The 41,677-nt window shown below is 69.0% G+C and carries 41 protein-coding genes and 1 pseudogene; 17 read left to right on the top strand and 25 right to left on the bottom strand.

Features of this window, described 5'->3' with window-relative positions; genetic code table 11:
- The 4 genes from HMPREF0591_RS23850 to HMPREF0591_RS23835 form a co-directional block, all read left to right on the top strand.
- On the top strand, positions 1-1,827 hold a 1,827-nt coding region (locus tag HMPREF0591_RS23850), incomplete at its 5' end, for an MMPL family transporter (RefSeq protein WP_007171262.1).
- On the top strand, positions 1,824-2,303 hold the full coding sequence (locus HMPREF0591_RS23845) for a TspO/MBR family protein (protein WP_007171261.1): 480 nt from the start codon (positions 1,824-1,826) through the stop codon (positions 2,301-2,303). The genes HMPREF0591_RS23850 and HMPREF0591_RS23845, both read left to right, overlap by 4 nt.
- Before the next feature lie 8 nt (positions 2,304-2,311).
- Positions 2,312-3,643, top strand: coding sequence for a cryptochrome/photolyase family protein (locus HMPREF0591_RS23840; protein ID WP_007171260.1), 1,332 nt, complete (start codon positions 2,312-2,314; stop codon positions 3,641-3,643).
- A 130-nt stretch (positions 3,644-3,773) separates the two neighbouring features.
- On the top strand, positions 3,774-4,325 hold the full coding sequence (locus HMPREF0591_RS23835) for an anti-apoptotic protein (protein ID WP_007171259.1): 552 nt from the start codon (positions 3,774-3,776) through the stop codon (positions 4,323-4,325).
- Positions 4,326-4,388: 63 nt separating this feature from the next.
- Here HMPREF0591_RS23835 and HMPREF0591_RS23830 read toward each other — a convergent pair whose 3' ends face one another.
- Positions 4,389-5,126 (bottom strand): acyltransferase, encoded by a 738-nt coding sequence (locus HMPREF0591_RS23830; protein WP_007171258.1) that lies wholly within the window; start codon positions 5,124-5,126, stop codon positions 4,389-4,391.
- A 102-nt stretch (positions 5,127-5,228) separates the two neighbouring features.
- On the opposite strand from HMPREF0591_RS23830, the gene HMPREF0591_RS23825 reads away from it, so the two are divergent.
- Both HMPREF0591_RS23825 and HMPREF0591_RS23820 read left to right on the top strand, forming a co-directional pair.
- A complete protein-coding gene (locus tag HMPREF0591_RS23825) occupies positions 5,229-6,587 on the top strand; it encodes an outer membrane protein assembly factor BamB family protein (protein WP_007171257.1) in 1,359 nt (452 codons plus the stop codon).
- Between the two features lie 18 nt (positions 6,588-6,605).
- Positions 6,606-6,995, top strand: a complete 390-nt coding sequence (locus tag HMPREF0591_RS23820; protein ID WP_007171256.1) for a DUF6264 family protein — start codon at positions 6,606-6,608, stop codon at positions 6,993-6,995.
- A 112-nt stretch (positions 6,996-7,107) separates the two neighbouring features.
- On the opposite strand, the gene HMPREF0591_RS23815 is transcribed toward HMPREF0591_RS23820, so the two are convergent.
- The 8 genes from HMPREF0591_RS23815 to ctaD form a co-directional block, all read right to left on the bottom strand.
- On the bottom strand, positions 7,108-7,791 hold the full coding sequence (locus HMPREF0591_RS23815; RefSeq protein WP_007171255.1) for an esterase: 684 nt from the start codon (positions 7,789-7,791) through the stop codon (positions 7,108-7,110).
- 70 nt (positions 7,792-7,861) lie between these two features.
- Positions 7,862-9,064 carry a THUMP-like domain-containing protein gene (locus HMPREF0591_RS23810; protein WP_167310181.1) on the bottom strand — a complete coding sequence of 401 codons (1,203 nt, stop codon included), beginning with the start codon at positions 9,062-9,064 and terminating at the stop codon, positions 7,862-7,864.
- Positions 9,061-10,035, bottom strand: a complete 975-nt coding sequence (locus HMPREF0591_RS23805) for a class I SAM-dependent methyltransferase (RefSeq protein WP_007171253.1) — start codon at positions 10,033-10,035, stop codon at positions 9,061-9,063. The genes HMPREF0591_RS23810 and HMPREF0591_RS23805 overlap by 4 nt, the downstream gene beginning before the upstream one ends.
- A 10-nt stretch (positions 10,036-10,045) precedes the next feature.
- On the bottom strand, positions 10,046-10,810 hold the full coding sequence (locus HMPREF0591_RS23800) for an enoyl-CoA hydratase (protein ID WP_050790134.1): 765 nt from the start codon (positions 10,808-10,810) through the stop codon (positions 10,046-10,048).
- Positions 10,807-11,637 (bottom strand): NUDIX hydrolase, encoded by an 831-nt coding sequence (locus HMPREF0591_RS23795; RefSeq protein WP_007171251.1) that lies wholly within the window; start codon positions 11,635-11,637, stop codon positions 10,807-10,809. Before HMPREF0591_RS23795 ends, HMPREF0591_RS23800 begins: the two co-directional genes overlap by 4 nt.
- On the bottom strand, positions 11,634-12,476 hold the full coding sequence (locus tag HMPREF0591_RS23790) for an ABC transporter ATP-binding protein (protein ID WP_007171250.1): 843 nt from the start codon (positions 12,474-12,476) through the stop codon (positions 11,634-11,636). The genes HMPREF0591_RS23795 and HMPREF0591_RS23790 overlap by 4 nt, the downstream gene beginning before the upstream one ends.
- 127 nt (positions 12,477-12,603) lie before the next feature.
- Positions 12,604-13,839 (bottom strand): phosphoserine phosphatase SerB, encoded by a 1,236-nt coding sequence (gene serB / locus HMPREF0591_RS23785; protein ID WP_007171249.1) that lies wholly within the window; start codon positions 13,837-13,839, stop codon positions 12,604-12,606.
- Positions 13,840-13,863: 24 nt separating this feature from the next.
- Positions 13,864-15,609 carry an aa3-type cytochrome oxidase subunit I gene (gene ctaD, locus HMPREF0591_RS23780; protein ID WP_040623939.1) on the bottom strand — a complete coding sequence of 582 codons (1,746 nt, stop codon included), beginning with the start codon at positions 15,607-15,609 and terminating at the stop codon, positions 13,864-13,866.
- A gap of 176 nt (positions 15,610-15,785) precedes the next feature.
- Here ctaD and HMPREF0591_RS23775 point away from each other — a divergent pair, with 176 nt between their 5' ends.
- Complete coding sequence (locus tag HMPREF0591_RS23775) at positions 15,786-16,892, top strand: iron-siderophore ABC transporter substrate-binding protein (RefSeq protein WP_007171247.1); 1,107 nt, start codon at positions 15,786-15,788, stop codon at positions 16,890-16,892.
- Positions 16,893-17,009: 117 nt separating this feature from the next.
- Entirely contained in the window at positions 17,010-18,050 is a 1,041-nt protein-coding gene (locus HMPREF0591_RS23770; RefSeq protein WP_007171246.1) for an NAD(P)-dependent alcohol dehydrogenase, read from the top strand.
- Here the strand turns inward: HMPREF0591_RS23770 and HMPREF0591_RS23765 are convergent.
- The gene (locus HMPREF0591_RS23765; protein ID WP_244269090.1) at positions 18,045-18,479 is read right to left on the bottom strand and encodes a DUF3349 domain-containing protein; all 435 of its coding nucleotides are present in this window, start codon (positions 18,477-18,479) and stop codon (positions 18,045-18,047) included. The genes HMPREF0591_RS23770 and HMPREF0591_RS23765 overlap by 6 nt on opposite strands.
- Before the next feature lie 129 nt (positions 18,480-18,608).
- On the opposite strand from HMPREF0591_RS23765, the gene HMPREF0591_RS30430 reads away from it, so the two are divergent.
- Positions 18,609-19,178 carry a restriction endonuclease gene (locus HMPREF0591_RS30430; protein ID WP_007171244.1) on the top strand — a complete coding sequence of 190 codons (570 nt, stop codon included), beginning with the start codon at positions 18,609-18,611 and terminating at the stop codon, positions 19,176-19,178.
- 76 nt (positions 19,179-19,254) lie between these two features.
- Here HMPREF0591_RS30430 and nrdF read toward each other — a convergent pair whose 3' ends face one another.
- Positions 19,255-20,229: a class 1b ribonucleoside-diphosphate reductase subunit beta gene (nrdF, locus tag HMPREF0591_RS23755; RefSeq protein WP_007171243.1), complete on the bottom strand. Its 975-nt coding sequence runs from the start codon at positions 20,227-20,229 to the stop codon at positions 19,255-19,257.
- A 211-nt stretch (positions 20,230-20,440) separates the two neighbouring features.
- Between nrdF and HMPREF0591_RS23750 the strand changes: the two genes are divergently transcribed.
- Together HMPREF0591_RS23750 and HMPREF0591_RS23745 are read left to right on the top strand one after the other, a co-directional pair.
- Entirely contained in the window at positions 20,441-20,884 is a 444-nt protein-coding gene (locus HMPREF0591_RS23750) for an SRPBCC family protein (protein WP_040623816.1), read from the top strand.
- Positions 20,871-21,431 (top strand): TetR/AcrR family transcriptional regulator, encoded by a 561-nt coding sequence (locus tag HMPREF0591_RS23745; protein WP_007171241.1) that lies wholly within the window; start codon positions 20,871-20,873, stop codon positions 21,429-21,431. The genes HMPREF0591_RS23750 and HMPREF0591_RS23745 overlap by 14 nt, the downstream gene beginning before the upstream one ends.
- On the opposite strand, the gene HMPREF0591_RS23740 is transcribed toward HMPREF0591_RS23745, so the two are convergent.
- From HMPREF0591_RS23740 to HMPREF0591_RS23715, 6 genes are all read right to left on the bottom strand, one after another.
- The gene (locus tag HMPREF0591_RS23740; RefSeq protein ID WP_007171240.1) at positions 21,399-22,937 is read right to left on the bottom strand and encodes a flavin-containing monooxygenase; all 1,539 of its coding nucleotides are present in this window, start codon (positions 22,935-22,937) and stop codon (positions 21,399-21,401) included. The genes HMPREF0591_RS23745 and HMPREF0591_RS23740 overlap by 33 nt on opposite strands.
- A gap of 113 nt (positions 22,938-23,050) precedes the next feature.
- Positions 23,051-23,785 (bottom strand): TetR/AcrR family transcriptional regulator, encoded by a 735-nt coding sequence (locus HMPREF0591_RS23735; RefSeq protein WP_085981728.1) that lies wholly within the window; start codon positions 23,783-23,785, stop codon positions 23,051-23,053.
- Between the two features lie 78 nt (positions 23,786-23,863).
- Positions 23,864-26,029 (bottom strand): class 1b ribonucleoside-diphosphate reductase subunit alpha, encoded by a 2,166-nt coding sequence (gene nrdE / locus HMPREF0591_RS23730; RefSeq protein ID WP_007171238.1) that lies wholly within the window; start codon positions 26,027-26,029, stop codon positions 23,864-23,866.
- A complete protein-coding gene (gene nrdI, locus HMPREF0591_RS23725) occupies positions 25,999-26,478 on the bottom strand; it encodes a class Ib ribonucleoside-diphosphate reductase assembly flavoprotein NrdI (RefSeq protein ID WP_050790126.1) in 480 nt (159 codons plus the stop codon). Before nrdI ends, nrdE begins: the two co-directional genes overlap by 31 nt.
- Before the next feature lie 53 nt (positions 26,479-26,531).
- On the bottom strand, positions 26,532-26,771 hold the full coding sequence (locus tag HMPREF0591_RS23720; protein WP_007171236.1) for a redoxin NrdH: 240 nt from the start codon (positions 26,769-26,771) through the stop codon (positions 26,532-26,534).
- A gap of 506 nt (positions 26,772-27,277) precedes the next feature.
- Positions 27,278-27,871 carry an NAD(P)H-dependent oxidoreductase gene (locus tag HMPREF0591_RS23715; RefSeq protein WP_167310177.1) on the bottom strand — a complete coding sequence of 198 codons (594 nt, stop codon included), beginning with the start codon at positions 27,869-27,871 and terminating at the stop codon, positions 27,278-27,280.
- Between the two features lie 50 nt (positions 27,872-27,921).
- Between HMPREF0591_RS23715 and HMPREF0591_RS23710 the strand changes: the two genes are divergently transcribed.
- Entirely contained in the window at positions 27,922-28,530 is a 609-nt protein-coding gene (locus HMPREF0591_RS23710) for a TetR/AcrR family transcriptional regulator (protein WP_007171234.1), read from the top strand.
- Positions 28,531-28,534: 4 nt separating this feature from the next.
- Positions 28,535-29,578 carry a DNA polymerase IV gene (locus HMPREF0591_RS23705; protein ID WP_007171233.1) on the top strand — a complete coding sequence of 348 codons (1,044 nt, stop codon included), beginning with the start codon at positions 28,535-28,537 and terminating at the stop codon, positions 29,576-29,578.
- On the opposite strand, the gene HMPREF0591_RS23700 is transcribed toward HMPREF0591_RS23705, so the two are convergent.
- A complete protein-coding gene (locus HMPREF0591_RS23700) occupies positions 29,513-30,436 on the bottom strand; it encodes an SDR family oxidoreductase (protein WP_007171232.1) in 924 nt (307 codons plus the stop codon). The genes HMPREF0591_RS23705 and HMPREF0591_RS23700 overlap by 66 nt on opposite strands.
- A gap of 26 nt (positions 30,437-30,462) precedes the next feature.
- Entirely contained in the window at positions 30,463-31,098 is a 636-nt protein-coding gene (locus HMPREF0591_RS23695) for a TetR/AcrR family transcriptional regulator (protein ID WP_040623812.1), read from the bottom strand.
- A gap of 114 nt (positions 31,099-31,212) precedes the next feature.
- Between HMPREF0591_RS23695 and HMPREF0591_RS23690 the strand changes: the two genes are divergently transcribed.
- Positions 31,213-32,691, top strand: coding sequence for a cytochrome P450 (locus HMPREF0591_RS23690; RefSeq protein ID WP_007171230.1), 1,479 nt, complete (start codon positions 31,213-31,215; stop codon positions 32,689-32,691).
- Positions 32,692-32,766: 75 nt separating this feature from the next.
- Here HMPREF0591_RS23690 and HMPREF0591_RS23685 read toward each other — a convergent pair whose 3' ends face one another.
- Positions 32,767-33,282, bottom strand: coding sequence for a 2-isopropylmalate synthase (locus HMPREF0591_RS23685; RefSeq protein ID WP_040623810.1), 516 nt, complete (start codon positions 33,280-33,282; stop codon positions 32,767-32,769).
- 317 nt (positions 33,283-33,599) lie between these two features.
- Between HMPREF0591_RS23685 and HMPREF0591_RS31380 the strand changes: the two genes are divergently transcribed.
- Positions 33,600-33,782: a hypothetical protein gene (locus tag HMPREF0591_RS31380; protein ID WP_007171228.1), complete on the top strand. Its 183-nt coding sequence runs from the start codon at positions 33,600-33,602 to the stop codon at positions 33,780-33,782.
- A gap of 52 nt (positions 33,783-33,834) precedes the next feature.
- Here the strand turns inward: HMPREF0591_RS31380 and HMPREF0591_RS23680 are convergent, their stop codons facing one another.
- The 3 genes from HMPREF0591_RS23680 to HMPREF0591_RS23670 all read right to left on the bottom strand — a co-directional run bounded on the left by HMPREF0591_RS23680 (position 33,835) and on the right by HMPREF0591_RS23670 (position 37,582).
- Entirely contained in the window at positions 33,835-34,827 is a 993-nt protein-coding gene (locus tag HMPREF0591_RS23680) for a sensor histidine kinase (RefSeq protein ID WP_040623808.1), read from the bottom strand.
- Between the two features lie 97 nt (positions 34,828-34,924).
- A complete protein-coding gene (locus HMPREF0591_RS23675; protein WP_007171226.1) occupies positions 34,925-36,355 on the bottom strand; it encodes a FadR/GntR family transcriptional regulator in 1,431 nt (476 codons plus the stop codon).
- Between the two features lie 33 nt (positions 36,356-36,388).
- Positions 36,389-37,582, bottom strand: a complete 1,194-nt coding sequence (locus HMPREF0591_RS23670) for a thiolase family protein (RefSeq protein ID WP_040623806.1) — start codon at positions 37,580-37,582, stop codon at positions 36,389-36,391.
- 59 nt (positions 37,583-37,641) lie between these two features.
- On the opposite strand from HMPREF0591_RS23670, the gene HMPREF0591_RS23665 reads away from it, so the two are divergent.
- Positions 37,642-37,977 (top strand): Zn-ribbon domain-containing OB-fold protein, encoded by a 336-nt coding sequence (locus HMPREF0591_RS23665; RefSeq protein ID WP_007171224.1) that lies wholly within the window; start codon positions 37,642-37,644, stop codon positions 37,975-37,977.
- Between the two features lie 82 nt (positions 37,978-38,059).
- On the opposite strand, the gene HMPREF0591_RS23660 is transcribed toward HMPREF0591_RS23665, so the two are convergent.
- Positions 38,060-40,222: an acyl-CoA dehydrogenase family protein gene (locus HMPREF0591_RS23660; protein WP_007171223.1), complete on the bottom strand. Its 2,163-nt coding sequence runs from the start codon at positions 40,220-40,222 to the stop codon at positions 38,060-38,062.
- A gap of 108 nt (positions 40,223-40,330) precedes the next feature.
- On the bottom strand, positions 40,331-41,089 hold the full coding sequence (locus HMPREF0591_RS23655; RefSeq protein ID WP_007171222.1) for an SDR family NAD(P)-dependent oxidoreductase: 759 nt from the start codon (positions 41,087-41,089) through the stop codon (positions 40,331-40,333).
- 109 nt (positions 41,090-41,198) lie between these two features.
- Between HMPREF0591_RS23655 and HMPREF0591_RS23650 the strand changes: the two are divergent.
- A pseudogene (locus HMPREF0591_RS23650) lies at positions 41,199-41,677 on the top strand (ATP-dependent DNA ligase); the annotation flags it as partial.

Raw genomic sequence — 41,677 nt, 5'->3', positions numbered from 1 at the left:
GCGGCCCGCGACCGCGCGCAGGCCGCCGCACCGCCGGCCGGCGCGACGGGTTCCGCCCCTCCGCAAGTCTCGGGCGACGGCAGGGCCGTCATCGGGGTGGTGCCCGTCAGCGCCGACCTGTCCGGACTCGCGTTGAGCGACGTCGTCGGAAACCTGCGCAAGGCGGCGCACACCGGGCTGCCCACCGAGCTGCAGGCCCACGTCACCGGGGGTCCGGCGTTCGGCGCCGACATCGCCGGCGCGTTCACCAACGCGAACGTCACCCTGCTCGCGGTGACGGCATCGGTGGTGGCGCTGCTGCTGATCGCCACCTACCGTTCCCCGGTGCTGTGGCTGGTGCCGCTGCTGGTCGTCGGCTTCGCCGACCGGGTCGCGGCGGCGGTGGGGACGGCCGTGGCGTCGCTGACCGGGCTCAGCTTCGACGGGGCGACGTCGGGGATCACCAGCGTGCTGGTCTTCGGCGCGGGCACCAACTACGCGCTGCTGCTGATCTCCCGCTATCGGCAAGAACTTCGGCGCCATGACCAGCACCGGGACGCGCTGCGCCGCGCGGTGCGGATGGCCGGGCCGGCGATCGTCGCCAGCAACGCCACCGTGGTGCTGGCATTGCTCACCCTGCTGTTCGCCGCCACACCGAGCACGCGCAGCCTGGGCGCGCTGGCGGCCTGCGGGCTGGTGGTCGCGGCGGCGTCGGCCCTGGTGATTCTGCCGCCGCTGCTCGCGCTGTGCGGCCGGCGATTGTTCTGGCCGTTCATCCCCCGCCCCGAGGACGCCGACGGTGTGGACAGCGGCGCCTGGCACCGCGTCGGGGACTGGGTGAACCGGCGCCCCGCGCTGGTTGCGGTGGTGGCGGTCGCCGGCCTGGCGGCGCTGGCGACCGGCCTGCTGGGCACGCGCATCGGCTTGTCGCAGACCGAGCAGTTCCGGGTCCGCGCGGACTCGGTGACCGGTTACGACGTTGTGGCCAAACATTTTCCGGCCGGGCTGACCAACCCGACGCTGGTCATCGCCCCCAGCCTCTCGCGGGTGCCGGAGGTCATCAGGGCCACACCGGGCGTGGTGTCGGCGACCGACTCCGCCCGCTCCGCGTCCGGGTTGACGAAGTGGTCGGTGGTGATCGATGCGCCACCGTCCTCCGACCGCGCATTCAAAATCATCGCGGCACTGCGTGATACGACGAAGTCGGTCAGTCCCGCGGCGCTGGTGGGTGGGGCCGATGCGCAGGCGCTCGACGTCCGCGACGCGGCCACCCACGACCGGCATCTGCTGATCCCGGCGATTCTGGCGGTCATCCTCGCCGTCCTCTATGCCCTGCTGCGATCCGCGCTTGCCCCGCCCACGCTGCTGGCGGCCACGATCCTCGGGGCGCTTGCCGCCCTCGGCATGGGCGGCTTGGCCAGCAGCCACGTCTTCGGGTTCCCGGCGCTGGACAACAGCACGCCGCTGTTCGCGTTCCTGTTCCTGGCCGCCCTCGGCGTGGACTACACCATCTTTCTGGTCACCCGGGCCCGCGAGGAGGCCGCGCGGCGCGGCGCGCGCGCGGGGATGGTCGCGGCGGTGTCGGCCACCGGCGGCGTGATCACCAGTGCGGGAATCGTTTTGGCCGCCGTCTTCTGCGTGCTCGGCGTCCTGCCGTTGATCGTGCTCACCCAGCTGGGAACCATCGTCGGCCTCGGCATCCTGCTGGACACCTTCGTGGTCCGCACACTGGTCATCCCCGCGTTGTTCGCCCTCATCGGCGACCGCATCTGGTGGCCCACCGCGCCGCAGCACGCGAAAGCCGTTGCAGGGCAAGCAGAACGTCAACAAGAACGGAGCATCCCGTGAACAAGTCGATCCTGGCCGCCACGAGCCTGGCCGTCGCCGTCGCCGGCGGAACCGGAAGCATCGCCAACGCCAAGGCCATTCCCACCTGGTACGCGCGGCTGCGCAAGCCGCCGTACCAGCCACCCAACGCCGCCTTCCCGGCGGCATGGACCACGCTCTACGGCGACATCGCGGTCACGTCCGCGGTGGCGATCGACCGATTCCGGGCCGCGGGACAACACGACCAGGCGCGCCGCTACGCCGCGGCCCTCGGCGTAAACCTGGTGCTCAACGCGGCATGGAGCTGGCTGTTCTTTCGTTTCCACAAGCTCGGGGCGTCGGCGGCCGGTGCCGCCGTGCTGACGGCCAGCAGCGCCGACCTGGCGCGGCGGGCCGGGCAAGCCGACCCACGGGCCGGGCTGGCGCTGTCGGCGTACCCGCTGTGGTGCTCGTTCGCCACCGTCCTGGCCACCCACGTCTGGCGGCTCAACCGCTGAGAGAGCCCATGAATTTCGCATTGCTCTGGCTGCGTCGCGACCTTCGGCTGCGGGATCATCCGGCCCTTGTCGCCGCGGCCCAAAACGAACAGGTGCTCGCGTGCTTTGTCTTGGACCCGCGGTTGGAGGCGTCCTCGGGCGAGCGTCGCCTGCAATACCTGGGTGACGCGCTGCGCCGGCTGCGCAGCGACCTGGACGGCCGGCTGCTGGTGACCCGCGGGCTGCCCCACGAGCGGATTCCCCGCATTGTCAAGGAGATCGGCGCCTCGTCGGTGCATGTATCGACCGACTTCGCGCCGTTCGGGCGGCGCCGCGACGACCGGGTCCGCGCCGCTCTGGGCTCGGTACCGCTGGTCGCGACGGGCTCGCCCTATCTCGTGTCGCCCGGTCGGGTCACCAAGCAGGACGGCACCCCCTACCAGGTGTTCACCCCGTTCCTGCGGAAATGGCGCGAGGTGGGCTGGCGGTCGCCGGCGAAATCGGGTGCCGAGTCGGCGCACTGGATCGATCCGGACCAAGTCGCGATCCCACAGTGCGACATTCCCGATCCCGGTGCCACCCTTGACCTCGCCGCCGGCGAGCGGGCCGCGCTGTTCGAGTGGGAGGCGTTCGTCAACGACGGGCTGGAGCGTTACGCCGCGGACCGCGACCGGCCCGACCTCGAGGCCACCAGCCGCATGTCGGCCCACCTGAAGTTCGGCAGCATCCATCCCCGGACGATGGTCGCCGACCTCGACCTCCGCGAGCCCGGGGCGCAGGCGTACCTGCGCGAGTTGGCATTTCGCGATTTCTACGCCGACGTGCTGCATCACTGGCCGGCCAGCGCCTGGCGCAATTGGAACCACCAGTTCGACGGCATCCGCACCGACACCGGCGCCGAAGCCAAACGCCGCTTCGAGTCGTGGAAGGCCGGCGAGACCGGCTTCCCGCTGGTGGACGCCGGCATGCGTCAGCTGCGCGAGACCGGCTTCGTGCACAACCGGGTGCGGATGATCGTCGCGTCGTTCTTGGTCAAGGACCTGCACCTGCCCTGGCAGTGGGGCGCCGAGTGGTTCCTGGACCAGCTCGTCGACGGGGACATGGCAAACAACCAGCACGGGTGGCAGTGGTGCGCCGGCTGCGGCACCGACGCCGCGCCGTACTTCCGGGTGTTCAACCCGACCAGCCAGGCCGCGAAGTTCGACCCGTCCGGGGATTACATCCGGCGGTGGGTGCCCGAACTGCGCTCCGTCGACGATGCGCACCTGCGCAAGGGCGAACGCCCGGCCGGCTACCCGGCCCCGATCGTCGACCACGGCGCCGAGCGCGCCGAGGCCCTGCGGCGTTACCAGAGCATCTGACGGCGCCGAACGCGCCTCGCACAGCAACGAATTGTCGGGTGCGTGAATGTTTGCTCAATCGGCTGCCCGGGACTGTTTGGGATGCGATTATCAGCCGATTCACAGTTGTCAAGCCGCTCGGGAGGCCCCCATGACACCCTTCATCGCTCGGACGTTGCTGGTCTCCGGCGCCGCCGCGGGATTGCTCGCCGGCGTCACCGCCTGTTCGTGTTCCGTCGGCTCGTCGCACACGGTCAGCAAGAGCGATGTCGCCGGTCAGATCACCTCGACGATGACCGACGCCGCGGGCAACAAGCCCGACTCGGTGAACTGCCCGAACGACCTGCCCGCCAAGGTTGGGGCGCAACTCAATTGCGAGATGAAGGTCAAGAACCAGACTTTCAATGTCAACGTGACCGTGACCAGCGTCGACGGAAAGGACGTCAAGTTCGACATGGTGGAGACGGTCGACAAGGACCAGGTCGCCAGGATCATCAGTAACAAGCTGGCGCAACAGGTGGGCCGGCGGCCGGACGCGGTGACGTGCCCCGACAACCTGAAGGGCGTTCGGGGCGCGACGCTGCGCTGCCAGCTCGTGGACGGCAGCGACAAATATGGCATCGCGGTGACGGTGACCAACGTCGACGCGGGCGACGTCAAATTCGACTTCAAGGTCGACGACCACGCCGAACCGCCGAGCTAGCGGTGATCGCAAGCGCGGCGAAGCCGGGCGCTGCGGGTCACCGCCATAGACCTAGCGGTGAGCCTAGCGGGCGGCCTTCTTGCGTTCGATGTCGGCCAGCGCGGCGGCCAGTTCCGCGCGCTGGGCGGCCGTGCTCTCCCAGGCAAGCTGGCGGTTCTTGACCACCTTGGCCGGCGCACCGACCGCGATCGAGTAGTCGGGGACCACGCCGCGCACCACCGCGTGCGACCCCAGCACGCAGCCGCGGCCGACGGCCGTGCCGCGCAGCACCGTCACCTTCACCCCCACCCAGGTGTCGGGCCCGATCCGCACCGGCGACTTCACGATGCCCTGGTCCTTGATCGGTAGGTCGATGTTGTCCATGCGGTGGTCGAAATCGCACACGTAGCACCAGTCGGCCATCAGGACCGAATCGCCGAGCTCGATGTCCAGATAGGCGTTGATGACGTTGTCGCGGCCGAGCACCACCTTGTCGCCGAACCGCAGCGAGCCCTCGTGCGCGCGGATGGTGTTCTTGTCGCCGATGTGCACCCACCGGCCGATCTCCAGCTGCGCCAGTTCGGGCGTCGCATGGATCTCCACGTCCTTGCCGAGGAAGACCATGCCGCGCGTGATGATGTGCGGGTTGGCGAGCTTGAATTTCAGCAACCGCCAGTACCGCACCAGGTACCAGGGCGTGTAGGCGCGGTTGCGCAGCACCCACTTCAGCGAGTCCAGCGTGAGGAATTTGGCCTGGCGCGGGTCCCGCAAGTTCGATCCACGCCAGCGGCGATGGACCGGCGCGCCCCACATGCTCGTCATGGCCGGACAGCCTAGCGCGCGCGATCGTGCACCGAGAACCGCGGGCAATCCGCTGCGGCCGGGCCGCCACGGGTTACCCTCACCTGTACTCACCGGCCGCCCATGCCGATCGTCCCGCGGAAGGATCTGGGTATCGAGGTGCTTGACCGACATCTCCCGCGCGGGCTTCGGCGTTGGTCATCTGCGCTGCTGGCGGCCGGGATCACCGTGGGGCTCGGCGGGTGCGGCAACACCGACTCGTGGGTGGAAGCGTCGGCCGCGGCCGGCTGGCCCGCCCAGTACGCGGACGCGGCCAACAGCAGCTACACGGCCACCGGCGGCGCCACCCAACTGGCGTTGCGGTGGACGCGCTCGGTCAAGGGGAGCCTGGCGGCGGGGCCGGCGATGAGCGCGCGCGGCTATCTCGTCCTCAACGCGCAAACCCCGGCGGGGTGTTCGCTGATGGAGTGGGAGAACGACGACAACGGCCGGCAACGCTGGTGTGTCCGCCTGGTGCAGGGCGGTGGCTTTGCGGGCCCGTTGCTCGACGGTTTCGACAACGTCTATGTCGGGCAGCCGGGTGCGTTCGTCTCCTTCCCGGTCACGCAGTGGACACGGTGGCGGCGGCCGGTGATCGGAATGCCCGCGACCCCGAGGTTTCTCGGGCACGGGCAACTGCTCGTCGCGACGCACCTCGGCCAGGTGCTGGTCTTCGAGTCGCACCGCGGCGCGGTGGTGGGCAGCCCGTTGGATCTGGTGGAGGGCGTCGACCCCACGGATGCGACGCGCGGGCTGGCCGACTGCGCGCCGGCCCGGCAGGGCTGCCCGGTGGCCGCGGCGCCCGCGTTTTCGGCGGCCAGCCAGATGGCGGTGCTCGGTGTCTGGCAGCCGGGCGCGCCGGCCGCGGGCCTAGTCGGGCTGAAGTATCACCCGGGACAGACGCCGCTGCTATCCAAGGAGTGGACGAGCGACGCGATCCAGGCCGGTGTCATTGCCAGCCCGGTGCTGTCCGCCGACGGGTCAACCGTCTACGTCAACGGCCGCGACCAACGGCTGTGGGCGCTGCACGCCGCCGACGGGAAGGTGAAGTGGTCGGCGCCGCTGGGGTTCCTGGCGCAGACGCCGCCCGCGGTCACGCCGGCCGGCCTCATCGTGTCCGGCGGCGGGCCGGACACGCGGCTGGTGGCGTTCAAGGACGCGGGCGACCACGCGGACCAGGCGTGGCGCCGCGACGACGTCGCCCCCCTGTCGTCGTCGAGCCTGGCGGGCGCCGGCGTCGGCTACACGATCGTCAGCACCACGGCCGCCAACGGCGCCCCGGGCATGTCGCTGCTGGTGTTCGACCCGGGCACCGGCCACACCCAGGGCAGCTACCCGCTGCCCGCGGCCACCGGCTACCCCGTCGGGGTCTCGGTCGGCGCCGATCGCCGGGTGGTGGCCGCGACCAGCGACGGCCAGGTGTACGGTTTCGCCCCGGCGTGACCGGGCCATACTGACCCCATGGCCCCCGATGACGACGAGGTGCAGGCCGCGGTCGCCGCTTACTCCGGAAAGAGCGAGCGCAACCTGGCGGTGGACCGCACGGCGACCGTGGTGCTGCTGGCCGTCCACGCCTTCCTGATCGCGGTCACGATTGGCCTGCTGGGCCTGTTCGTCATGGGCACCGACCCGTGCGGCTACCAGAAGTGCGGCGACCCGGCGTGGATCGATCGCGCCATGTTCCTGGGAATCGGCGGTGGCGCCGTCGTCTTCGTCGCAGCCCTGATCGTCGCGATCCGCCGCCTCGCCCGGCGCCGCACCGCCTTCTTCGTCCCGCTGCTGGGTTGCGTCGCGCAGGTGGCGCTGGCGGTCGGCGCCGCGGCGATGGAGACGTTGGCCGGCCCCGTCTAGGACCTGATGATGGTGGCGACCCGCCTCGCCCGGCTACGCCGCGCTTGCGATCGCCACTCACTCGATGGTGGCGACCCGCCTCGCCCGGCTACGCCGCGCTTGCGATCGCCACTCAGAGGGCCAGCGGCGGGATGGCGTTGCGGGGCACCTCGGCCTGGACCGGCCCGGAGAACGCCGGCAGCATCTCACCGGGCGCGAAGTAGAAGATCAGCTGGTCGTCGGTGATGGCGAAATTCTGGTAGTGCGTCGGGTCGTGCCCGGTCGAGGGCGGAATGGCGGCGCCGAACGGGGTCTGACGTTCCAGGTCGCGCTGCACCACCGGGAAGATGCTGTCCAGGGGCGCGGTGCCCGGCGCGAACAGGCTGTCGAACGTGATCGGCTGCTTGGTCCCGAGGTTGTAGTTGAACGCCTTGTACCAGATCGAGGGGTGTGTTCCGCCGAGGTCCTGGAAGAACTTGAGCACGACGCTGCGGGTGTTGTGCGGCGGCTGACCGGAGGTGCGCTGTTCGGTGGTGGCCTCGAGCTGGTAGGGCTGATCGCGGGACCCGGAACTCTGCGCGACCGCGATGAAACCGTCCCGGTTTTGGGTGATGTAGTCGGCGAGCGCCTGCTCGTCGGGGTAGTCGGCGGGGAACGCCATGTTGAGCATGTAGGTGGGGCCGACGGCGCGCAGGCGACACATCTGGCCGTCCTCGATGGTGCCGCCCAAGCTGGCACACGTCGGTGGCGCGGCGGCCGCCGGCCAGGCCACCAGGGCCGCCGACGCGACCAGCACGGCCGCTATCAGATAACGCATTCTTTTATTGTCCTTGCAGGTTAGGCGGGGCTGGGCGCCTGGCGAAGCGATCGCACCAGCCTACCCGGCGCTATCGCGACGGACGGCAGACGAACGCCGTCGCGCGGGCGGCGGCCCGTGACCCGATGCGGGTGATGACGACCGACAAGGGCCGGCCACCGCGCGGCCGCATCCGGCGCCGCAACGCGTCGGGGTCCACGCGCACACCGCGCACCAGGACCTCCAGCGACCCGCAGTCCAGCGCCGACAAGGCCTGGCGCAGCCGCCGCTCGTCGAACGCCAGCTGCTCGAGCACCTCGAAGCCGCGGACGGCGGGCGGCAGCGCGTCCCCGGACAGGTAGGCGATGTCGGGGTCGAGCTGCCACAGCCCGTGCCGCGCGCCGTAGTGGCGCACCAGCCCGGCGCGCACCACCGCGCCGTCGGGGTCCACGATCCATCGCCCGGCCGGCCGCACCGGGCAGTCGTCGGGGTCGGCGTCGGTGATCTGCTCGCCGCGATCGAGGACGCTGGCGCGCCGGCGGACATCCGGTTGCGCCAGCCCGGCCGACCACAGGCACGCTTCGCGCACCGAGCCGCGATGTGACGTCACCTCGATCTCGCCGGCGAAGCCGAGTCGGCCCAATTCAGCGAAATCAATTCCGGGAGAGCACTTTACGACGATGTCGCGGCCCCGGTACGCATCGAGCACGGCGCCCAGGGCCGGCCGGTAGTCATCGAGGCGAAAGCGGCGGCGTCCGCCGCCGCGCCGGGCGGGGTCGACGAGCACCGCGGCGCCGCGGGTCACGGGGGCCAGTGCGTCCGCGCGGCACAACGCGGCGGCCTCCCCCAGGTTGTGCCGGGCCATCGCCAGCCGCACCGCGTCGAGGTCGCTGCCGACCGCCCGGACCCCCCGCCCGCGCAGCGCGGCCAACTCGGTGCCGATCGAACAGGTCGCGTCGTGCACGACGACCCCCGCCTCGGCGAGGCGCCCCGCGCGGTGCACGGCCACCGGGGCCGCCGTGGCCTGCTGCAGCGCCTCGTCGGTGAACAGCCAGTCCGACACGGGGATTTCGGCGCCCAGACCGCCGAGTTTCTCCGCGGCGCGCCGGCGCAGCAACGTCGTCTCCACCAACACCGCCGCCCGATCGCCGAACCGCGCCCGCGCCGCGGCGATGTCGGCGACCCGGGTGGCGTCGGTCAGCTCGAGCCGGCCCACCGCGGCCAGCGCCGCGGCGCCCGTTTCCGACCGCAGATAACGGACGTCCCCGGCGCCGAAGGTGAGGCCGTCACTCAGGAGGGCTTGACCCCGGTGATCATCACGTTGTAGAACCAGCCCTTCGGGGCGACGTGCCGCATCACGTTGGCGTCCAGCCAGCTCAACGCCTTCCAGCTGTTGAACGCGAACTTCGCCCAGCCCCAGCCCAGCCGCCCGGGCGGCACCGCGCATTCGAATGTGCGCAGCGGCCAGCCCAGCATCGCGGCGGTGAATTCGACGGTGGCCGTTCGCACTTCGGCGGCGCCCGCATTGCCGGCGATCCGCTCCAGGTCCCCCGGGGTAAAGGTGTGCAGGTCGACGACGGCCTCCAGCGCGGCCGCGCGGGAGGATTCGTCGAGCTCGGCCTGCGGCCGCCGCCAGCCGCCCAGGCCCGGCAACTTCGTGACGTTGGTCGCGGCGCGCCAGGTCAAGGTGGACAACGTGCGGGCATAGGTGTCGCCGACGGTGGTCGGCTCGCCGGCGAACACGAACCGGCCGCCGGGGCGCAGCACGCGGACGACCTCGCGCAGCGCCAGCTCGACATCGGGGATGTGGTGCAGCACGGCATGCCCGACCACCAGGTCAAAGGTGTTGTCCTCGTACGGGATTCCCTCCGCGTCGGCGACCCGGCCGTCGATGTCGAGCCCCAGCGACTGCCCGTTGCGGGTGGCGACCTTGACCATCCCGGGCGACAGGTCGGTGACCGACCCGCGCCGGGCCACCCCGGACTGGATCAGGTTGAGCAGGAAAAACCCGGTGCCGCAGCCTAATTCGAGCGCCCGGTCGTAGGGCAGCTCGCGCTGCACCTGGTCGGGAACGATGGCGTCGAAGCAATCCCGGGCATAGTCCACGCAGCGCTGGTCGTAGGAAATCGACCATTTCTCGTCGTAGGACTCGGCTTCCCAGTCGTGGTAGAGCACCTGGGCGAGCTTGCTGTCATGCCGGGCCGCTTCCACCTGCTCGGCTGTGGCATGCGGGTTGGGTACGGCATCGGTCGAACTCGTCGTCATGAAGGGCAGCCTAACGGGCGCCGGAGCCGGAGTCCTCGTCGCCGGTCTGACCTGCGGCGAACACGTCGACGTAACGGCGCCGCTCGGCGGCGGCCCGCTCGGCCGGGCCCGCCTCGAACACGTCGTTGATGCACGCCTTGGCGGCGGCCAGCGCGTGTCGCGGGCCGTCCAGGAAGCGGCGCGCCCACCCCGCCGCGGCGTCGTACACGTCGTCGGGGGCCACCATCTCGTCGATCAGGCCCAGCGCCAGCGCCTCCTCGGCGTCGAAGAACCGGCCGCTGAACACCAGTTCCTTGGCCCGGCTCGCCCCGGCCGCCCGGGTCAGGCGGGCCATGCCGTCGCCGCCGGGGATCAGTCCGGCCAGCATCTCGGTGGCGCCGAACTTCACGTTGTCACCGCTGACGCGCCAATCGGCGGCCAGGGCCAGCGTGAGCCCGGCGCCCAGCGCGTATCCGGTGATCGCGGCCACGGTCGGCTTGGGGATGGCCGCCACGGCGTCGATGGCTTGCTGGCGGGCCCGGGCCGCCGATTCGGCCTCCGGGGCGGTCAGCGTCCGCAGCTCGGGCATGTCGTCGCCGGCGGAGAAGATCTCGTGGCCGCCGAAAAGGATGACCGCGGCGACGTCGTCGCGCTCGGCCAACTCGGCGGCCGCGGCCACGATCTCCCGGTAGACCTGCCGCGTCATGGCGTTGGTCGGCGGCCGCGACAGCAGCAGCATGGCCAGGCCGGCGTCCCGCGAGCCGTCGCTGACCACCGTGCTGACGAACTCCCTCAATGCCGCCACCCCATCCCGCCGGCTTCGCGCGCCTGGTGGTAGCGGTCGGAGTCGAAGAACTCGAACACCCAGTTGTCGCCCTGGATCTCCAGGTGTGGCTGCACCGGCACGATCTGGCGCTCGACGGCCAGCACCTCGGCGACGGTCCGGCCCGCCAGCGAATCCAGCTGGGTCCACGTCGGCGGCAACAGGAAGCAGCGGCCGGCGGAGAAATCCTCGATGGCCGCCTGCGGCGTGGTCCACCCGGCGCGATCGGACTCGGTGTTCTCACCGTCGGCCCGCTGACCCTCCGGCAGGGCTCCCACAAAGAAGTACGTGTCGTAGCGGCGGGTGCGCTCGGCTTCTGGGGTGACCCAGTTTGCCCACGGCCGGAGCAGGTCGGACCGCAGCTCGAGGTTCTCGCGGCGCAGGAAGTCGGCGAACGACAGCGTGCCGTCGGCGAGCTCGCGGCGCGCGTCGGCATACACCGAGGCGTCGCCGACGATCCCGTCCGGGTCGCCGGCCGGCCCCGCGAACAGCACGCCCGATTCCTCGAACGTCTCCCGGGCCGCCGCGCAGACCAGCGCCTCGGCCAGGCCCGGTTCGATGCCGAACCGCCCCGCCCACCACTGCGGTGGCGGGCCGGCCCAGGCCCCGATGCCACCCAAGTCCGCGTTGCGGTCGCGATCGTCGACCCCGCCGCCGGGAAAGACCATCGTCCCGGCGGCGAACTCCATCTTGGCGTGCCGGCGCATCAGGAACACCGCGATCCCGCCGGGGTCGTCGCGGACCAGCATCACAGTCGCGGCCGGGCGCGGGACCAGCGGCGGCTCGGTCGGTGACGTCATAGCTGCCTCCGGTGGGCTGCGCGGGTGCGGATGCGTCGGGCGAAGTAGCGCCCGTCGACGACGTCGAGGGCGATCGACTGTCCGAACGCGGTGGACAGGTTCTCGGCGGTCAGCACGTCGGTCAGCAGCCCCGCGGCGACCACGCGCCCTTCCGACAACAGCATGCAGTGGCTGAAGCCGGGCGGGATCTCCTCGACGTGGTGGGTGACCAGTACCAGCGCGGGGGCGTCGGGGTCGGCGGCGAGGTCGGCCAGCCGCGCCACCAGTTCCTCGCGGCCGCCCAGGTCCAGGCCGGCGGCGGGCTCGTCGAGCAGCAACAGTTCCGGGTCGGTCATCAGCGCGCGGGCGATCAACACCCGCTTGCGCTCGCCCTCCGACAGCGTTCCGTAGCGACGGTCCGCGAGGTGCTCGGCGCCGAGGCTCTCCAGCATGTCGATGGCGCGGCGGTAGTCGACGTCCTCGTAGCGCTCCCGCCAACGGCCCAGCACCGCGTAGCCGGCCGAGACGACCAGATCAGACACCACCTCGTCGGTGGGGATGCGCTGCGCCAGCGCCGACGAGCTCAGTCCGATCCGCGACCGCAACTCCGAGACGTCCACCCGGCCCAGCCGCTCGCCGAGCACGAAGGCCACGCCCGACGACGGGTGCTCGGCCGCCGCCGCAATGCGCAGCAGCGACGTCTTGCCGGCCCCGTTGGGGCCGACGATGACCCAGCGCTCGTCGAGTTCGACCGTCCAATCCAGCGGCCCGACGAGGACACGCCCGTCCCGCAGCAGTGCGACGTCGCGGAAGTCGATCAGCAGATCGGGGTCGGCTGCCTCCGTACCGATTTCGGGCACCCGACCATCGTGCCGTACGGGGAAGCTCGGATACCTGCCGGGTCGTCAGCCCCCGCGACCAGTCGCAGAATCGCATGAGGTTGGCGAAGATCGTGCGATTTCCTGTCTGCTCGCGGGCAGCCGGCGGCTAAGCGTCGGGCGGGATCTCCACCCGGCGCACCTCGCCGTCCACCGCGTCGGCGGCCTCGATTTCGCCGCGGGTCACGCCCAGCAGGAACAACACCGTGTCCAGGTACGGGTGGCTCAGCGACGCGTCGGCGACCTCACGCAATGCCGGCTTGGCGTTGAACGCCACCCCCAGCCCGGCGGCGGCCAGCATGTCGATGTCGTTGGCGCCGTCGCCGACGGCGACGGTCTGCGCCATCGGCACCCCGGCCCGCTGCGCGAAGTCCCGCAGCGCCGTGGCCTTGCCGGCGCGGTCGACGATCGGGCCGACCACCCGTCCCGTGAGCTTGCCGTCGACGATCTCCAGCTCGTTGGCGGCGACGTAGTCCAGCATCAACTCCTCGGCCAACGGCTCGATGATCCCCCGGAAGCCACCCGAGACCACCCCGCAGTGAAAACCCAAGCGCCGCAACGTCCGCAGCGTGGTCCGAGCGCCCGGCATCAGCTCCAGCTGCTCGGCCACCTCGTCGATCACCGAGGCGGGCAGGCCCTCCAGGGTCGCCACCCGCTGTTCGAGCGACTGCGCGAAGTCCAGTTCCCCCCGCATGGCGGCCTCGGTGATCGCGGCGACCTTCCCCTCGGCTCCGGCCCGGGCGGCCAACATCTCGATGACCTCGCCCTGCACCAGCGTCGAGTCCACGTCGAACACGATCAGCCGTTTGGCCCGCCGCTCCAGCGTGTAGTCCTCGACCGCCACGTCGACGCGCTCCTCCGCCGACACCTGGTTCAGTGCGGTCCGCAACGCGGCATCCGAACCGGGCGGCACCGAGACCCGCAGCTCCAGGCCGGTCACCGGGTAGTCGGAGACCCCGCGGATCAGGTCGATGTTGACCCCCAGCCGGGCCACCGCCCGCGCCACCGCGCCGAACGCGCCGGCGGTGATGGGCCGCCCCAGCACGAAGATCGTGTGGGTCGAGGGATCCCGGATGATCGGCACGTCGTCGCTGCGCTCGATCCTCACGTCGAGGCCCACCGCGCGGATGGCCGACTCGACGTCCCGGCGCAGGTCCGGGCCGTCGGCGACGTCCGCGGGGCAGCACACCAGCACGCCGAGCGTCAGACGGCGCCGAATCACCACCTGTTCGACGTTGAGCAGCTCGACACCGTGCCGGGACAGCGCCTCGAACAGGGCGGACGTGACGCCCGGTTGGTCCACTCCGGTGACGGTGATCAACACCGACACCTTCGCTGTGCTCACGCGGGACAGCCGCCGATCAGGCCATCAGCTGCGAACCTGGACGTCGTCCATCCTGGTGACGTCCTTGTCCGTCGGCCCGTGCGCGCGGCCCACGTGCGCCTCGGCGCGCAGCCGCTCCACCATGTGCGGGTAGTGCAGTTCGAATGCCGGGCGCTCCGAACGAATTCGGGGCAGCTCGGTGAAGTTGTGCCGCGGCGGCGGGCAGCTGGTCGCCCACTCCAGCGAGTTGCCGTAACCCCACGGGTCGTCGACGGTCACGACCTCGCCGTAGCGCCAGCTCTTGAAGACGTTCCAGACGAACGGGAACATCGACACGCCCAGGATGAAGGCGCCGACGGTCGACGCGATGTTGTACGGCTGGAAGCCGTCGGAGGGCAGGTAGTCGGCGTAGCGGCGCGGCATGCCCATGTCACCCAGCCAGTGCTGCACCAGGAAGGTGGTGTGGAAGCCGATGAAGGTCAACCAGAAGTGCAACTTGCCCAGCCGCTCGTCGAGCAGCCGGCCGGTCATCTTGGGGAACCAGAAGTAGACGCCCGCATAGGTGGCGAACACGATGGTGCCGAACAGCACGTAGTGGAAGTGCGCCACCACGAAGTACGTGTCGGTGACGTGGAAGTCCAGCGGCGGGCTGGCCAGCATGACACCGGTGAGGCCGCCCAGCAGGAAGGTCACCAGGAAGCCCACCGAGAACAGCATCGGCGTCTCGAAGGTGATCTGGCCCTTCCACATCGTGCCGATCCAGTTGAAGAACTTGATCCCGGTCGGCACCGCGATCAAATACGTCATGAACGAGAAGAACGGCAGCAGAACGGCACCGGTGGCGAACATGTGGTGAGCCCACACCGCGACCGACAGCGCCGCGATCGACAGCGTCGCGTACACCAGGGTGGTGTAACCGAAGACCGGCTTGCGCGAGAAGACCGGGATGATCTCGGTGACGACGCCGAAGAACGGCAGCGCGACGATGTACACCTCGGGATGGCCGAAGAACCAGAACAGGTGCTGCCACAGCAGGACCCCGCCGTTGGCGGCGTCGTAGACGTGGGCCCCGAGATGGCGATCGGCGGCCAGCCCGAACAGCGCGGCGGTCAGGATCGGGAATGCGATCAGGATCAGGATCGACGTGACGAGGATGTTCCAGGTGAAGATCGGCATCCGGAACATCGTCATGCCGGGCGCGCGCATGCAGACCACCGTGGTGATCATGTTGACCGCGCCCAGGATGGTGCCCAGACCGGCGACGATCAGGCCGGTGATCCAGAGGTCTCCCCCGGCGCCGGGTGAGTGCACGGCGTCAGACAGCGGCGTGTAGGCCGTCCAGCCGAAGTCCGCGGCCCCGCCCGGCACGATGAATCCACCCATCGCGACCAGCCCGCCGAAGAGGAACAGCCAGAACGAGAAGGCGTTCAGCCGCGGGAACGCCACGTCGGGCGCGCCGATCTGCAGCGGCAGCACCAGGTTGGCCAAACCGAACACGACGGGCGTGGCGTAGAGCAGCAGCATGATCGTGCCGTGCATGGTGAACAGCTGGTTGTACTGCTCGTTCGACAGGAACTGCAGTCCCGGCGCGGCCAGCTCGGTGCGCATCAGCAGGGCCATCAGTCCGCCGATGAAGAAGAACACGAAACACGTGACCGTGTACATGATGCCGATCAGCTTGTGATCGGTGGTCGTGATCAGTTTGTAGATGAGGTTCCCTTTGGGACCGGTCCGGTCCGGGTACGGACGAACGGCCTCGAGTTCTCCCAAGGGGGGCGCTTCGGCTGTCAACAGCTTCTCCAAACATCCGGATAGGAAGGGGCCCAAAAACAGAGCTGCCACGAATCTTAGCGGCCGATCATGCCGACGTCAGGGCTGGTCCTACAAACTGTCGTAATTGGGTCGGCGGCGCGGCGTGTCGTTTCGGCGCGCCGGGCGTGGAGCCGGCGGGTGTTAGCGTCTGACGCGTGCTTTTCGGCGTGACCCGACCCGGGTCCCTGCGCGCGGCCGCCGCGCTGGCGGTGGCCGTCGCCGTCACCTGCAGCGGCTGTGGATCGGGCAAACCCGGCGCCAAGTCGGCGACCCCCTCGCTGGTCACCCCCACCACGCAGATCGCCGGTGCCGGCGTGCTCGGAAACGACCGTCACCCGGACGAGTCGTGCGCGCGGGAAGCCGCGGCGGCCGACCCCGGGCCGAAGACGCGGCAGGCGCACAACGCCGCGGGCGTCACCCCGGACGTGGTGCAGGTGCCCGCCGAGCCGCAGCGCATCGTCGTGCTGTCCGGTGACCAGCTCGACGCGTTGTGCGCGCTGGGCCTGCAGTCGCGGGTGGTCGGCGCGGCGCTGCCGGACGGATCGTCGAGCCAGCCCGCCTACCTGGGCAGCGCGGTGCACGGCGTGCCCGGCGTCGGGACCCGGAGCAAACCGGACGTCACCGCTATCGCGGCGAGCCATCCCGACCTCATCTTGGGGTCCCAGGGCCTGACACCCGCGTTGTATCCGCAGCTGGACGCGATCGCCCCGACCGTGTTCACCGCCGCCCCCGGCGCCGCCTGGCAGGACAACCTGCGCGGCGTGGGCGCCGCCACCGCGCGCGGCGCCGCGGCGGACGCCCTGCTCAACGGCTTCTCGCAGCGGGCCGGCGACATCGGCGCCCGGCACGACGCCTCCCATTTCCAGGCCTCCATCGTGCAGCTGACCACCGACACGATCCGGGTGTACGGCGCCAACAACTTCCCGGCCAGCGTGCTCGGCGCGGTAGGGGTGGACCGGCCCGCGTCCCAGCGATTCACCGACAAGCCGTACCTCGAGATCGGCGCCACCGACGCCGACCTGGCCAAGAACCCCGACCTTTCCGCCGCCGACGCCGACGTCGTCTACCTGTCGTGCGCCTCACCGGCCGCCGCCCAGCGCGCCGCCACCGTGCTGGACAGCAACCCGTGGCGCAAGCTGTCCGCCAACCACGACAACCGGGTCTACGTCGTCAACGACGAGGTGTGGCAGACCGGGGAGGGCCTGATCGCGGCCCGCGGCATCGTCGACGACCTGCGCCTGGTGAACGCCCCCATCAACTAGCGCCACGGCGGACCGCCGCCCGGCGCCCTAAGGTGATATCGGGCGGCCCCAATTGGCCCGAGAACATTACCTTAGCTAAACTTTTTCACGACGCGACCATTTCGAAGAGGGATATTCATGAGCACTGTCTCGGCGTACGCCGCCACGTCGGCGACCGAACCGTTGACCAAGACCACCATCGAGCGGCGTGACCCCGGTCCGCACGACGTAGCGATCGACATCAAGTTCGCCGGGATCTGCCACTCCGACATCCACACCGTCAAGGCCGAGTGGGGCAAGCCCAACTATCCCGTGGTGCCCGGGCACGAGATCGCCGGCGTCGTGAGCCAGGTCGGCTCCGAGGTCACCAAGTACAAGGTCGGCGACCACGTGGGCGTGGGCTGCATGGTGAACTCCTGCGGCCAGTGCAGCAGTTGCCGGGCCGGGCTCGAGCAGTACTGCAAGCCGGGCGCGACCTTCACCTACAACTCCATCGACAAAGACGGCACGCCGACGCAGGGCGGCTACAGCCAGGCGGTTGTCGTCAACGAGAACTTCGTCGTGCGCATCCCCGACTCGCTGCCGCTGGACAAGGCCGCGCCCCTGCTGTGCGCGGGCATCACGCTGTTCTCGCCGCTGCGGCACTGGAAGGCCGCGGAGGGCACGCGGCTGGCGATCATCGGCCTCGGCGGCCTCGGGCACATGGGCGTCAAGCTGGGCGCGGCGATGGGCGCGGAGGTGACCGTGCTGTCCCAGTCGCTGAAGAAGATGGAAGACGGGCTGCGGCTGGGCGCCAAGCACTACTACGCCACCGCCGACCCGGACACGTTCAAGAAGCTGCGCAACAGCTTCGACCTGATCCTGAACACGGTGTCGGCGAACCTGAAGCTCAACGACTACCTCGGCCTGCTCGACGTCGACGGCACCCTGGTCGAACTCGGCATCCCCGAGCACCCGATGGAGGTGGGGGCGTTCCCGCTGGCGTTGGCGCGGCGCAGCCTCTCCGGGTCGAACATCGGCGGGATCGCCGAAACCCAGGAGATGCTGGACTTCTGCGCCGAGCACGATGTGACGCCCGAAATCGAGCTGATCGAGCCGGATTACATCAACGAGGCCTACGAACGCGTCCTGGCGAGCGACGTGCGCTACCGCTTCGTTATCGACATCTCGAAGCTATGAGGCGACCTCTGACGTCTCATCGTGCGCGCAGCTGCGGGCCATTTCCTCGGCCGCCTCGGCGTGCTCGTCGTCGGGAACAACTTCGCTGACGTCGATGCCGGCCAGCGGCCAGCCGGCCGCGGCCAGCGTGGCAGCCACCCGGATGATGTTCTCCTTGCCGGCGTCGAACTGCGTCATGTCGGAGATGAATTCGGCGATCTCGTCGCGATCGATGACATGGTCGGCGAGCGCCGGGGATCCGTCCTTCGTGATTTCGCGCACCACCTCGCGGATCTGGTCTTCGGTCAGCGGGGTGCTGCGCAGCAAGGCCATCAGCGGCACGCGGTCCGGGCCCGGAACGCCGTTCGGGTAGCCGACCTGCAGCCACCGAATCACTGAACGGCAGAAATGGTGGCGGTGATCCTTCTCGGGGGAGGCGGGTTTCGTCACCAGAACAGTGTCGGGCAGCGGCATCACCGGCGCTAGCGAGGCGTCGATCCGTCCCCACAATTCACATGTCGTTCACTGCCTGAACATGTCGAAGGCTCGTTTGTCGCCGCCCGTCCCTACGATCGAGACGTGCTCACGGCGCTCGTCGTCATCCCCCTGGCCTGCGGGCTATGCGTCGGCGTCATGGAGCGCAGCCCCGGGACGGGCTTCGCGGCGTTCTACGTGCTGCTGCTGCTCGAGGTGCTCGTCGGCTGGGCGACCAATCGTCGATGGCCGCGCGGGGGCCGGTTGGACGCCAGCATGCGCGCGATCGACGCCATGGACGGGCTGGCGTTCGAGGGCTATGTGGCCGCCCGCCTGCGCCGCGCGGGCTGGCGCGTGACGTTCACCCCGCCCGCCGGGGACTACGGTGTCGACCTGATCGCCGAGAAGGACGGTCACTCCGTGGCGGTCCAGTGCAAGCGCTACGGCAAGTCGGTGGGCGTCGCGGCCGTCCAGCAGGTGGTCTCCGGCGCCCGCCACCACGGGTGCGCCAGGAGCATCGTGGTCACCAATCGGGAATTCACCAGGGCCGCAAGGCAACTGGCACACACCCACGGCTGCCAATTGATCGGCCGCAAGGTTTTGCAGGCCTGGGTGCCGCCGCCAGCGGGGAGCGACAGGAACCCGACGGGAAGAAACCCGGCGCCGCGGGTGTAGGAATAGAAGATCGGGCCGGCCCCAGTCCCTCCCCCCCGACGGTGCGGCCGGCCCGATTCTCAACCCATCTGCGGTGTCAGAAGTCCCAGTCCTCGTCCTCGGTGACGACGGCCTTGCCGATCACGTAGCTCGAGCCCGAACCGGAGAAGAAGTCGTGGTTTTCGTCGGCGTTGGGTGACAGCGCCGACAGGATCGCCGGGTTCACGTCGGTCTCGTCTCGCGGGAACAGCGCCTCGTAGCCGAGGTTCATCAGCGCCTTGTTGGCGTTGTAGCGCAGGAACTTCTTGACGTCCTCGGTGAGCCCGACCTCGTCGTAGAGGTCCTGGGTGTACTCCACCTCGTTGTCGTAGAGCTCGAAGAGCAGCTCGTAGGTGTAGTCCTTGAGCTCGGCGCGCTTGGCCTCGTCGACCAGCGCCAGCCCGCGCTGGTACTTGTAGCCGATGTAGTAGCCGTGTACGGCCTCGTCGCGGATGATCAGCCGGATCATGTCGGCGGTGTTGGTCAGCTTGGCCCGGCTCGACCAGTACATCGGCAGGTAGAAGCCGGAGTAGAACAGGAAGCTTTCCAGCAGCGTCGAGGCGACCTTGCGCTTCAGCGGCTCGTCGCCCTTGTAGTACTGCATGACGATCTCGGCCTTGCGCTGCAGGTTGGGGTTCTCCTCCGACCAGCGGAACGCGTCGTCGATCTCGGCCGTCGAGCACAGTGTCGAGAAGATGTTGCTGTAGCTGCGCGCGTGCACCGACTCCATGAACGCGATGTTGGTGTAGACGGCTTCCTCGTGCGGGGTCAGCGCGTCGGGGATCAGGCTGACCGCGCCCACCGTGCCCTGGATGGTGTCCAGCAAAGTCAACCCGGTGAACACCCGCATGGTCAGCTGCTTCTCACCGGACGTCAACGTTGCCCACGACGGGAGGTCGTTGGACACCGGCACCTTCTCGGGCAGCCAGAAATTACCGGTCAGCCGGTCCCAGACCTCGGCGTCCTTCTCGTCCTGCAGCCGGTTCCAGTTGATCGCCGAAACGCGGTCAATCAGCTTCATGTTTTCGGTCACCAGAACCCCACTTCACACGCCGTTTTGCCTGAGGGACGTCAGGCTCCAAACACTACCCCTGGGGTACGACAACACCGCGGAACACAAGAACTTGTGTTTGCGTGTCGTGGACGAACCCCGCATTCAATTGCACCTACCCCAGTATTCCGCGATTTCCGGGCCCTTGAAGCCCCCTATCCAAGGCCACCCGTTCCGATGTACCATTTGGTACATGCTTACCGAAGACAGCATCGAGATCGACGCGCCGCCGCAGCTGGTGTGGGACGTCTTCAGCGACGTGCAGCGCTGGCCCGAATGGACCGCCTCGGTGACCTCGCTGACCGGGCGCGACGGGCCCGCGCTCGAGGTCGGCAGGCGGTTCGCGATCAAGCAGCCCGGCATGGCGAAGCTGACCTGGACGGTCACCGAAATCGCCCCCGGCACGTCGTGGACCTGGGTGCAACGCTCCCCCGGCGTGCGGGTGAGCGCCCGGCACGACGTGATCGCCCAACCCGGCGGCCGCACGCTGGTGCGCCAGCGACTGGACCAGCGCGGTGTGCTCGGCGCGCTGGTCGGCCGGTTGATGGCCGAGAAGACCAAGCGCTTCCTCGAACTCGAGGCCCAGGGACTCAAGGCCCGGTCTGAACAGTTCAGCCGCGCCGATGGCTCGCACTGATTCCGAACGGCGCCGCGAACTGCTGCATGCGCTCTTCGACGAGTTCGCCGCGAACGGGATCGGCAACCGCTCGCTGCGCGATGTCGCCGCCGCTGTCGGCACCAGCCACCGGATGCTGTTGCACCACTTCGGTTCTCGCGAAGATTTGCTGATCGCGATCGTCGAGGAGGCCGAGCGTCGCCAGATGGCTCTCGTTCCCGGCTTGCCGGAGGATCCGGCCGAGGGCTTCGCCGCGATGTGGGCCGACCTTCGTCGGCCCGAATTGCGCCAATTGGAACGGCTCTTCTTCGAGTGCTATTCGCGCGCGGCCCAGGGCGAAAAGCCCTTCACGCAAATGGTTCCCGGCGCCGTCGACGGCTGGCTGCGTGAGGTCGAGTCGGCTTCCGCCGGCGTCGCCTACGACCGCGCGATGGCAAGGCTCGGGCTGGCCGTCACCCGCGGCCTGCTGCTGGACCTCGTGGCCACCAATGACGAGGCCGGCGTCGACGCGGCCGCGCAGGCCTTCGTGAGCCTGCTAGGCGGGCAAGGCCTTTCGGCCGGCACCTGAATCCGTCCCGAAGAACTGATACTCCTCGGGCTTGATGGACCGGGTGTCGCGCCAGTACTCCCAGGTGTAGCCGCCCCACAGCACGGTGTTCTTGCCGTGCTCGTCGAGATACCAGCTGCTGCACCCGCCGCTGTTCCACACCGACGGCCCCAGCCGGCGCTGCAACTCGTCGTTGAACGCGTCCTGCGCGGCGCGCGTCGGCGCCAGCGCCTGGGCGCCGCGTTTGTCACAGGCCTTGATCGCGCTGGCGACGTAGCGGATCTGGGACTCGATCATGAACACCACCGAGTTGTGCCCCAGCCCGGTGTTGGGGCCCAGCAGGAAGAACAGGTTGGGCATGTCGGCGACGGTGACGCCGTGGTGGGCGGCGATGCCCTCGCGGTTCCACCGGTCCACCAGGTCTTCCCCGTTGCGCCCCTTGATCTGGACGTAGGTGTAGGAGTCGGTGACGTGGAAGCCGGTGCCGTACACGATCACGTCGACCTCGCGCTCCCTGCCGTCGGCCGTGACGATCCCGCCGGGCGTGATCCGCTCGATGTGTTCGGTGATCAATTCGGTCTTGGGGTCCGCCACCGCCGGGTAGTAGGTGGAGGAGTTCAGGATTCGCTTGCACCCGATGCGGTAGTGCGGGGTCAGCTTGCGGCGCAGCTCGCGGTCCTTGACCGAGCGGCGGATGTTGTATTTGACGTAGGCCTCGATGAACTTCAGCGCGTTCGGGTGCTTGGTCATGCCGAAGGCCAGCGCCTCCTGCCCCCAATAGATCACCGCACGCACCAGCGCGCGCAGCCCGGGGACGTTCGCCATGGCCCGGCGCACGGCGACCGGAATCTCGGGGTTGGAGCGCGGCACCACCCACGGCGGGGTGCGTTGGTAGAGCTGAAGTTCGGCGACCTGCCCGACGATCTCGGGCACGATCTGGATCGCGCTGGCGCCGGTGCCGATCATCGCCACCCGCTTGCCGGTCAGATCGACGCTGTGGTCCCATTCGGCGGAATGGAAAGCGGGACCGCGGAATTCGTCGCGCCCCTCGATGTCGGGCATGGATGGAATGTGCAGCGCGCCCGCACCCGAGATCAAGAATTGCCCGACGAATTCCCGGCCGTCCTCGGTGAAGACGTGCCAGCGCTGTTCGTCGTCGTCCCAGTGGGCGCGGTCGACGTGCGAATTGAACCGGATGTAGCGGCGCAGCCCGTACTTCTCGGTGACGCCCTTGAGGTAGTCCCAGATCTCGGGTTGGTAGGAGAACGGGTTGTGCCAGTCCGGCTTGGGCTCGAACGAGAACGAGTACAGGTGCGACGGGATGTCGCAGGCGCAGCCGGGGTAGCTGTTGTCGCGCCACGTGCCGCCGACGTCGCCGAACTTTTCCAGGATGACGAAGTCGACGCCTTGCTGCTGCAGCTTGATCGCCATGCCCAGGCCGGAGAACCCGGTCCCGATGATGATGGCGCGCGCGTGCACGGGCTGGTGCGTGTTGGTCGGCTCGGCTTGTGTCACGACGTCGGTCACGGTGGATCGGTCTTCCTGTCAGCTCGCAAATACCCAGTACCCAGGGTATCGGATGGCACGAGTGTCGACGACCGCCGCAACGATGTCAACGTGCCGGGGTCCTTCGACGGGCCTCAGCCCGCGGCGCGGTTGGCCGGGACCACGCTGTGGATGGGCTGGTCGGGGTCCATGCGGATGCCGAGCGCCTCGGCGGTGCCGACGATGACCCCGACCATGATGGTCGTCAGGTGGGCGACGAACTGCTCGCGCGGCATGCGGCGGGGACTGTCGGCGTCGGGGCCCAGCCACCACTCGGTGGCCGACGACGCCGACCCGAAGGCCGCGTTTCCGGCCAGTTCGAACGCCGCGTGGTCGAGTTCCATCTCGCGCAATTCGTTGTCGAACATGTCGGCCACGGCCAGGGTGATCCCCCGGCCCTCGTTGAGGATCTGGGGGCTGGCCGCGGAGCGGCCCTGGATGAAGACCCGCAGCACGTTGGGGTGCTGGTCGACCAGGTTGACGTACTCCTCGACCGCGCGCCGGATCACCTCGCGGGACGAATCCGTCTTCAGGTCGATGGACGGGAAGATCGCCGCCCACAACATGTCCCGCAGCCGTTCCCCGATGGCCTGGAACAGGTCCGACTTGTCGTGGAAATGCCGGTAGATCTTGGGCTTGGCGGTGCCGGCCTCCTCGGCGATCTCCCGCACGCTCAGCTCGGGCCCCAGCCGGTCGATGGCGCGGAAGGCCGCGTCGACGATTTCGCCGCGCACCTTCTTGCGGTGCTCGCGCCAGCGCTCGCTGCGCGCGTCCAGTTTCACCCCGGGCGGTTTGACGCTGGGGTGGGGTGGTCGCGGAATTCTCACCACGTCAAGCACCATACCCCTCTGGGGCCGCCATGAGCCGCTGACCTGGGCAGACTGCGCGCCAGGGGCCCGGCGCGGCGGTCAGAGCATGCAGGACACGCAGCCCTCGACCTCGGTCCCCTCCAAAGCCATCTGCCGCAGCCGGATGTAGTAGAGCGTCTTGATGCCCTTGCGCCAGGCGTAGATCTGCGCCTTGTTCACGTCGCGCGTGGTGGCGGTGTCCTTGAAGAACAGCGTCAGCGACAGCCCCTGATCCACGTGCTGGGTCGCCGCGGCGTAGGTGTCGATGACCTTCTCGTAGCCGATCTCGTAAGCGTCCTGGAAGTACTCCAGGTTGTCGTTGGTCATGTAGGGCGCCGGGTAGTAGACGCGGCCGATCTTGCCTTCCTTGCGGATCTCGACCTTGCTGGCGATCGGGTGGATCGAGCTGGTCGAGTGGTTGATGTAGGAGATCGACCCCGTCGGCGGAACGGCCTGCAGGTTCTGGTTGTAGATGCCGTGCGCCTGCACCGACTCCTTGAGCCGCTTCCAGTCGTCCTGCGTCGGGATCCGAATCTCCGCGTCCGCGAAGAGCTGACGGACCTTGTCGGTCTGCGGCTCCCACACCTGGTCGGTGTATTTGTCGAAGAACTCCCCCGACTTGTACTTCGACCGCTCGAAACCGCCGAACGCCTTGCCCCGTTCGATCGCGATGCGGTTCGACGCCCGCAGCGCGTGGTAGAGCACGGTATAGAAGTAGATGTTGGTGAAGTCGATGCCTTCCTCGGACCCGTAGAAGATGCGCTCCCGGGCGAGGTAGCCGTGCAGGTTCATCTGTCCCAGCCCGATCGCGTGGGAATCGTTGTTACCCTGCTCGATTGACGGCACCGACGTGATGTGGGTCTGGTCGCTCACCGCGGTCAGCGCGCGGATCGCCACCTCGATCGTCTGGGCGAAGTCGGGCGAGTCCATCGTCTTGGCGATGTTCAGCGACCCCAGGTTGCACGAAATATCCTTGCCCACTTTGGCATACGACAGGTCGTCGTTGAACAACGACGGCGTGGACACCTGCAGGATCTCCGAGCACAGGTTCGAGTGCGTGATCTTGCCCTCGATCGGATTGGCCCGGTTCACCGTGTCCTCGAACATGATGTACGGATAGCCCGACTCGAACTGCAGCTCGGCCAGCGTCTGGAAGAACTCCCGCGCCTTGATCTTCGTCTTGCGGATGCGCGCGTCGTCAACCATCTCGTAATACTTCTCGGTCACCGAGATGTCGGCGAACGGCAGACCGTAGACCCGCTCGACGTCATACGGCGAGAACAGGTACATGTCCTCGTTCTTCTTGGCCAGCTCGAAGGTGATGTCGGGAATCACCACGCCCAAGCTCAGCGTCTTGATCCGGATCTTCTCGTCGGCGTTCTCCCGCTTGGTGTCCAGGAAGCGGTAGATGTCGGGGTGATGCGCGTGCAGATACACCGCACCGGCGCCCTGGCGCGCGCCCAGCTGGTTGGCATAGGAGAACGAATCCTCGAGCAGCTTCATGATCGGGATGACGCCCGAGGACTGGTTCTCGATGTTCTTGATCGGCGCACCGTGCTCACGAATGTTGGTGAGCAGCAACGCAACTCCCCCACCGCGCTTGGACAACTGCAGGGCGGAGTTGATCGATCGCCCGATCGACTCCATGTTGTCCTCGATGCGCAGCAGGAAGCAGCTCACCGGTTCGCCGCGCTGCTTCTTGCCCGAGTTCAAGAACGTCGGGGTGGCCGGCTGGAAGCGGCCGTCGATGATCTCGTCGACCAGCTTTTCGGCCAGGCCGGTGTCGCCGGCGGCCAGGGTCAGCGCCACCATGACCACGCGGTCCTCGAAGCGCTCCAGGTAGCGCTTACCGTCGAACGTCTTCAGCGTGTAAGAGGTGTAGTACTTGAACGCGCCGAGAAATGTCGGGAACCGGAACTTCTTCGCGTAGGCGCGGTCCATCAGCGCCTTGACGAAGTTGCGCGAGTACTGATCGAGAACCTCACGCTCGTAGTAGTTCTCGCGGATCAGGTAGTCGAGCTTCTCGTCCTGGTTGTGGAAGAAGACCGTGTTCTGGTTGACGTGCTGCAGGAAGTACTCGCGGGCGGCCAGCACGTCCTTGTCGAACTGAATCTTGCCGTCTGCGTCGTACAGATTCAGCATCGCGTTCAGGGCGTGGTAGTCCGTCTCGCCCGGTAGAGCGTGGGCGCCGGACGTTACAGGCTCTGCAGTGACGGTTGGTGGCACGTCTGTTCCTTCCAGAAGTCAGCCAGGCCCGCGCGGACGGCTTCCACGTCGTCCGGGGTTCCCATCAGTTCGAAGCGGTAAAGGTAGGGCACGCCGCATTTGCGCGAGATCACGTTGCCCGCGTAGGCGAATTCGGCGCCGAAGTTGTTGTTGCCCGCGGCGATGACACCGCGGATCAACGACCGGTTCTGCTCGTTGTTCAAGAATGCGATGACCTGCTTGGGGACATAGCCACCGGCGTTGAGGTCCGGGGTGGCCCGGCCGCCGCCGTACGTGGGCAGTATCAGCACGTACGGCTCGTCGACCTCGATACGGCCGTGCAGCGGTATCCGCGTGGCGGGAACACCCAGCTTCTCCACGAAACGGTGGGTGTTCTCCGACACGGAGGAGAAATAGACCAGTGGCGATCGCGAGCGCGGCGAATCCGGGCGAAGCGGGTCGCCACTCATCCAACTTGGGCTGCGCGACTGCACCGCAACCTCCTTACTTAGCTGACGTCCTGCTACGCGCTGAGCGCCGATTCCGCGAGCGCCTTGATGCGGTCCGGCCGGAAGCCCGACCAGTGGTCGTTGCCCGCCACCACCACGGGGGCCTGCAGGTAACCCAGCGCCATCACGTAGTCGCGCGCCTCGTTGTCCAGCGAGATGTCGACCTTCTCGTAGCCGATGCCCTGCTTGTCCAGGGCCTTGAACGTGGCGCTGCACTGCACGCATGCCGGCTTGGTGTACACGGTGATGCTCATGGAAGCCGCTCCTTTGCGGAAGGTGGGACTTGTTACGGACTGGCAACTACTCGGTACTACGTCTTCGCTGTGGTTCAGCGGCCCGCCAAGCTCCCACATTCCCGTCGTGCGACCGTCGGGGTTCAATGACCCATCGAGCCGATTTCGGGTGGTGAACCAGGCCCCGGTCGGGCTGGTGAACCTGGGATCTGCCGGTGCTCGAAACACTACACCTAGTGGCTGACAAGATGACCAGATACAAGATGTTCGGAATAACATTTCTGAAATTCGCTGGTCGTAAGCCTTCCGGGCGACACGCGCCCGGCGTGTCGCAGGTCACATTCTTCGCCGCAGCCGCCCATGCGCATCGTTGTATCACCGGCCACCGACAACTCCGGCCGAAACGGGCCGCCGCGGCCGGCCGGGTCGGCAACCAGCAAAGCCGCCAGCCGGGGCTGGCGGCTTCTGCTAGCCGGTTACGGCAAACCTCGCTGGTCACCCCGCGAGGGCTTGTTCGCTTCCGCCAATCAGCCGACCTCGGCCACCAGCTTTCCGACGACATCGCGCACGTTCTCCGAGAGCTCCGCGTGCTCCGCGGGGGCCTTGCCCTCCAGGGTTTTGAACGGCACGGAGAGCTTGATCGACTCGACCACCCGCGCGCCGGCGATCCCGAACGACTTGCGGGTCTCGTCGTGCGCCCAGACTCCGCCGTACTGGCCGAACGAGCCGCCGATGACCGCCAGCGGCTTGCCCTTCAGCGCGCCGTCGCCGAACGGCCGGGACAGCCAGTCGATCGCGTTCTTGATGACGGCCGGGATGCTGCCGTTGTATTCGGGCGTGACCACCAGCGCCGCGTCGGCGGCGGCCGCCGCGGAGTGCAGCGCGACGACCGGGTCCAGCGGTGGGGCACCGGCGGTCATGGCGTGGTCGATCTCCTCGTTGTAGAACGGCAGCTCGTTGAGCCCGTCGAAGATCCTGACGGTGACGTCCGCCGGCGCGACCTGGGCCGCCAGCTCGGCGATCTGCCGGTTCACTGACGCCGCGCGCAGGCTCCCCACGAACGCCAAGATTGTGATTGCCACGTTGAAGTCCCCTTCGGTCGTTGGTCTACATCCTCCCATGCCTAACCGGACTGCAGTCCGATTTATTTCGCCGGCGCTACAGTGCAGTCATGAGCGAGCGGTTGGACGCGTTGCCGGTGTGGGCGCCGCAGGCGGTCCACCAAGAGCGGGGCGACGCGGCGCGCAACCGGGCGCTCTTGCTCCAGGCTGCCCGAAACCTGATCGCCGAGCGCGGCGCCGACGCGGTCACGATGGACGACGTCGCCGCAGCCGCCGGTGTCGGCAAGGGCACCCTGTTCCGACGGTTCGGCAGCCGCGCCGGGCTGATGTTGGTGCTGCTGGACGAGGAGGAACGGGCGAGCCAGCAGGCGTTCCTGTTCGGCCCACCGCCGCTGGGCCCCGATGCTCCCCCGCTGGATCGGCTGGTCGCGTTCGGCCGCGAGCGCATCCGGTTCGTCCACGCCCACCACGAGCTACTGTCGGCGGCCAACCGTGACCCGCAGAACCGCTACAACGCGCCGGCCACGGTGCTGCGCACGCACGTGCGGGTGCTGCTGCAGGAGGCCCACACCTCCGGGAACCTCGACGCCCAGACGGACGCGCTGCTGGCGCTGCTCGACGTCGATTACGTCGAGCATCAACTCCACGAAGCGGGCCAGACCACGCAGACGTTGGGAGACGCCTGGGAAAGCTTGGCGCGCAAGCTGTGTGGGCGATAGCGCCATGACCGCGCCGGCACCGCTCTGGGTGCTGCACGTCGACCTCGACCAGTTTCTGGCGTCGGTGGAGCTGCGCCGCCACCCGGAGCTGGCCGGGCTGCCGGTGATCGTCGGCGGCAACGGCGACCCGACCGAACCGCGCAAGGTCGTCACCTGCGCCTCCTATGAGGCCCGGGAGTTCGGCGTGCACGCCGGCATGCCGTTGCGGGCCGCCGCGCGGCGCTGTCCCGAGGCGACGTTTCTGCCGTCGGACGCGGCCGCCTACGACGCGGCGTCCGAACAGGTGATGGGCTTGTTGCGCGACGTGGGGCACCCCGTGGAGGTGTGGGGCTGGGACGAGGCGTACGTCGGGGTCGCGACGGCCGATCCGACCGGGGTGGCCGAAGAGATCCGCACGGTCATCGCGTCGGAAACCGGGCTGTCCTGTTCGATCGGCATCAGCGACAACAAACAGCGCGCCAAGGTCGCGACCGGCTTCGCCAAGCCGGCGGGCATCTTTACGCTCACCGACGCGAACTGGATGACCCTGATGGCCGACCGCCCGGTCGACGCGCTGTGGGGCGTCGGTCCCAAGACGGCGAAAAAACTTGCCGCGCTGGAGATCACGACGGTGCGGGAGCTCGCACACAGCGACGCCGAGCCGCTGACATCCGCGTTCGGCCCGCGCACCGGCCTGTGGCTGTTGCTGCTGGCCAAGGGGGGCGGCGACACCGGCGTCAGCGCCGAGCCGTGGATCCCGCGCTCCCGCAGCCACGTCGTCACCTTCCCGCGCGACCTCACCGATCGCGCCGAAATGGATTCGTCGGTAACCCAATTGACCGAACAAGCGTTGACGGACGTGCTGGCGGCGGGCCGGGTCGTGACGCGGGTCGCGGTGACCGTGCGAACCGCGACCTTCTACACCCGCACCAAGATCCGCAAGCTGGAGGCGCCCACCACCGATCGGGACACCATCGTCGCCGCGGCGTTGCGGGTCCTGGACCTATTCGAGCTCGACCGCCCGGTCCGGCTGCTCGGGGTGCGCCTCGAACTGGCCATGCCGGAGTAGCGGCGCCGGAGCGGGCCGCAGCGCCCGCGTGAACACGACGTTGACCTGACGCATCGCCACGCTGTAGGGCCACCAGGCCAGCCGCTTGAAGGCGTACAGCGCCCTGATGTCCGGCGACGTGTAGATGAGGTAGCGGTTCTTGGCCACCCCGGCCAGGATCTTCTCGGCCGCCTTCTCCGGCGAGACGGCGTGCCCGCTGAACCGGTTCACCCAGCGGGCCACCTTCGGGTCTTCGCGGTCCACCCCGGCGATCTCGACGGTCTGCACCAGCGGGGTGTTCACCGCGCCCGGCACCACGACCGACACCCCGATGCGGTGGCGGGCCAGGTCGAAGCGCAGCACCTCGGACAGGCCGCGCAGGCCGTACTTGCTGGCGCTGTACGCGGCATGCCACGGCAGCGCGACCAGCCCGGCGGCCGACGACACGTTGACCAGGTGTCCGCCGTTGCGGGCCGCCACCATCGGCGGGACGAAGGTCTCGATGACGTGGATCGGACCCATCAGGTTGATCGCGATCATCTTGCTCCACTGCTCGTGCGTCAGCCGGTCGACGGTGCCCCACGCGGACACCCCGGCGACGTTGAGCACGACGTCCATGCTCGGATGGTCGCGATGGATGTCGGCGGCGAAGGCCGCCACCTCGTCGTAGTCGGCGATGTCGAGCGCCCGGTGCGCGGGCACGCGGGCGCCCAGCGCGCGGGCGTCGGCCACCGTCCGCTCGAGGCCGTCGCGGTCGCGGTCGGTCAGATAGAGCTCGGCGCCGTGGGTGGCCAGCCGCAGCGCGGTGGCGCGGCCGATGCCGCTGGCCGCGCCGGTGACCAGAGACCGTTTGCCTGCGTAGTACCCCTGCTGCCCCATTGCGGTGACGATACCGGCGGTACGCCCTAGCTTTGCCCGCCCCACAGCGCGTGCAGCCACAACCGCTCCAGCACCCGCACGCGGCGGTCGAGGTCGCTGTCGCGCCCGGCCAGGATCGGGTCGCCGGTCAGCATCAGCGCGGTGGTGCCGGCCAGGGTGCGGATCAGGGTGGGCAGGTCGTCGCTGATCGGGTGGGCGGTCCCGGCCTTCATCTCGGCCTCCACGATGGCGACGATCTGGCCCAGCACCACCTCGAACTGTTGGTCCATCAGGTTGCGGATCTCGACGTCGGTGTTGCGGGCCTCGTTGCAGGCGGTCATCACCGGGTCGTTGTGCGCATAGACGGCGGCCGCGCTGCCGACCATGCGTTGCGCGAACTGCTCGGGGGATTCCCCCGGCTCCCGCGGGGCGAAGTCCTGGGTCAGCTCTTCGAGCTCCCGGGCGGCCTCGGCCATCAGCTGGGCCAGTACGGCGTATTTGGAGTCGAAGTAGAAGTAGAAGCCGGACCGGGCCACCCCGGCCCGAAGGCTGATGGTGCTGACCGACAGCTCCGCGAACGGCTTCTCCTGCAGCAGTTCCCGCACCGCCTGCAGGATCGCCTGGCGCTGTTTGTCACCTCGCCGCTGCCCGCCGGGCTCCGGGGTGGCGGGGTGGCTGCTCATTCCCTGACCTTGCACCACGCCGGTCAAAAAGCAAACTTGACAGCCGTCAAGTTTTTTCGGAGGGTTATAAGACAGTGACGGCTGTCACCTCGGAGGGCACGCAAAGGAGCGTTTATGACCGCCACGATCAGCACCCCGCAGTACCTGCTGGACCAGGCGCGGCGCCGGTTCACCCCGACGTTGAACACGATCCCCGGGATGGGTGCGGTCGAGAAGCGGCTGCTGGCCCACGACTGGGACGTCAAGGTGCTGGCCGAACCGCCCGCCGGCAGCGGCCTCAAGCCGGTGACAGGCGATGCCGGCCTCCCGATCCTGGGGCACATCATCGAGATGTTCCGGGGGGGCCCGGATTACGCGCTGCACCTGTACCGAACCCGCGGCCCCCTGCACTTCCTCGACTCGCCGATCATGCCGGCGGTCACCGCGCTTGGGCCCGACGCCACCCAGGCGGTGTTCTCGAACAAGAACAAGGACTTCTCCCAGCGGGGCTGGCACCCGGTGATCGGGCCGTTCTTCAACCGCGGCCTGATGATGCTGGACTTCGACGAGCACATGTACCACCGGCGCATCATGCAGGAGGCCTTCACCCGCAGCCGGTTGACCGGCTACGTCGAGCACATCGACCGCGTGGCCAGCGACATCGTGGCCAACTGGCCGACCAACGACGCGCGCTTCCTGTTCCACCCCGCGATGAAGGAACTCACCCTGGACGTCGCCTCCCTGGTGTTCATGGGGCACGAGCCGGGCACCGACCACAATCTGGTCACGAAGGTCAATCAGGCGTTCACGATCACGACGCGCGCGGGCGGCGCGATCATCCGGCAGCCGGTTCCGCCGTTCAAGTGGTGGCGGGGGCTGCGGGCCCGCACCCTGCTGGAGGAGTACTTCGCCGACCGGGTCAAGGAGCGCCGCCAGGCCACCGGCAACGACATGCTCACGGTGCTCTGCCACACCGAGGACGAGGACGGCAACCGCTTCACCGACGAAGACATCGTCAACCACATGATCTTCCTGATGATGGCCGCCCACGACACCTCCACGTCGACGACCACCACGATGGTCTACAACATGGCCGCCAACCCGGAGTGGCAGGAACGGGCGCGCGAGGAGTCGGCCCGGCTCGGCGACGGGCCGCTGGACATCGAGGCGCTGGAGAAGCTGGAAACGCTCGAACTGATCATGAACGAGTCGTTGCGCATGGTGACGCCGCTGCCGTTCAACATGCGACAGGCCATTCGCGACACCGAGCTGCTCGGCCACTACATCCCGGCGGGAACCAACATCACCATCTGGCCCGGCATGAACCACCGGCTGCCCGAATTGTGGACGGACCCCGACAAATTCGATCCCGAACGCTTCGCCGAACCGCGCTCCGAGCACAAGAAGCACCGGTACGCCTTCGCGCCATTCGGCGGCGGCGCGCACAAGTGCATCGGCATGGTGTTCGGCCAGCTGGAGGTCAAGACCGTGGTGCACCGGCTGCTGCGCCGCTACCGGCTGGAGCTGGCCCGGCCGGGCTACGAGCCGCACTGGGACTACGGCGGCATGCCGATTCCGATGGATGGCATGCCGATCGTGTTGCGCCCGCTCTGATTCCTCGCGAGCAGGCACAAAATCGCGTTGTGCGGCGGCTCGGCGTGCGATTTTGCGTCTGCTCGGCACCGTGAACTAGGCGATCAGCCGGTTGGCGCAGGCGATCACCGCGCGCAGCGCCGACTGCGTCGAATCGTCCGACCAGCCCATCGCCCACTCGTCGCGGGCGCCGTTGCCGCCGCGTATGAAGGTGGCGGTGTCCCCGCCCGGCCGCAGCTGATGGAACTCGAGGATTTCCACCGGGACTCCGCGGTCGTGCAGCATCGCGCTGAGCGCCGCGATCGGTCCGCCCGCCGCGACCGTCGAGCTGCTGATGCGGTCGCCGACGGCGATCGTGGCCCGGAAGCCCCGCGCCTGTGGCCCGAGCCGCCGGTCGGCATCGGTGCATGTCCAGTTGCGCAAGCGCTCGGGGCCGGCCGGCTGGGCGTAGGTCGCGACGAACAGCTCCCAGGACATTGCGCCGGCCCGCTCCCGCAGGCCCCGGGGCAATGGGACGCCGAACCGCTCGGCGAACCACGCCGTGGCGGGAGTAGTGAACGGATCGCGCCGCTCGGGAAGGGCGCACCCGGGAAGGGTCTTGGGAAGAGTCACGGCGTCGGTCTTCTTCGGTCGAGAGGAGTGACCGACGGCGGTAGCTTCCGACCCACAGCGGGGGGTCGGTCTGGGTCAGACCCCGCTGCGGGTGCTAGCTACTACGGCTCGATCGAGAAGACGCACGAGCGACGACTCTAGCCGGATACCGCCCTGACGTGCAAGTTCGGCTGGATCCGAATTACGCTTCAGCCCGTTTCGAAATTGATCGAGATTTTTGGTTTACTCGTCTCGGTCAGTGGGTATGTGGCCGGAGCATGTGTCGTTCAACGGCTGTGCAATTACTCCCCTCGGAAGATGATGAAAGAAGGCTCATCATGAAGGAACGCACCATGAAAACCCTCAAAGCTGCCGCAGCAGCCACGGGGGTGACCGCGGTGTTAATACTCCCCACCGGATGCGCTTCCTCGGCGGCCGGAAGCGGTGGACTGATCGGCGGCAGCAGCAGCAGCGGTCTCGGCGGAGTCATCGGCGGCATTACTAGCGGCCTCGGCCTCTAGGCGGCTCTTACGTCAAGCAGCCCCCGGAACGTTTCCCGGGGGCTGCTCGCGTTTACCCCGTCGGCCCGGCCGACGGCTCGAATCGCAGATACGCCTGAATCGTCGTACCGCTGGGCGTGGTGTGGGTGCGCACCAGATCCGAGATGGCGTTCACCAGATACAGGCCGCGGCTGGCGGGGCCGCACGGTCCCGGGTCCATGCGGCCGACCAACGGATCCTCGAAGCATCCGGTGTCGCGCGCCTCGCACACCAGGTACCCATCGTCGCGCCAGAAGGCGAGCTGGCAGGCGCCGTCGGTGTACATCAAGCTGTTGCTGGCCAGTTCGGTGGCGACCAGTTGCAGGTCCTCGATACTGTCCGGGGACAACCCGACCCAGTCGGCGTAGTTGGTGGCGAACGACCGCGCCGGGCTGAGGTCCGTCGACTTCTGGACGAGATAGGTGACGGCCCCGGGATTGGCGGGCAGCGGGCGGTTGCAGCGCTGCAGGGCGGCATCGGGCGCGTAGTCGGCGCTGCGTTGCAACGCGTCGCCGCTCCACAGCAGCGGATGCGTCGCCCGCACGTCCAAGAGCACGTCCTCGCCGAGCCGGCTTCCGTCGTAAAGGCACAGACCCGTCACCTGGTAGCCGTCCATCGCCCCGTTGATCAGGGCCTCGTGCTCCACGCAGGCGACCAACTCTTCCTCGGTGCGCCCGGGCCAGGCGAGTTGGCTGACGATCCGCACCCGCCGGTCGGCGTGGTCGTCCACGAAGCAGCCCGCCATCGCCATGAATCGGCTCGGGTTGCGGGCGGCCTCGGTGATGTCCACCATCCGCAGACGTTCCGGCGTCTCGCCGCCGGCGCTCAGCGCGTCGTGAAGTAACGCCAACTCGTCCGGCGGCACGGCGACCAGCACCGCCTCGTCCATCGCCAGCCCTTCGCTGACGAAGCGCGTCACGGAGTCCAGATACTCCTGCCGGGATTGGTAGATGAGTGCCGAGTGGACGAAGCCGAGCCGTCCGATGTCGGTGCCCGCCGTCACTCCAGCACTCTCGCTCTCAATCACTAATGCCAACCCCCTGCTGGACCGGCCGTTCACTTCCTCCCTCCCCAGTACCCCCCGCGGGCCTCCGCTATACCGCGCTGCAGATCACATCTGAGAACTAGAGCCACCAGGAGGCGGCGGCGTCGAGGTGACGACGAACGCGATAGCGGGCCAGGCTCTCGTCGCCCGCCTTGATCGCGTCCACGATTCGCAGGTGGGCGTGGTCGACGGCCAGGACATCCGCCCAGGTCGGCGGCTCCTGCCCGGTGCTCGTCCAGTGCCGCCGGAACAACTCGACGATGATGCGCAGGAACAGGTCGAGCAGCGTGTTGCCGGCCAGCCGGGCCAGGCCCACGTGGAAGCGGAACTCCTCGACGGCGGCGTCCGCCACATCGCCGGGCCCGTCCGAGACCTCCGACCGGTGGGTCGCCAGGAAGTCGGCCACCTCGGCTTCGCCGCGCCGCTTGACCACCTTGGCGACGTTGTCGATCTCGATGGCGTCCCGCACGCAACGGAGGTCCTCGCGGCCGGGGTCGCGGTACTGCAGGTACAACGCGATGGTGTCGATGCTCGCCTGGGCCTGCGGTTTGGCGATGACGAGGCCGCCGCCGGGCCCGCGGCGCATGTGCGCGATCGAGTGATATTCGAGCAGCCGCACCGCTTCGCGGAATACCGCGCGGCTCACCCGGTACCGCTCCAGCAGGGCCGTCTCGGTGCCGAAGACCGAACCGACCTGCCAGCCGCCGGCCGCGATGTCGTCGCCGATCGTGGCCGCCAGCATCTCCGCCAGCTTGCCCCGGGGCGCCTCGACGGTGAGCGGTCGCGGCTTGCGCCGCCGGGTCACGTTGCCCGGGTGGTGGTGCTGCAGCCAGGCGGTCACCGCCTCGACGTGCCGCTCGCTGAGCGTCTTGGCCCGCGCCGAGTCGCCGGAGGTGACGGCCGCGACGATCTCGGAGTGGTCGACGTGCATGCGGTCGACCGCCTCGATGGCCTCGGTGGCCGTGTCCGTCCGCGACTGCAAGGCGTAGCGGGCGGTGAGCCGAATCAGGACGTCGATAAACAGTTGCAGGACCGGGTTTTTCGATTGTTCCGCCAGGGCGATGTGGAACTCGTCCCGCGGCGTCGGCAGCCCGGGTCTCCACTCTTCCTCGCCCCGCAGCACCGCCCGCAGCGAAGCGATGCCCGCCTCGTCGATCCGTTCCGCGGCCAGCGAAGCCGCCAGCGGTTCCAGGACCAGGCGTGCGTTGAGCAGGTCGCCGAGCGTCGTGCCCAGGTATTCGAGATAGATGACGACGGCGCGGGTGGCCGGGCCCGCATCGGGCTCGCAGATGATCAGTCCGCCGCCCGGCCCGCGGCGCATCCGGGCCACCTGATGGTGTTCGACGAGCCGGACGGCCTCGCGCAGCACCGAACGGCTCACCCCGAAGCGCTCTTGCAGCGCCGGTTCGGAGCCCAGCGATTCGCCGGTGGCCCAGCCGCGGCGGACGATCTCCGCCTCGATGTCCCGCGCGATCTTGGCAGCCAGCTTGTTCTCCGGCCCGGTGCTCATGTCAGGCCCAAGAACGCTGTCCGGCAAGCACTTTCAGCATGTGAGCAGCATGCAGCCGGCGACGGGCCCGCCGCCCACGGAAACGACGCCGACGTCCGGGCGCCGCGACACCTGCCGCTCCCCCGCCTCGCCGCGCAGCTGCAGGCATCCCTCGTGCAGCGCCCAATAGCCGTGCATCCGCCCGGCCGACAGTTGACCGCCGTAGGTGTTCAGGGGAAGCGCACCGTCCCGGGCGATCCGCGCGCCGCCTTCCACGTAAGGCCCGGCCTCGCCGTCGCCGCAGATCCCCAGGGCTTCCAGCCACGCGATGGTCAGGTAGGTGAAGCCGTCGTAGAGCTCGGCGACCTGGAGATCCGACGGCTTCAGGTCGGTGCGCGACCACATCTGCGCCGCCGCGTCCGACATCGCCATCTTCGGGTAGTCGTCGCGGTGGAACCAGCCCCCGGCGCCGTCGGACCCGCCGATCGCCTCCACCGCCACCGCGCGGTGCGGGCAGTCCGCGGCGTATTCCGCATGGGAAACCACCACCGCGATCGAGCCGTCGATCGGGACGTCGCAGTCCAGCAGGCCGAACGGGCTGGACACCGGCCGCGCGCCGAGGTAGTCGGCCATCGTCATCGGGTCGCGGTACACCGCGCGCGGGTTGAGTGCGGCATTGCGCCTGCCGTTGAGGGCCACCCAGCCCAGCTGCTCTTTGGTGGTTCCGTACAGCTCCATGTGACGGCGGCAGTTGAGCGCCAGCCAGTTGGCGGCGGAATAGGCGTTGGCCGCGACCAGGTCGTTGACGTCGTCCATCGCCCCGACGGCGGGACGTTCGGCGCCCTCCGCCGTCTCGAACATCCGCGCCAGCGGCGGCGCGGGCGCGTTCTCCTGCGGCTTGACCGGGACCGTGCCGCCCAGCATCTGGATGGTCCGGTACACCACCACGTGGCGCGCGCGCCGCTCCGCGACCGCTCGGCACGCCGACATCACGGGGCTGAGCAGTCCGCCGGTCCCGAAGCCGGACCCGCAGTCGGCCGCTTCGATCCGCAGTTGGGCGTTGACGTCACCGGCGGGGGTGTCGCCCAGCGTCGCGATGCCGTCGATGTCCGAGACGACCAGCCCGGCGTCCTCGATGGCGGCGCGCACCGCTTCCATGGTCAGGTCCAGGCCCGGGATGCCGGTGCGGCGCCCGATTCGGGAGATGCCGATGCCGGACAGGATCGCGTCTTTCTCGAAATGCGTCATGCACACCGCCCGTCAGCCCACCGCCCCGCATCGAACCAATTGAGTGTACTGTATTCGTCGTGCCGGACGAGCCGCTGCTCATCGAATACTGCGACGACTGTGCGCGCTGGGCGCATCCCGCGACCGGCGAATGCCGGGCGTGCGGCGGCAAGCTGGTCGCGCGGCCGGTGTCGGGGCGGGGAACGGTGTTCACCTACACCGTCAACCACCATCCCTACAACCCGGAGATTCCCGTGCCGTACGTGATCGCCATCGTCGAGCTCGCGGAGCAACGGGGCCTCCGGGTGGCCGCCAATATCGTTGGCTGCGAACCCGATTCGGTGAGCTGCGGGATGCCCGTCGAGATCCGCCCGGAGAAGGGCAGCGGCGGGGCGCCGCAGTTCGCTCCCGCCTGACCCACGCCGAGCGTCCGCAAAATGCCGCCGTGCGCGGCGTGTCGTCGTACAAACACGGACGCTCGCGGGATCAAGAAGGGCGTTAGTTGATCAGCGGATCGCGCGGCATGCCGAGGATCCGCTCGGCGATCTGATTGCGGGTCACCTCCGAGGTGCCGCCGGCGATCGCCATGCCGCGGGCCCCCATCGCCAGCCGGCCCACGATCGCGCCGGGTCCGTCCATCAGCGCGACCTCCGGGCCCGCCAGCGCCGCCCAGATCGCGGCCCCGTCCACCATGTGCTCGGCCAGCTTGAGTTTGGTGATGTTGCCCTCCGGGCCGGGCCCCGCGCCCTCGACGCTGCGCGCGGCGCGGCGCAGGTTCAGCAGCCGCAGCGCGTGGTCGTCGGCCAGGAAGGACCCGATCCGAACCGGCGCCCCGCCCAAGCGATCTGACTGCTGAGCCAGCTGCACCAGCGTGGGCGCGAGGGCCTCGTAGAACGATCCGCTGCCGCCGATGCTGACCCGCTCGTTGCCCAGCGTCGCGCGGGCGACCGTCCACCCCGAATTGGGCGCCCCGACGACGTCCTCGTCGGGGACGAACACGTCGTTGAAGAACACCTCGTTGAACTCCGAGCCGCCGGTGATCTGCCGCAGCGGCCGCACCTCGACGCCCGGGCCCTTCATGTCGATGATGACGGTGGTAATGCCGGCGTGCTTGGGGGCCTCGGGGTCGGTCCGCACGGTGGCCAGGCCCCGCGCGCAGTACTGCGCCCCGCTGGTCCAGACCTTCTGCCCGTTGATCTTCCAGCCGCCGTCCACCCGGGTGGCGCGGGTCTTGACCGACGCCGCGTCGGAGCCGGCCTCGGGTTCGGAGAACAGCTGGCACCAGATCTCTTCCTGGCGCAGCGCCTTCTCCACGAATCTTTCGATCTGCCAATCGGTTCCGTGCTGGATCAGGGTCAGGATGACCCACCCGGTGATCGAGTAGTCCGGGCGTTTGATGCCCGCCGCGCGGAACTCCTCCTCGATCACCAACTGTTCCACCGCGTCGGCGGCGCGGCCCCACGGCTTGGGCCAGTGCGGCATGACGTAGCCGGTCTCGATCAGCTTGTCGCGTTGCGCTTCCTCGTCCAGGGCGGCGATCTCGGCGGCGTCGGCGTGGATCCGGGTGCGCAGTTCTTCGGCCTCGGGCGGCAGGTCGAGGCTGTTCTCCCGGTTGCCGCCGGCGGCGGTGCGCTCGAAGACGTCCCGCGCCGGGCCGTCCCCGCCGAACAGCGCCGCGATCACCAGCGCGCGGCGCAGGTGCAGATGCGCGTCGTGCTCCCAGGTGAAGCCGATGCCGCCATGCACCTGAATATTCAGCTCCGCGTTGCGCGCGTACGCCGGGAATGCCAGGGTCGCGGCCACCGCGGCGGCCAGCTGGAACTGGTCCTCGTCCTCCGAGGCCGCGCGCGACGCGTCCCAGACCGCGGCGACGCCGGACTCCGCGGCCACCAGCATGTTCGCGCAATGATGCTTCACCGCTTGGAAAGTCGCGATGGTGCGGCCGAACTGCTGGCGCACCTTGGCGTAGTCGACGGCGGCCTCGACGCAATCGGTCGCTCCGCCCACCGCCTCGGCGGCCAGCAGCGTCCGCGCCCGGGCCAGCGCCGATGCCCTGGCACCGGTCAGGACGTCGTCGGCGCTGACGCTGACGTTGTCGAGGCGCACGCGCCCGGAGCGCCGGGTCGGGTCGAAGTTGTTGGGCACGTCGACCGACACCCCGGCGCGGCCGCGCTCCAGCAGCAGCACATCCTCGCCGGCCGCGATCAGCAGCAGCTCGGCCAGCCCGGCGCCCAGCACGATTCCGGCGTCGCCGTCGGCGACGCCGCCCTCGAGCCGCACCCGGCCGTCCAGGCCGATGCCCGCGGTGACGGTGCCGTCGATCAGTCCGGGCAGCAGCCGCGACTTCTGTTCGGCGCTGCCGTCTTTGGCGACCACCGCCGACGCGATCACGGTCGGCACGAACGGCCCCGGCGCCACGGCGCGGCCGAGCTCCTCGACCACCACCACGAGCTCGGGCAGCCCGAACCCGGAACCACCGTGCTCTTCGTCGACGTGCAGGCCGAGCCAGCCCAGCTCGACCAGGTTCTGCCAGAACGGCGGCCGGGATTCCTCGGCGGCGTCGAGCAGGGACCGCGCCGCCCAGCGGGCCTTCTGCGAGGTCAGGAACGCGCGCGCGACCTCGGCGAGTTCGCGGTGGTCGTCGGTCAGTGCGATACCCATGAGGGGCCCTCCTCGCTACCGGCTGGGTAGCCTGCCCCGCTTCGAGGGGAAGCGGGGCGGCTGCCTAAAGAGTGTACTTAATGCGAGGAGGGTCGCCCGTGGGGGTGGCTACTTGGGCGCGAACCGCTGACCGGCGTCCAGCCGCAGGCACTGGCCGTTGAGCATCGGGTTCTCCACGATCGCGGCCACCAGCTTGGCGTACTCGATCGGCCGGCCCATCCGCTTCGGGAAGGCGGCGTCCTTGACCAGCTGGTTGGCCATCTCGTCGGGCACCATCGAGGTCAACCCGGTCAGGAACAGGCTGGGGGCGATCGCCAGCACCCGGATCCCCATCGACCCCAGGTCGCGGGCCATGGTCAGGCACATGCCGGCGATCGCCGCCTTCGCCGCGGTGTAGGCGACCTGCCCGATCTGCCCCTCGAAAGCCGCGATCGACGCGGTGTTGATGATGACGCCGCGCTCGTCGTCCTCGGGCTCGTTCTTGGCCATGTGCGCGGCCGCGAGCCGGCTGATGTTGAACGTGGCGATCAGGTTCAGGTCGATGACCGACTGGAAGGATTCCAGGTCGTGGGGGCCGGACTTGGTCAGCGTCCGCTTGGCGATGCCGCCGCCGGCGGTGGTGACGGTGACGTGCAGGCCGCCCAGCTTGTCGACCGCGGTCTGCAGCGTCTCCTCGGTGCCCTTGAAGTCGGTGACGTCGACCGGATAGAACGCGCCGCCGATCCCCTCGGCCACCTGCTTGCCGTCGGAGCCCTCGCGGTCGAAGATTGCCACCTGGGCCCCGCGCTCGGCCAGCAGCTCCGCGGAGGCACGACCCATCCCCGACGCGCCGCCGATGACGACGACCTTCTTTCCGTTGATCTCCATCCGGCCTCTCCTTTTGGGTTATCAGATCCCTTGCAATCTGTAACGTTACGTAGGCACGCTAGCGCGTCGGTTTCCGAGGCTTGTCGGCGAGCCATGCCAAGCTGATTTCGTGCTCCTCCTCGACGTGGCGACCACCTCGCTTGACGTGGGCGCCACGCCGTCGCGGCTGGGCAAGGTCGCCCACATCGCCGCCCTGCTGGGCCGGGCGGCTGCCGACCCCGACGGTGTCGCGATCGTGGTGTCCTGGCTCTCCGGTGAGCTGCGCCAGCGCCAGATCGGGGTGGGCTGGGCATCGCTGCGGTCGCGCCCGCCCCCGGCGTCGCGGCCGACCCTGACCGTCGCGGGCGTGGACGCCCGGTTCTCGGCGATCGGGGCGGTGTCCGGCAAGGGGTCACAGGCGCGGCGCGCCGAGCTGGTGGCGGGCCTGTTCGCCGCCGCGACCGAGCCCGAACAGACCTTCCTGCTGCGCCTGCTCGGCGGGGAGCTGCGGCAGGGGGCGCTGGCCGGGATCATGGCCGACGCGGTGGCCCGGGCCGCCGACATCCCCGTGGCGTCGGTGCAGCGGGCCGCGATGCTGGGCGGCGACCT

It is taken from the genome of Mycobacterium parascrofulaceum ATCC BAA-614 (genome assembly GCF_000164135.1).
Taxonomy (GTDB): Bacteria; Actinomycetota; Actinomycetes; order Mycobacteriales; family Mycobacteriaceae; genus Mycobacterium; species Mycobacterium parascrofulaceum.
The sequence above is the reverse complement of the archived record's forward strand: the minus strand, read 5'-3'. Positions and strand labels throughout refer to the sequence as shown.

Excerpts from the sequence above, each read along its gene's own strand:
- HMPREF0591_RS23815 (WP_007171255.1), bottom strand. The coding sequence starts at position 7,791 with ATGCGTTATCTGATAGCGGCCGTGCTGGTCGCGTCGGCGGCCCTGGTG.
- HMPREF0591_RS23805 (WP_007171253.1), bottom strand. The coding sequence starts at position 10,035 with ATGACGACGAGTTCGACCGATGCCGTACCCAACCCGCATGCCACAGCC.
- HMPREF0591_RS23690 (WP_007171230.1), top strand. The coding sequence starts at position 31,213 with ATGACCGCCACGATCAGCACCCCGCAGTACCTGCTGGACCAGGCGCGG.
- HMPREF0591_RS23750 (WP_040623816.1), top strand. The coding sequence starts at position 20,441 with ATGCTTACCGAAGACAGCATCGAGATCGACGCGCCGCCGCAGCTGGTG.
- HMPREF0591_RS23720 (WP_007171236.1), bottom strand. The coding sequence starts at position 26,771 with ATGAGCATCACCGTGTACACCAAGCCGGCATGCGTGCAGTGCAGCGCC.
- HMPREF0591_RS23715 (WP_167310177.1), bottom strand. The coding sequence starts at position 27,871 with ATGGGAGGATGTAGACCAACGACCGAAGGGGACTTCAACGTGGCAATC.
- HMPREF0591_RS23820 (WP_007171256.1), top strand. The coding sequence starts at position 6,606 with ATGGCCCCCGATGACGACGAGGTGCAGGCCGCGGTCGCCGCTTACTCC.
- HMPREF0591_RS23840 (WP_007171260.1), top strand. The coding sequence starts at position 2,312 with ATGAATTTCGCATTGCTCTGGCTGCGTCGCGACCTTCGGCTGCGGGAT.
- HMPREF0591_RS23705 (WP_007171233.1), top strand. The coding sequence starts at position 28,535 with ATGACCGCGCCGGCACCGCTCTGGGTGCTGCACGTCGACCTCGACCAG.
- HMPREF0591_RS23795 (WP_007171251.1), bottom strand. The coding sequence starts at position 11,637 with ATGACGTCACCGACCGAGCCGCCGCTGGTCCCGCGCCCGGCCGCGACT.
- HMPREF0591_RS23710 (WP_007171234.1), top strand. The coding sequence starts at position 27,922 with ATGAGCGAGCGGTTGGACGCGTTGCCGGTGTGGGCGCCGCAGGCGGTC.
- HMPREF0591_RS23675 (WP_007171226.1), bottom strand. The coding sequence starts at position 36,355 with ATGAGCACCGGGCCGGAGAACAAGCTGGCTGCCAAGATCGCGCGGGAC.
- HMPREF0591_RS23660 (WP_007171223.1), bottom strand. The coding sequence starts at position 40,222 with ATGGGTATCGCACTGACCGACGACCACCGCGAACTCGCCGAGGTCGCG.
- HMPREF0591_RS23670 (WP_040623806.1), bottom strand. The coding sequence starts at position 37,582 with ATGACGCATTTCGAGAAAGACGCGATCCTGTCCGGCATCGGCATCTCC.
- HMPREF0591_RS23695 (WP_040623812.1), bottom strand. The coding sequence starts at position 31,098 with ATGAGCAGCCACCCCGCCACCCCGGAGCCCGGCGGGCAGCGGCGAGGT.
- HMPREF0591_RS23825 (WP_007171257.1), top strand. The coding sequence starts at position 5,229 with ATGCCGATCGTCCCGCGGAAGGATCTGGGTATCGAGGTGCTTGACCGA.
- HMPREF0591_RS23830 (WP_007171258.1), bottom strand. The coding sequence starts at position 5,126 with ATGACGAGCATGTGGGGCGCGCCGGTCCATCGCCGCTGGCGTGGATCG.
- HMPREF0591_RS23700 (WP_007171232.1), bottom strand. The coding sequence starts at position 30,436 with ATGGGGCAGCAGGGGTACTACGCAGGCAAACGGTCTCTGGTCACCGGC.
- HMPREF0591_RS23835 (WP_007171259.1), top strand. The coding sequence starts at position 3,774 with ATGACACCCTTCATCGCTCGGACGTTGCTGGTCTCCGGCGCCGCCGCG.
- HMPREF0591_RS23655 (WP_007171222.1), bottom strand. The coding sequence starts at position 41,089 with ATGGAGATCAACGGAAAGAAGGTCGTCGTCATCGGCGGCGCGTCGGGG.
- nrdI (WP_050790126.1), bottom strand. The coding sequence starts at position 26,478 with ATGAGTGGCGACCCGCTTCGCCCGGATTCGCCGCGCTCGCGATCGCCA.
- HMPREF0591_RS31380 (WP_007171228.1), top strand. The coding sequence starts at position 33,600 with ATGAAGGAACGCACCATGAAAACCCTCAAAGCTGCCGCAGCAGCCACG.
- HMPREF0591_RS23745 (WP_007171241.1), top strand. The coding sequence starts at position 20,871 with ATGGCTCGCACTGATTCCGAACGGCGCCGCGAACTGCTGCATGCGCTC.
- HMPREF0591_RS23770 (WP_007171246.1), top strand. The coding sequence starts at position 17,010 with ATGAGCACTGTCTCGGCGTACGCCGCCACGTCGGCGACCGAACCGTTG.